The sequence below is a fragment of the Thalassobacter stenotrophicus genome, assembly GCF_001458315.1.
In the GTDB taxonomy this organism is placed as follows: Bacteria; Pseudomonadota; Alphaproteobacteria; order Rhodobacterales; family Rhodobacteraceae; genus Thalassobacter; species Thalassobacter stenotrophicus.
This window is the reverse complement of the sequence record NZ_CYRX01000009.1, coordinates 56,520-113,519: the sequence shown is the minus strand read 5'-3', so window position 1 is coordinate 113,519 and position 57,000 is coordinate 56,520. Positions and strand designations below refer to the sequence as shown.

At 58.9% G+C, this 57,000-nt stretch carries 53 protein-coding genes, 1 tRNA gene and 1 other RNA gene (1 of these 55 cut by a window edge); 27 read left to right on the top strand and 28 right to left on the bottom strand.

Features of this window, described 5'->3' with window-relative positions; translation table 11 throughout:
* Positions 1-144 precede the first annotated feature (144 nt).
* The 11 genes from THS5294_RS02635 to THS5294_RS02585 all read left to right on the top strand — a co-directional run bounded on the left by THS5294_RS02635 (position 145) and on the right by THS5294_RS02585 (position 13,387).
* A complete protein-coding gene (locus THS5294_RS02635; RefSeq protein WP_058122526.1) occupies positions 145-1,584 on the top strand; it encodes a type II and III secretion system protein family protein in 1,440 nt (479 codons plus the stop codon).
* Positions 1,585-1,590: 6 nt separating this feature from the next.
* A complete protein-coding gene (locus tag THS5294_RS02630) occupies positions 1,591-2,250 on the top strand; it encodes an OmpA family protein (RefSeq protein ID WP_082644931.1) in 660 nt (219 codons plus the stop codon).
* Between the two features lie 266 nt (positions 2,251-2,516).
* On the top strand, positions 2,517-3,821 hold the full coding sequence (locus tag THS5294_RS02625; RefSeq protein ID WP_058122525.1) for a CpaE/TadZ family protein: 1,305 nt from the start codon (positions 2,517-2,519) through the stop codon (positions 3,819-3,821).
* A gap of 21 nt (positions 3,822-3,842) precedes the next feature.
* Positions 3,843-5,360, top strand: a complete 1,518-nt coding sequence (locus tag THS5294_RS02620; protein WP_072936701.1) for a TadA family conjugal transfer-associated ATPase — start codon at positions 3,843-3,845, stop codon at positions 5,358-5,360.
* A gap of 12 nt (positions 5,361-5,372) precedes the next feature.
* Positions 5,373-6,341: a type II secretion system F family protein gene (locus THS5294_RS02615; RefSeq protein ID WP_058122524.1), complete on the top strand. Its 969-nt coding sequence runs from the start codon at positions 5,373-5,375 to the stop codon at positions 6,339-6,341.
* A 4-nt stretch (positions 6,342-6,345) separates the two neighbouring features.
* On the top strand, positions 6,346-7,320 hold the full coding sequence (locus THS5294_RS02610) for a type II secretion system F family protein (protein ID WP_038007949.1): 975 nt from the start codon (positions 6,346-6,348) through the stop codon (positions 7,318-7,320).
* Complete coding sequence (locus tag THS5294_RS02605) at positions 7,321-7,881, top strand: tetratricopeptide repeat protein (protein WP_058122523.1); 561 nt, start codon at positions 7,321-7,323, stop codon at positions 7,879-7,881.
* Positions 7,882-7,917: 36 nt separating this feature from the next.
* Positions 7,918-8,769, top strand: a complete 852-nt coding sequence (locus tag THS5294_RS02600; protein ID WP_058122522.1) for a tetratricopeptide repeat protein — start codon at positions 7,918-7,920, stop codon at positions 8,767-8,769.
* Positions 8,770-9,264 carry a prepilin peptidase gene (locus tag THS5294_RS02595; protein ID WP_058122521.1) on the top strand — a complete coding sequence of 165 codons (495 nt, stop codon included), beginning with the start codon at positions 8,770-8,772 and terminating at the stop codon, positions 9,262-9,264.
* 86 nt (positions 9,265-9,350) lie between these two features.
* Positions 9,351-10,664: a DUF8689 domain-containing protein gene (locus THS5294_RS02590; RefSeq protein WP_058122520.1), complete on the top strand. Its 1,314-nt coding sequence runs from the start codon at positions 9,351-9,353 to the stop codon at positions 10,662-10,664.
* Between the two features lie 323 nt (positions 10,665-10,987).
* Positions 10,988-13,387: a ligase-associated DNA damage response DEXH box helicase gene (locus tag THS5294_RS02585; RefSeq protein ID WP_370736563.1), complete on the top strand. Its 2,400-nt coding sequence runs from the start codon at positions 10,988-10,990 to the stop codon at positions 13,385-13,387.
* 39 nt (positions 13,388-13,426) lie between these two features.
* Here the strand turns inward: THS5294_RS02585 and ssrS are convergent.
* Positions 13,427-13,582, bottom strand: a non-coding RNA gene (gene ssrS, locus THS5294_RS18865) — 6S RNA.
* Positions 13,583-13,659: 77 nt separating this feature from the next.
* Here ssrS and THS5294_RS02580 point away from each other — a divergent pair.
* Positions 13,660-14,112, top strand: coding sequence for an MmcB family DNA repair protein (locus THS5294_RS02580; protein ID WP_058122518.1), 453 nt, complete (start codon positions 13,660-13,662; stop codon positions 14,110-14,112).
* On the opposite strand, the gene THS5294_RS02575 is transcribed toward THS5294_RS02580, so the two are convergent.
* Entirely contained in the window at positions 14,099-14,281 is a 183-nt protein-coding gene (locus THS5294_RS02575) for a DUF6324 family protein (RefSeq protein ID WP_038007932.1), read from the bottom strand. The genes THS5294_RS02580 and THS5294_RS02575 overlap by 14 nt on opposite strands.
* A 179-nt stretch (positions 14,282-14,460) precedes the next feature.
* Between THS5294_RS02575 and THS5294_RS02570 the strand changes: the two genes are divergently transcribed.
* A tRNA-His gene (locus THS5294_RS02570) sits at positions 14,461-14,537 on the top strand.
* 64 nt (positions 14,538-14,601) lie between these two features.
* On the opposite strand, the gene THS5294_RS02565 is transcribed toward THS5294_RS02570, so the two are convergent.
* A complete protein-coding gene (locus THS5294_RS02565) occupies positions 14,602-14,898 on the bottom strand; it encodes a DUF6476 family protein (protein ID WP_058122517.1) in 297 nt (98 codons plus the stop codon).
* Here THS5294_RS02565 and THS5294_RS02560 point away from each other — a divergent pair.
* From THS5294_RS02560 to THS5294_RS02550, 3 genes are all read left to right on the top strand, one after another.
* The gene (locus tag THS5294_RS02560; RefSeq protein ID WP_058122516.1) at positions 14,888-15,901 is read left to right on the top strand and encodes an RluA family pseudouridine synthase; all 1,014 of its coding nucleotides are present in this window, start codon (positions 14,888-14,890) and stop codon (positions 15,899-15,901) included. The two genes, THS5294_RS02565 and THS5294_RS02560, sit on opposite strands and share 11 nt — an antisense overlap.
* 196 nt (positions 15,902-16,097) lie before the next feature.
* Positions 16,098-16,991 (top strand): RNA polymerase sigma factor RpoH, encoded by an 894-nt coding sequence (gene rpoH, locus THS5294_RS02555; RefSeq protein WP_058122587.1) that lies wholly within the window; start codon positions 16,098-16,100, stop codon positions 16,989-16,991.
* A 150-nt stretch (positions 16,992-17,141) separates the two neighbouring features.
* A complete protein-coding gene (locus THS5294_RS02550; RefSeq protein ID WP_058122515.1) occupies positions 17,142-18,455 on the top strand; it encodes an isoprenylcysteine carboxylmethyltransferase family protein in 1,314 nt (437 codons plus the stop codon).
* 4 nt (positions 18,456-18,459) lie between these two features.
* Here THS5294_RS02550 and THS5294_RS02545 read toward each other — a convergent pair whose 3' ends face one another.
* On the bottom strand, positions 18,460-20,280 hold the full coding sequence (locus THS5294_RS02545; RefSeq protein WP_058122514.1) for a M3 family oligoendopeptidase: 1,821 nt from the start codon (positions 20,278-20,280) through the stop codon (positions 18,460-18,462).
* A gap of 48 nt (positions 20,281-20,328) precedes the next feature.
* Entirely contained in the window at positions 20,329-21,051 is a 723-nt protein-coding gene (ygfZ, locus tag THS5294_RS02540) for a CAF17-like 4Fe-4S cluster assembly/insertion protein YgfZ (protein ID WP_058122513.1), read from the bottom strand.
* A gap of 74 nt (positions 21,052-21,125) precedes the next feature.
* On the opposite strand from ygfZ, the gene THS5294_RS02535 reads away from it, so the two are divergent.
* Complete coding sequence (locus THS5294_RS02535) at positions 21,126-22,325, top strand: pyridoxal-phosphate-dependent aminotransferase family protein (RefSeq protein WP_058122512.1); 1,200 nt, start codon at positions 21,126-21,128, stop codon at positions 22,323-22,325.
* A 52-nt stretch (positions 22,326-22,377) separates the two neighbouring features.
* On the opposite strand, the gene THS5294_RS02530 is transcribed toward THS5294_RS02535, so the two are convergent.
* The 8 genes from THS5294_RS02530 to THS5294_RS02495 all read right to left on the bottom strand — a co-directional run bounded on the left by THS5294_RS02530 (position 22,378) and on the right by THS5294_RS02495 (position 29,564).
* Complete coding sequence (locus THS5294_RS02530) at positions 22,378-22,578, bottom strand: hypothetical protein (RefSeq protein WP_058122511.1); 201 nt, start codon at positions 22,576-22,578, stop codon at positions 22,378-22,380.
* Between the two features lie 60 nt (positions 22,579-22,638).
* A complete protein-coding gene (locus THS5294_RS02525) occupies positions 22,639-23,760 on the bottom strand; it encodes a pyridoxal phosphate-dependent aminotransferase (protein WP_058122510.1) in 1,122 nt (373 codons plus the stop codon).
* Between the two features lie 8 nt (positions 23,761-23,768).
* Positions 23,769-24,551: a LysM peptidoglycan-binding domain-containing protein gene (locus THS5294_RS02520; RefSeq protein WP_058122509.1), complete on the bottom strand. Its 783-nt coding sequence runs from the start codon at positions 24,549-24,551 to the stop codon at positions 23,769-23,771.
* 246 nt (positions 24,552-24,797) lie between these two features.
* The gene (locus THS5294_RS02515; RefSeq protein ID WP_058122508.1) at positions 24,798-25,556 is read right to left on the bottom strand and encodes a lipase family protein; all 759 of its coding nucleotides are present in this window, start codon (positions 25,554-25,556) and stop codon (positions 24,798-24,800) included.
* Positions 25,557-25,626: 70 nt separating this feature from the next.
* A complete protein-coding gene (locus tag THS5294_RS02510) occupies positions 25,627-26,481 on the bottom strand; it encodes a DMT family transporter (protein WP_072936700.1) in 855 nt (284 codons plus the stop codon).
* A 151-nt stretch (positions 26,482-26,632) separates the two neighbouring features.
* Positions 26,633-28,273, bottom strand: coding sequence for a chaperonin GroEL (gene groL / locus THS5294_RS02505; RefSeq protein ID WP_038007894.1), 1,641 nt, complete (start codon positions 28,271-28,273; stop codon positions 26,633-26,635).
* A 51-nt stretch (positions 28,274-28,324) separates the two neighbouring features.
* Positions 28,325-28,624: a co-chaperone GroES gene (locus tag THS5294_RS02500; RefSeq protein ID WP_038007891.1), complete on the bottom strand. Its 300-nt coding sequence runs from the start codon at positions 28,622-28,624 to the stop codon at positions 28,325-28,327.
* Positions 28,625-28,889: 265 nt separating this feature from the next.
* Positions 28,890-29,564 carry a DUF2161 domain-containing phosphodiesterase gene (locus THS5294_RS02495; RefSeq protein WP_058122586.1) on the bottom strand — a complete coding sequence of 225 codons (675 nt, stop codon included), beginning with the start codon at positions 29,562-29,564 and terminating at the stop codon, positions 28,890-28,892.
* A 128-nt stretch (positions 29,565-29,692) separates the two neighbouring features.
* Here THS5294_RS02495 and THS5294_RS02490 point away from each other — a divergent pair, with 128 nt between their 5' ends.
* A complete protein-coding gene (locus tag THS5294_RS02490) occupies positions 29,693-30,613 on the top strand; it encodes a manganese-dependent inorganic pyrophosphatase (RefSeq protein ID WP_058122506.1) in 921 nt (306 codons plus the stop codon).
* A gap of 64 nt (positions 30,614-30,677) precedes the next feature.
* Here THS5294_RS02490 and THS5294_RS02485 read toward each other — a convergent pair whose 3' ends face one another.
* Positions 30,678-32,297 (bottom strand): PAS domain-containing hybrid sensor histidine kinase/response regulator family protein, encoded by a 1,620-nt coding sequence (locus THS5294_RS02485; protein ID WP_058122505.1) that lies wholly within the window; start codon positions 32,295-32,297, stop codon positions 30,678-30,680.
* 130 nt (positions 32,298-32,427) lie between these two features.
* Here THS5294_RS02485 and THS5294_RS02480 point away from each other — a divergent pair, with 130 nt between their 5' ends.
* The 5 genes from THS5294_RS02480 (at position 32,428) to THS5294_RS02460 (ending at position 36,384) form a co-directional block, all read left to right on the top strand.
* Positions 32,428-33,303 (top strand): TIGR01459 family HAD-type hydrolase, encoded by an 876-nt coding sequence (locus tag THS5294_RS02480; RefSeq protein WP_058122504.1) that lies wholly within the window; start codon positions 32,428-32,430, stop codon positions 33,301-33,303.
* A 124-nt stretch (positions 33,304-33,427) separates the two neighbouring features.
* A complete protein-coding gene (locus tag THS5294_RS02475; protein WP_038007880.1) occupies positions 33,428-33,871 on the top strand; it encodes a MaoC family dehydratase in 444 nt (147 codons plus the stop codon).
* Between the two features lie 46 nt (positions 33,872-33,917).
* A complete protein-coding gene (locus THS5294_RS02470) occupies positions 33,918-34,847 on the top strand; it encodes a bifunctional riboflavin kinase/FAD synthetase (protein ID WP_058122503.1) in 930 nt (309 codons plus the stop codon).
* A complete protein-coding gene (locus THS5294_RS02465) occupies positions 34,844-35,314 on the top strand; it encodes a YcgN family cysteine cluster protein (RefSeq protein WP_139278641.1) in 471 nt (156 codons plus the stop codon). Before THS5294_RS02470 ends, THS5294_RS02465 begins: the two co-directional genes overlap by 4 nt.
* A 5-nt stretch (positions 35,315-35,319) precedes the next feature.
* Entirely contained in the window at positions 35,320-36,384 is a 1,065-nt protein-coding gene (locus THS5294_RS02460) for a threonine aldolase family protein (RefSeq protein ID WP_058122501.1), read from the top strand.
* On the opposite strand, the gene THS5294_RS02455 is transcribed toward THS5294_RS02460, so the two are convergent.
* Positions 36,336-37,082: an alpha/beta fold hydrolase gene (locus THS5294_RS02455; RefSeq protein ID WP_058122500.1), complete on the bottom strand. Its 747-nt coding sequence runs from the start codon at positions 37,080-37,082 to the stop codon at positions 36,336-36,338. The genes THS5294_RS02460 and THS5294_RS02455 overlap by 49 nt on opposite strands.
* Positions 37,083-37,676 (bottom strand): 2-hydroxychromene-2-carboxylate isomerase, encoded by a 594-nt coding sequence (locus THS5294_RS02450; RefSeq protein WP_058122499.1) that lies wholly within the window; start codon positions 37,674-37,676, stop codon positions 37,083-37,085.
* A gap of 109 nt (positions 37,677-37,785) precedes the next feature.
* On the opposite strand from THS5294_RS02450, the gene THS5294_RS02445 reads away from it, so the two are divergent.
* On the top strand, positions 37,786-38,823 hold the full coding sequence (locus THS5294_RS02445) for a ribose-phosphate pyrophosphokinase (RefSeq protein ID WP_038007874.1): 1,038 nt from the start codon (positions 37,786-37,788) through the stop codon (positions 38,821-38,823).
* 141 nt (positions 38,824-38,964) lie between these two features.
* On the opposite strand, the gene THS5294_RS02440 is transcribed toward THS5294_RS02445, so the two are convergent.
* The 6 genes from THS5294_RS02440 to THS5294_RS02415 all read right to left on the bottom strand — a co-directional run bounded on the left by THS5294_RS02440 (position 38,965) and on the right by THS5294_RS02415 (position 44,852).
* Positions 38,965-39,345 carry a F0F1 ATP synthase subunit epsilon gene (locus tag THS5294_RS02440; protein WP_058122498.1) on the bottom strand — a complete coding sequence of 127 codons (381 nt, stop codon included), beginning with the start codon at positions 39,343-39,345 and terminating at the stop codon, positions 38,965-38,967.
* A gap of 2 nt (positions 39,346-39,347) precedes the next feature.
* A complete protein-coding gene (gene atpD, locus THS5294_RS02435) occupies positions 39,348-40,772 on the bottom strand; it encodes a F0F1 ATP synthase subunit beta (RefSeq protein WP_038007869.1) in 1,425 nt (474 codons plus the stop codon).
* Positions 40,773-40,789: 17 nt separating this feature from the next.
* Complete coding sequence (locus tag THS5294_RS02430; RefSeq protein ID WP_038007866.1) at positions 40,790-41,665, bottom strand: F0F1 ATP synthase subunit gamma; 876 nt, start codon at positions 41,663-41,665, stop codon at positions 40,790-40,792.
* Positions 41,666-41,676: 11 nt separating this feature from the next.
* Positions 41,677-43,215, bottom strand: a complete 1,539-nt coding sequence (atpA, locus tag THS5294_RS02425) for a F0F1 ATP synthase subunit alpha (protein WP_038007865.1) — start codon at positions 43,213-43,215, stop codon at positions 41,677-41,679.
* A complete protein-coding gene (locus THS5294_RS02420) occupies positions 43,216-43,776 on the bottom strand; it encodes a F0F1 ATP synthase subunit delta (RefSeq protein WP_058122497.1) in 561 nt (186 codons plus the stop codon).
* Between the two features lie 323 nt (positions 43,777-44,099).
* On the bottom strand, positions 44,100-44,852 hold the full coding sequence (locus tag THS5294_RS02415; protein WP_058122496.1) for a class I SAM-dependent methyltransferase: 753 nt from the start codon (positions 44,850-44,852) through the stop codon (positions 44,100-44,102).
* Positions 44,853-44,922: 70 nt separating this feature from the next.
* On the opposite strand from THS5294_RS02415, the gene gloB reads away from it, so the two are divergent.
* The gene (gloB, locus tag THS5294_RS02410) at positions 44,923-45,681 is read left to right on the top strand and encodes a hydroxyacylglutathione hydrolase (RefSeq protein ID WP_058122495.1); all 759 of its coding nucleotides are present in this window, start codon (positions 44,923-44,925) and stop codon (positions 45,679-45,681) included.
* A gap of 198 nt (positions 45,682-45,879) precedes the next feature.
* Positions 45,880-48,219 carry an ATP-dependent Clp protease ATP-binding subunit ClpA gene (gene clpA, locus THS5294_RS02405; RefSeq protein WP_058122494.1) on the top strand — a complete coding sequence of 780 codons (2,340 nt, stop codon included), beginning with the start codon at positions 45,880-45,882 and terminating at the stop codon, positions 48,217-48,219.
* Positions 48,220-48,314: 95 nt separating this feature from the next.
* On the opposite strand, the gene THS5294_RS02400 is transcribed toward clpA, so the two are convergent.
* The 3 genes from THS5294_RS02400 to THS5294_RS02390 all read right to left on the bottom strand — a co-directional run bounded on the left by THS5294_RS02400 (position 48,315) and on the right by THS5294_RS02390 (position 51,950).
* Positions 48,315-50,138: a peptidoglycan -binding protein gene (locus tag THS5294_RS02400; protein WP_058122493.1), complete on the bottom strand. Its 1,824-nt coding sequence runs from the start codon at positions 50,136-50,138 to the stop codon at positions 48,315-48,317.
* 3 nt (positions 50,139-50,141) lie between these two features.
* Complete coding sequence (locus THS5294_RS02395; protein ID WP_233486388.1) at positions 50,142-51,329, bottom strand: biopolymer transporter ExbB; 1,188 nt, start codon at positions 51,327-51,329, stop codon at positions 50,142-50,144.
* A 93-nt stretch (positions 51,330-51,422) separates the two neighbouring features.
* On the bottom strand, positions 51,423-51,950 hold the full coding sequence (locus THS5294_RS02390) for a gamma-glutamylcyclotransferase (protein ID WP_058122491.1): 528 nt from the start codon (positions 51,948-51,950) through the stop codon (positions 51,423-51,425).
* Positions 51,951-52,015: 65 nt separating this feature from the next.
* Between THS5294_RS02390 and THS5294_RS02385 the strand changes: the two genes are divergently transcribed.
* The gene (locus tag THS5294_RS02385; RefSeq protein ID WP_058122490.1) at positions 52,016-53,014 is read left to right on the top strand and encodes a DUF2125 domain-containing protein; all 999 of its coding nucleotides are present in this window, start codon (positions 52,016-52,018) and stop codon (positions 53,012-53,014) included.
* A gap of 24 nt (positions 53,015-53,038) precedes the next feature.
* Here the strand turns inward: THS5294_RS02385 and THS5294_RS02380 are convergent, their stop codons facing one another.
* The 3 genes from THS5294_RS02380 to THS5294_RS02370 all read right to left on the bottom strand — a co-directional run.
* A complete protein-coding gene (locus tag THS5294_RS02380; protein WP_038007847.1) occupies positions 53,039-53,956 on the bottom strand; it encodes a prephenate/arogenate dehydrogenase family protein in 918 nt (305 codons plus the stop codon).
* Positions 53,953-55,041 carry a histidinol-phosphate transaminase gene (hisC, locus tag THS5294_RS02375; RefSeq protein ID WP_058122489.1) on the bottom strand — a complete coding sequence of 363 codons (1,089 nt, stop codon included), beginning with the start codon at positions 55,039-55,041 and terminating at the stop codon, positions 53,953-53,955. Before hisC ends, THS5294_RS02380 begins: the two co-directional genes overlap by 4 nt.
* Before the next feature lie 72 nt (positions 55,042-55,113).
* Positions 55,114-57,000 carry the 3' portion of a primosomal protein N' gene (locus THS5294_RS02370; RefSeq protein WP_058122488.1) on the bottom strand. Its footprint extends 309 nt past the window's final position, so 1,887 of the gene's 2,196 nt are visible here — the last part of the coding sequence; the start codon falls outside the window, past its right edge — the gene reads right to left on this strand; its stop codon occupies positions 55,114-55,116.

The following is a 57,000-nucleotide window of genomic DNA, read 5'->3' as shown; positions in this document are numbered from 1 at the left end:
TTGACCGGGATTGTTGCCCATTTGCATGAAGTACGGACGTTAACAGCTTGATTCTTGCAATAAACCCCCACTTAGAGCATGGTCGCGGCTAATATGGGCACAGACCCACTTTTCGAGCAGCGGTGATCAGAGAGGCGAGATCACATGAAATTCAGACATGTTTTAACCGCGGGGCTTTTGGGCCTTGCATTCTTAGTCGGTCAGGGCGCGCCAACATCGGCGGAAACCCTCAGCATCATGCGCGGCACCGCACAGGCGCCCCTTAAGGTGCCGTTGAACCGCGCAATCGTTCTGGAAAGCGACACGGTCTTTGCTGAGTTGTCGGTTGCAAACCCCGCAATTGCCGACATCGCGACCCTGTCAGAGCGGACCATTTACGTACTGGGCCGCGCGCCCGGGCGCACGACGCTGACCCTTTTGGGCGCAGACGGCCGTTTGATCAGCAACGTTGAGGTGCAGGTCACCCCTGATGTGGGTGAGCTAAAGGAACGCCTGTCCGAGCTGTTGCCCGGTGAACCGATTTCGGTGCGCACTGCGAATGATGGAATTGTCCTTGCCGGGACGGTGTCCTCTTCGGCGCGCGTTTCTCGTGCCCTTGATATCGCCAACCGCTACGCGCCTGATCGGGTCCTGAACCTGATGGTTGTCGGCGGTACGCAGCAGGTCATGCTCAAGGTCCGCTTTGCCGAAATGCAGCGGTCAGTGTCGAAAAGCCTGTCATCGTCGCTGGGGATCACGTCGATCAACCCCGACATTTCGTCCTCTACGGCCACGGGCACTGCAACGTTGAACTCGGGCACCACGCCGGGCAGTGCTGCTTCCGTCAGCCAAGTGCCGAACAACGAAAATGCAGGCGGTATCGCCGTGGCATTTGGTGCAGGCGCTGTTCAATTCTCGATCCTGCTGGAAGCGCTTGAAGACAAAGGCGTCGTCCGCACATTGGCGGAACCTAACCTCACCGCCCTCAGCGGTCAGGATGCACGGTTCCTTGCGGGCGGTGAAATCCCCCTCCCCGTTGCGAATGAACGCGGTGGTGTGTCGGCCGACTATCGCCCCTTTGGCATCGACATGTCGTTCACACCAACGGTTGTGGATGGCGACATCATCAATCTTGTGTTGAATGCCAGCGTGTCCAGCATCGACAGCGCCAATGGCACAACGATCAACAACGCATTCGTGCCCGCCTTCCGGACCCGCGAAACATCCACCACAGTGGAACTGCGCGACGGTCAAAGCTTTGCGATTGCGGGCCTGTTGGAGGACGATTTCCAAGACAACGCATCGCAGGTGCCGTGGCTTGGTGACATCCCCGTTCTGGGCACCCTGTTCCGTAGCGCCGAATTCCAGCGTTCGCAGTCGGAGTTGGTTGTGATCGTGACGGCCCATCTTGTGACGCCAACAACCGGCGAAGCACTGGCGCTGCCCACGGACCGCATCCGCCCCCCCACCGAGCGTGAGCTGTTCTTGTTCGGCCAAGTGGGCAACACCAGCACATCGTCCAACACACGTGTTTCGACGCAATCTGGCTCTGATGAAGTGGCGAACCAAGACTTCAGCGGATCCTACGGCTACGTATTGGAGTAAGTGATCATGGCAACTTCCAAGCATTACTCACGTCGCGGGTTGATCATGATGGCTGGCACCAGCGGGCTTTTGGCCGCGTGCGGACAGGTTTCATTGGACCAAGTCGCAGGCGCGGACATCGACGAGGGAGCCTTCGGGAACCCGACGTTCAACAACCACCTCGCCCAAACTGGCCGCGTCAACGCACGCATCAGTCTTGCCCGCAAATTCGCGGAATCGGTGCCCACGACTGTTAACTTTGCATTCGACAGCGCCGTTATCGACGCGGAGGCCCAGCAGGCCATTCGCGCGCAGGCTGATTTCATGCGTCAGTTCCCAGAGGTCAAATTCTCGGTCTATGGGCATACGGATGCGGTGGGCGGCGAGGCCTCCAACCTGCGCCTTGGTCGGCGCCGGGCCCGCGCCGTTGTCAGTGCGCTTGGCCAATTCGGCGTCTCGGCGCGCCGGCTGGAGGCGCTTGTCTCCTTTGGTGAGCGTCAATTGCTGGTCCAAACCGATGACCGTGAGCGGGCGAACCGCCGCACCGTGACCGAGGTTTCGGGTTTTGTGGAAAGTGACCCAATGGTGTTGGATGGACGCTATGCGAACTTGATTAACCGCAACTATGCGGCAAGCCTCGTGCCCCGCAACGGCGAGTTGGGCCAAACGGATACCCCGCCACGCTAAGCATTGGTCAATACATTTGGGCATAAATGCCCCATGTCGACCGCGCCCCACAAAGGCGCGGTCGATTGCGTTTTCGGTACAGTAGATTGTGGCGCGGTCGTTGACACGGCGTGAACGATGACCACTCTAATACCACTTAGTTTCAGCTTTTCGGCCAAACTAATGCCCAGATTGCGGGTCAAACCAGTTCATGGGAACAGGTGCGTTTTGCACATGTGTACCCGGGGGACCGTTGGGGTCCCAGGATGTGAACTGGGTAATTTATTATGTCGAGCAACCTTGCCTTAACACCTGAACCAGCCGCGATTGTGGCCTGCACGGTTTCACGGGATGTCCAAGAATTTGACCTGCTGATTGAAGACATGGAAAGCGCGTTGGGCGAAAGTTGGGGTGACCTGACCTTCGAAGAAGCCCATGCCTTTTTGGAGCAGCCCGAAGCGCAGGAAATGGAATTTATCGCGGTGGCTGTTGATGCCGAGGATGAGGGCGACCTTGTCGAAGTTGGCACCATCATTCGCACCGCAAAAGCCGCGGGGATCAGGGTAATCCTGATCGCGGATGGCCTAAGCCCCACACTATTGCATGCGCTTTTACGCGACGGCGCGGACGATTTTGTGCCCTACCCCCTACCCGAGAGCGCCTTGGCAGATGCCATTGCCCGGGTGCGCGCATCAACCGAGGCTGCCATAGCGGCCCCGCCACAGGCAGAGCCGACGGGCAGTGCGCGCACGCAGCGGGGCTCTGGCGGGCGGTCCGGGGCGGAGCCGGTGTTGTTCGCGGTGCACGGCATTGCGGGGGGGTGCGGCTCGACCACATTCGCCACCAACCTTGCGTGGGAATTGGCCAACATCAGCAGTGATCAGCCGCTTGATGTGTGCCTAATTGATCTGGACCTTCAGTTCGGCACGGTCGCCACGTATCTCGATCTGCCACGCCGCGGTTTGATCTATGAAATCCTTGCGGACACGCAATCCATGGATGAGCAGGCCTTTCGCCAATCGCTGCTGCCGTTCAACGAAAAGATGCAGGTGTTCACCGCGCCCACGGACATTCTTCCGCTTGATTTGATCGGACCAGAGGACGTTGAGGCGTTGATCCGCCTCGCGAAGGAATGCTTTGACGTGGTGGTGGTCGATATGCCCAGCACGCTGGTGTCCTGGACCGAAACGGTGCTGCAAGAGTCGGACATCTATTTTGCCAATGTCGAGTTGGAACTGCGCTCTGCGCAGAATGTCCTGCGGATGATCAAGGCGCTCCGCTCGGAGCATTTACCCCTCGAAAAGATCAAATGGGTTCTGAACCGGACGCCCAAGAAAACCGACAGCACGACCAAGGGCCGGATCAAGCGCCTCTCGGAGAGCCTTGGGGTCGAGTTTGGCTACATGATCCCGGATGGCGGGCAGCAGGTGACCGACACCAATGATCACGGTGTCCCCCTGATGGAGGGTGCGCCCAAGAACCCGATGCGTAAGGAAATCCACGCCATGGCCGAGGTGCTGCATGCCGCCGCCATGGGTGATGCCGACAATCAAGCGAAACCCAAGAAGCGCTCCTTCTTCGGCTTCGGCTAACGAACTGTATGAGGTGGGTCGATGTTTTCACGCTATAAGAAACCACAGATGGACAAAGCCAAGCCCGTGGACGGAATGCCCGGCGGGGCACCTGGTGCGGCGCGTGTGGTTGCAAAATCCGAACTGACCGGCACCGCTGCGCCCAAGTCCAAGCCCATTGCGCAAAGCGCGCAAGCAGATCCAGCTGTGGCCGAGGCCAATCCCCCGGTCAAATCGCGGCCCGTCACCAAGACCGTGGCCGAGACACCATCCGACAAAGAACTTAAGCGGCGTCAGCGGCTCGAAGAGCTAAAGACCGAGATGCACCACCGGCTCTTGGACAACCTCAACCTAGCCGCCCTTGAGGGGGCCAATCCCAGTGATCTACGCTCAGAACTGGTCGCGATCTGTTCGGATGAGCTGTCCGAGATGGGCGTTGTTCTGAACACCGAGGATCGTCAGACGCTGCACAAAGAGCTGTTTGACGAAATCACCGGCCTCGGCCCGCTGGAGCCGCTTTTGCGCGATGAAGACGTGAACGATATCCTCGTGAACGGCCCCCACAACATCTACGTGGAACGCGCTGGCAAACTGTCGAAATCCGAAATTCGGTTCAAGGATGAGGCGCATTTGCTGCGTATCATCGACAAGATCGTGTCCGCCGTGGGCCGACGCGTGGACGAATCGAACCCCTACGTTGATGCGCGCCTCAAAGATGGATCGCGTTTCAATGCCATGGTCCCTCCCGTGGCCGTGGATGGCTCGCTCGTCTCCATCCGGAAGTTCAAAAAGGAAAAGCTGGGTGTAGACGAGCTGGTCAACTTTGGAGCCTTCACCGAGGAAATGGCCGCCTACCTACAGGCCGCCGTATCCACGCGGTTGAACGTGATCGTATCGGGCGGGACGGGTTCGGGTAAGACGACGACGCTGAACGCTTTGTCGTCATTTATCGGTCAGGCTGAACGGGTGCTGACGATTGAGGATACGGCCGAATTGCAACTGCAACAGGACCACGTCGGCCGGATGGAAAGCCGCCCCCCCAACGTTGAGGGCAAAGGTGCGGTGACCCAGCGGGACTGTCTACGCAACGCCCTGCGGATGCGGCCCGACCGGATCATCGTGGGTGAGACCCGCGGCGAAGAGGTTATCGATATGTTGCAGGCCATGAACACCGGCCACGACGGGTCCATGACCACGATCCACGCCAACAACGCCCGCGACGCGATTTCGCGGTTGGAAAACATGGTCGCGATGGCCGGGATTGAGATGCCGCTCAAGGCGGTGCGCGCCCAGATTGCCTCGGCTGTGAACCTGATTGTGCAGGCTTCCCGCCTACAGGATGGGTCCCGCCGGATGGTTTCAATCACCGAAGTGACCGGCATGGAGGGAGAGGTCATCACCCTGCAAGAGGTCTTTCGCTACGAGCGTTTAGGCCTAGAGCCGGACGGCACAATTATCGGGCGGTTCACTGCCACAGGCATTCGGTCACACTTTGCCGACCGCTTCCGCCAGTGGGGCTATGACCTGCCCGCATCCATCTATGAACCCGCGATCGACTAAGGGGTATACGCCATGGACATTTCTATTGAGCCACTCATTTACATCGGCATTTTCGTCGGGATCGTCTTCTTGGTTGAGGGCATCTATCTGCTGTTCTTTGGCAAGAGCATCTCTCTTAACGCGCGGGTGAACCGCCGCCTAGAGATGCTGGAAAAGGGATCGACCCGCGAAGAGGTGATGGAGCATCTTCGCAAAGAGCAAGAGCAGCACTCAACCGCGCGCAACATCCCGTTTTATTCGCTCATCGCCGAGAAGGCCCGCAAGGGGAACATCGCCTTTGCGCCCGAGATGTTGATGGCCGTGATGGCCGGGCTGTGCGTCGTCGCTTTCCTCGCGTTGACGCTGTTTACGGGCGCGGGGTTTGCGGTGCGGCTGTTGGTGTCGATCGTCTTTGGCATTGGTGCGGTCTATTTCTGGATCAACAAAAAGGCCAAGCAGCGCCTGTCGATGATGGAAGAGCAATTGCCCGACGCCGTGGACCTGATGGTGCGCAGCTTGCGCGTGGGACACCCGTTAAATTCCGCGATCAACATTGTCTCCAAGGAGGTGCCGGACCCGCTGGGCACCGAGTTCGGTTTTATCTCGGACGAGGCGGCTTATGGGCGCGATGTGTCCGAGGCGCTTCGCGGTCTGGCCGAACGTGCGGGCCTGCAAGACATGCGGTTTTTGGCTGTGGCCGTGGCTATTCAGCAAAAATCGGGTGGTAACCTGGCCGAGATTTTGAACGGTCTGTCGAAAGTGATCCGCGCCCGGTTCAAACTGTTCCGCCGGGTCAAGGCCATCACCGCCGAGGCGCGTTGGTCCGGCGTGTTCCTGTCGATCTTTCCGGTGCTCGCGCTGATCGGGATCAACGTGGCGCAACCGGATTACTACGCCGACGTAAAGGACAGCACGATGTTCATTCCGGCGGCTGTTGTTGTCCTCGTCTTTCTGATCGTCAACGTGTTCTTCATGCGTATGATGGTCAATATTAAGGTTTAAGCTCATGGAAACGTTCAACGAATACATCGCATTTCTTGGCCCCATGGGTGCGCTTTTGTTCGTGGGCTTCATCGGTGTGGTGATGGCCTTGATGGTCCTGCCCCGCCTGTTGCACCGCGAAAAAGACCCATTGGACCGCCTGCGCAAATCCCAAGAGGATCAAGCCAGCGAGACCGATGCAGAGGTGAAACTCAGCCGCCACGGCCAGCGGAACAAAAAGCTGGAGCGGTTTGCCCATCTGCTGGAGCCCCAAGACGCCGAGCAGCTGTCCGAAACCCGCAAAATGCTGATCCGTGCAGGCTACCGTGATCGCGACGCTGTGCGCACGCTTCAAGCCGCGCAGCTTATCTTGGGGATTGGATTGCTGATTGTGGGCGTGTTCTATGTGGTCGTTCTGGGTTCTGAGATGAGCCTGACCAAGGTCATTATGGCCGTTATGATCCCCGGCGGTGTTGGCTATTATGGACCGAAATACTGGGTCCAAAAGCGCGTGGCGGCCCGCCAGGATGCAATTATGTCGGGCTTTCCCGATGCGCTGGACCTGCTGTTGGTCTGTGTTGAGGCCGGCCAATCGCTGGACCAATCGATCATCCGCGTTAGCGAGGAGATCGAGGCGTCTTATCCCGATCTTGCCGAAGAACTATCCATGGTCGCCCATGAAATGAAGGCCGGTAAGGACAAGCCATCTGTCCTTAAAGAGTTCGCGGACCGCTGCGATGTGGCGGATATCTCATCGTTTGTGACGGTATTGATCCAGTCCGCCGCCTTCGGGACATCAATTGCCGAAGCACTAAGGGTGTATGCGGCGGAAATGCGTGATAAACGGGTCATGCGGGCCGAAGAAAAGGCCAACGTTTTGCCAACGAAACTGACCGTGGGAACCATGATGTTTTGTGTGCCACCCTTGCTGATTATTCTGATCGGCCCCTCCCTTTTCGGGATTTCCCAAAGCCTTGGCGGCGGAGGCGGTGGCTTCTAAATGCGCGCACTTTCCATTTCTGCACTTCTGTTGGTCCTCGTCGCCTGTGCGCCGGGGACCTCTGCACGTCTGGAACCCACACCGGGTCTGGCGCCCGGTGCCGCGCCGGGCGCGGAGCCGGTTGTGGACCCGCGTATCGTGGCGGATCGCTTGCTCGCCGCAGGTGAGGCTGAACTGGCACTTGAGACCTACACGCGTGCGGCCGCCCGCGAGGGGCTGAGCCCTGATCTGCTGGTTTCAATGTCGGCCGCTAACGTACGTCTTGGCCGCCTGAACCAAGCCGAACGGATCCTGCGCGATGTTTTGCGCGACACCCCCGAGCATGTTGGTGCGCTCAATAATCTGGGCGTTGTGCTGCTCGAGCAGGGCAATACAGGTGAGGCTCAGCGCACTTTTCGCAAAGCCTTTGCCCTAGACAGTGGCGAAACCCCCGAAATTCGCGAAAATCTGCGCGTAGCACTCGCAAAAATGGAAAATTCGTCGTATAATCCAGAACAATCGGCTTACACGCTGGTCAATCGCGGAGGGGGCGTTGTCTCTCTTGTGCGGACCAAGCCATAAAAATTATTGAGCCACACGAGCAGTAAAGGACGCAAAATGCGCCACGTTGGATTGATCGGCCTCCTGATGGGGGGCACCGTTTTGCTTGCGGGTTGTGAGCAGCCTGACACAGACGTGAGCCGCGCGCTCGATAGTGTAAATGTCATCGATGAGAGCAACCTCAACGACATCATGTTGACGGTCGCGGACCCGAATGAGGCCGTCGATTACTTTCTGCGGACCAGTCGCGAAAACCCGGACCGTATTGATGTGCAACGAGGATTGGCCAAAAGCCTGATCCGCGCCAAGCGCAATGAGGAAGCCGCCCTTGCGTGGGAAAAGGTCGCCGACCACCCTGAGGCCAGCAATGATGACAGGGTCGATTATGCCGACAGCCTGATCCGGACTGGCAAATGGGACAAGGCTGAGGATGTTCTCGACACGATCCCGCCGACCTATGAAACCTATTCCCGCTACCGGCTTGAGGCGATGATCGCCGACAGCAACCAAGAGTGGGAAAAGGCCGACGCCTTTTATGAGATCGCCACAGGCCTGACCACACGCCCAGCGGGTGTTTTGAACAACTGGGGTTTCTCCAAGCTAACCCGTGGTGATTACGGCGACGCGGAGCGGTTGTTCACCGAAGCGATCACCTATGATCGGGAACTGTTCACCGCCAAAAACAATCTCGTGTTGGCCCGCACAGCGCAGGCGAATTACACGATGCCCGTCGTGCCCATGACCAAAACGGAACAAGCCCAGCTGTTGCACACTGCGGCATTGGCTGCGATCAAACAGGGTGAGACCGACATTGGCCGCACCTTGCTTCAGGATGCAATTGATGCCCATCCGCAGCACTTTGCCCCCGCCGTGCGCGCCCTGCGCGCGCTGGACACGGAGCGCACCTAGATGTTGCTGGAGATGACGGCGCAACAGGGGCTTTGGTTCCTGATCCCCGCCCTGCCGATTTGCCTGTGGGTTGCCTATACGGACCTTAGCGCGATGCGCATTCCCAACGTTGCGGTCCTCGCGTTGTTGGCGGTGTTTGTGGTGGTGGGCTTCATGGTTCTACCACTGGACGCGTTCGCGTGGCGGTTTGCGCATCTGGCCGTGGTTTTGGTGATCGGCTTTGTGCTGAGCGCGTTTTTGGGCGTTGGTGCGGGGGATAGTAAATTCGCCGCTGCTATGGCCCCCTTTGTGGCCCTTGGCGACGTGTCCGAAGTGCTCACGATCTTTTGCGTGTTGGTCTTTGTGACCTTTGCGCTGCATCGGGCTGCACGCTCAGTTGCCTTTATTCGCAGCCTCGCGCCCACTTGGGAAAGTTGGACGGCCAAAAAATTCCCCATGGGCATCACACTTACGTCCACACTCGCTGTGTACCTTGGTCTAGCAGCCGCGCAATAATCCGCGCGCCTGCGACCAAAGTAACCAAAACGCAAGGGACCGTGGGCTAACCTGCGACGGATCCCTGTCGCAGGAGTGTGTAGACAATGAACATGATGGTTCCCAATCCGGTGCCCGCACCAGCCCCGCTCAAGACGCTGTCGGACACGGGGCTGAGCATGGTGATGATGCGTGATGTGCTGCTGAAAACCATGTTCCGCAAATCCTGTGAAACCGCGCGCGAAATTGCGGCGGCCGTGTGTATGCCGGTGCCATTGGCGCAGGAATTGGTTGATATCATCCGCAAAGCCGGTCTGGTTGAGGCGACCGGGACGCTGCATGCCGGCAAGGGCGGGGACATGGGGTTCCAACTGACGGAGGCGGGTAAGGCCCGTGCGCTCGATGCCCTATCGCAGTCCGAATACTATGGCGCGATGCCCGTCCCGCTTGAGATTTACAAACAACAAACCCGCAAGCAATCCGTGCGCAATGTCCAGATCACCCGTGATGCGTTGCTGCGGTCTATGGGGCATCTGATCTTACCGCCCAATCTGATTGATCAACTTGGCCCTGCCGTTGGCTCTGGGCGCTCTGTCCTGATGTACGGCCCGCCCGGCAATGGTAAGTCGTCGATTGCCGAAGGTATTCGTGCGGCTCTTGGGGACCACATCTATATCCCGCATGCCCTTGAATATGCCGGACAAGTTATCACCCTGTTCGACCCAATCGTGCACACGCCAGTGCCCGTAAAGCCGGAAGACCCCAATTGCCTGCGCAAGACAGGCCCCCGTTTTGATGAACGGTACATAGTCTGTCAGCGGCCAACGGTCATGACGGGGGGTGAGCTGACGCTCTCGATGCTGGACCTAAATTATAACCCGGTTGCGCGCACCTATCAGGCATCTTTGCAGCTAAAATCATCGGGCGGTGTGTTCATCGTGGATGACCTTGGCCGCCAAGAGGAGCCCCCTCAATCACTGATCAACCGATGGATCGTCCCGATGGAGATGGGCTATGATATCCTCGCCCTGCAATCGGGTGAAAAGTTTGAGGTGCCCTTTGACACGCTGGTGGTGTTTTCCACCAACTTCCACCCCAACAAACTGTTCGATGGCGCGGCCCTGCGGCGGATCTTTTTCAAGGTCTTGATTGATGGTCCGACACAGGAGGACTTCCTGAAGATCTTTGCCATGGTCGCCAAAAAGAAAAAGGTCCCACTGGATGAGGCAGCCTTGGTGCACATGCTCAAACAAAAGTACCCCACGATTGACTATGTCTATGCCAACTTCCACGCGCCGTTCCTGCTCGATCAGATTATCGCCATTTGCGAGTATGAGGGCATCCCCTATCAAATGACCCCGGATCTGATTGATCGCGCGTGGGAGAATCTCTTTGTGTCGGAGGTTGAGTTCTCACACTAACTCAAGTCACAAAGCGGCCACGATTTTGCCTCATTCCTTCGTCATTTGGCGTCGCAAAAGAACACGACTCGCCTTCGGGCGGCAAGGACGACGCAGTGGAACTATCACCCTTCGAAGACGACCCTGATGCACTGAGCCAGCGGCGCACCGTGCGGCTCATTCTATTGGCGGGGTCGGCGGTCCTGTGTTTGGCGCTGGGTATGATTTAGCGGCTCTTGCCCCTATCACGAACGCTGGGCCAGCCTGCTTTCCCATCCGGGTCACAGATCCCTTGATCTAACCTTGCCGCGCCACGCGCGGGGGCTAGGCTGTGGGGTATGGAAATGCCTCCCTCCCTTACCGCTTGGTTCGCCACGCGCGGCTGGTCGCCCCACCCGCACCAGTCTGAAATGTTGGCGCGTGCCGATGAACCCTCACTGCTTTTGATCGCACCTACAGGTGGCGGCAAAACGCTTGCGGGGTTTCTACCGACCCTCGCGGCGCTAGCAGGCGGGTCGCACAAGGGGCTGCATACGCTTTATATTTCGCCCCTCAAGGCACTCGCTGCGGATATAAAACGCAACCTACGCCGCCCGGTCGAGGAAGCGAACCTGCCCATCCGGATTGATGACCGCACGGGTGACACACCGCAGTCGCGGCGCAAAGCGCAGCGCGCTGACCCGCCTCACATACTTCTGACAACACCTGAAAGCCTCGCGCTCTTGCTCAGCTATGAGGACGCGCCAAGGATGTTTGCGGGCCTACAGCGGGTTGTTGTCGATGAAATCCACGCCCTAGCCGAAAGCAAACGTGGCGATCACTTGATACTGTCGCTGTCGCGGCTCCAGTCCTTGGCCCCTGATATGCGGCGCGTGGGGCTGTCGGCGACAGTCGATGACCCGACTGCAATCGCTGGTTTTCTGGCCCGCCACCCTGACCCCTGCCCTATTCTGAATGCCGATCCGGGCCCTGAACCTGACATCTCAATGCTGCAAACAGCGGAGGCACCGCCTTGGGCCGGAGGCGGCGGTCGCTATGCGATCCCTGCGGTGTTGCAGGAGGTCAAACGCCACAAAACCACGCTGATCTTTCACAACACCCGCGCGCAGGCAGAGGTCTTTTTCCACCACCTATGGCTCGCGAATGAAGACGCTCTGCCGATTGGCATTCACCACGGCGCGCTGTCCCGCGAGGCCCGGGAAAAGGTCGAACACGCAATGGTGGACGGCCAATTGCGTGCGATCGTGTGCACGGGCAGCCTTGATCTGGGCATCGACTGGGGCAACGTTGATCTTGTGATCCAAGTGGGCGCACCCAAGAATGTCAAACGTTTGGTTCAGCGGATTGGCCGCGCCAATCACCGCTACAATGCACCATCCAAGGCGCTTTTGGTGCCTGCAAACCGCTTTGAGGTTGTCGAATGTGTCGCCGCGTTAGAGGCCGTGCGCGCCCACGATCTGGATGGTGAACCGCGCGGTCCCGGCCCGCGGGATGTGCTGTGCCAGCATATCCTGAGCACCGCGTGTGCAGGTCCGTTTGACGCCGATGCCCTGTTTGCCGAAATCAAAACCTGCGGTGCATATCAAAGCCTCAGCCGCGCACAGTTTGACGATTGCCTTACGTTTTGCGCGACGGGCGGCTACGCGTTGCGCGCCTATGATCGGTACCAACGATTGATGCAATTGCCGGACGGGCAGTGGCGTTTGCGCGATCCACGCAGCACACGGCAAATTCGCATGAACCTCGGCACGATCCTATCCGCCGAAACCCTCAAAGTGCGGTGGCGCGGACGAGGCGGCGCGCCCTTAGGCGAGGTTGAGGAAGAGTTCGCAGCCACCCTCACCCCCGGCGATACCTTTCTGATGGCAGGCCAGATCGTCCGCTATGAGGGACTGCGCGAGTTGGTCATTGAGGTCACCCGCAGCAAGTCCAAAACCCCAAAAGTCGCCACCTTTTACGGGACCAAATTCGCCACATCGACCCAGCTGTCGGAGCGGATTTTACGCATTTTTCAACAAGGCGATTGGGCAGGCTTGCCTGCACACACAGCCGACTGGCTGGACGTTCAAAAACGGGTATCCAAGCTTCCGCAACCGGGGCGACTTTTGGTCGAAAGTTTTCCGATGGATGGGCGCGCGCACACCGTTGCCTATGGCTTTGCCGGACGTAATGCGCAGCAGACACTGGGGCTTTTGCTGACTCAGCGCATGGAAGCCGCCGGCCTTGGCCCAATGGGATTTGTGGCCACCGATTACGCCACCCTCATTTGGGCGCTCGACCCCGTGCAGGACCCAAGCGCGCTGTTTGATCGCGCGGGATTAAGGGACGCGCTTGAAACATGGTTGGCAGGCAATCAGGTCATGAAACGGACCTTTCGGGGCGCTGCGATTATCTCTGGCCTGATCGACCGAAACATGCCCGGCAAACGGAAATCCGGGCGGCAGGCCACGTTTTCCAGCGACATCCTCTATGACACTCTGCGCAAATATGATCCCGAGCATTTGATGCTGCAAATTACCCGTGAAGAAGCCATGCGCGGCTTGGTCGATTTCGGTCGTGTGGAACACATGCTGGACCGCATCGGGGATCGGATTGATTTGGTTGAACTGGACCGACTTAGCCCGCTCGCCGCCCCCTTGTTCCTAGAGCCCGGGCGCATCCCGGTGAAAGGCCTCGGCGAACAACGCCTACTCACCGAAGAGGCCGCGCGGCTCATGACCGCAGCGGGATTAGAACAGGTGTAGCCGATCAAACGGGCGGATTTTCCGAAGGAAAATAAGGCGGCGGGAACCACATGAACCGTCGAGCGAGGATTCCCGAGGACCTGTATGTACAGGTGGGCGCCAGGTAACACAGCCAGGACCGTGACAGAGCCAGCTCCCTCGGATTTGCTTAAGGCCACCGGAATTTCGCTATGTTGACGTATCCCGCAGAACCCGCCTGCCCCGACACATAGGGCCGCATAGCCCCCCGCACAAGCCTAGACATGTGTTCACGTTACGTTCAAAATGATACGATGATAAGCAGTGATACCACACTCAGCCCCGGCCAATTGCTGGCGCGCGGAACCGCGCGGCACCTTCTGACGTATGATTACAATTGCATCGAGGAATTCACACCAGAACGCGGCTTGCGCGTGGACATCATGGCCTTGGGCCCCAAAGGGCAACTGTGGGTGGTGGAATGCAAATCATCGCGTGCCGATTTTCAGTCTGACCAGAAATGGCAGGGCTATTTACCGTTCTGTGATCGGTTTTTCTGGGCAGTGGACAGTGATTTTCCGACGGAGCTGCTGCCAGACGATACTGGCCTGATCATCGCTGATAGCTATGGGGCTGAGATCATTCGAATGGGGCCCGATACGCCTTTACCAGCCGCGCGGCGCAAAAAACTCTTGCAGAAGTTCGCACGAACCAGTGCACAGCGCCTGCAAGCTCTGCGCGATCCGATGGCGTTTACTCTCCCGTAATCGAAAGAGCCGCTGCCCGAATTTCTTCGGCGATATCCAAAGCTTCTTCCGGTTCGAAATCCATCGGGATTTCCACATCACCAGCCTCGACAAAAATACGGACCATGCCGTCGGTCGTTGGACCGATTTGCAAATTTGCAGTGATGTCGCTTTCGGTATTGATGCCCATGATGGCCTCCTTGTTGCGTTGCACCTACCCAATGGCTCGCGCCCATGCAAGCCTGCGTTCCCCAAGGGCCACGACAGGTCCGCATTCCCATTCGCATAGATTTCATCGCACAAAGGTGGGAAATAGCGCGCCAGTAGCGCTTGCAATCGTCAGCACACCTCGCTAAATCCACCAAGCGTGCCGCCTTAGCTCAGTAGGTTAGAGCGCCTGATTGTGGATCAGGAGGTCCCCCGTTCGAGCCGGGGAGGTGGTACCATCACCCTACAAACCTATCTAATCCGCGCCTTGTCGTTATCCGCACACGATTCGCGGCATCTCAGCTATTGGCTGTCTAACGGAACCTCTTGGCGGAGCGCCCCGTCGCTTCCGAAAAATAACACGCGCGCGTCTTCGGTGACCACAATCCACCAACCGTGCCCTTGTGTCACGGCCTGCGCAACAGTGCCTTCGGGTAGCTGCAATGCTTCGGGCGCGGTCACTGGGGTCGGGAAGCGCGTGACAAGCAGGCCCACCACGATTATCACGCCGAGGATCATCACACCCGTCAACACCGTCACCAGCGTTTTGAGCAGGCGAAGGTGGGGCGGCAATTCGGGGAAATCGTCTTTGGCAGACACACGCGTCACCTTTGTTATCGGGGAAAATCCCCCTGCCCGTCTTGATAAGGCGATCGCGCGCGATGTGCCAGAGCAAGCCCACCTCAGCCGGTCGCGTCTTGCGCGTTTGGTGGCGGACGCAGCCGTACAGGTCAATGGCACGGTCGTGACCGATCCAAGGGCTCGGCTGACTGAGGGCGATGAGATCGCAATCACGGTCGAAATCACCCAAGACCTTGAGACCCGACCCGAGGACATCCCCCTCGATATTCGGCACGAAGATGACGATCTGATTGTAATCCACAAGCCCGTTGGCATGGTCGTCCATCCGGCCCCTGGCTCCCCCGGCGGGACCTTGGTGAACGCGCTTTTGCACCACTTTGATGGGCGTTTATCCGGGGTTGGCGGCGAAAAACGGCCCGGCATCGTGCACCGGATCGATAAGGATACCAGCGGTTTGCTGGTGGTCGCCAAATCGGACGCTGCTCACCACGGGCTTGCCAAGCAGTTCGAGAAACACACCGTGCACCGCCGCTACCTTGCGCTGTGTTATGGGGTGCCCAGCGCCTCTGACCCACGGCTGCGCGGCGTAAAGGGTACCAGCTTTGAGCCCGGCAACATCCTCAAAATTACAACCATGTTGGCCCGTCACAAAACGGATCGGCAACGTCAGGCCGTACTGTTCACAGGCGGGCGCCATGCGGTCACTCGCGTCCGGATTGTCGAGGATTTTGGCGCGGCCGCGCTGGTCGAATGCTGGCTCGAAACCGGGCGCACGCACCAGATCCGCGTGCATATGGCCCATGCGGGGCACGCTCTGATCGGGGATCAAACCTATGGCGGGCGACGCAAGTTGCCCAAAGGCCACCCAGGCTTGGAGGATGTTCTCCGCTTCCCCCGACAAGCGCTCCACGCGGCTGAGTTGGGCTTTGTGCATCCTGTCACGGAAGAAGACATGCGTTTCGCAGCCGATATGCCTGCGGACATGCAGGCGCTGCAGGACGCGTTAACCGGTTCGGCATAATCCGCGGCACCCATGTGCTCACACGCACGTTACTTATGCTTCAGCCCGATTGAAGCGCATTCGCGCAGGCTCTATATTTCTGAACAACGGGGTCGAAATCCTTCGACCCCACTTGAAAACCGTTCAACCGCTGCCCACGTTGAGTGGAAAGTAAAAGAAATTAACATGCCATTCAGGGGGCTTTGCCATGTCCAACATGTCCGCTTATGCCAATCTTCCCGCTCCGTCGCCGGAACAGGGACTGAACCGCTATTTACAAGAAATTCGCAAGTTCCCAATGCTGGAGCCGGAGCAAGAATACATGCTCGCCAAGCGTTGGGTTGAAGAAGAAGACACCGATGCCGCGCACCAAATGATAACGTCACACCTGCGTCTCGCGGCCAAAATCGCGATGGGTTATCGCGGCTACGGACTTCCGCAGGCCGAGGTCATCTCGGAGGCAAACGTGGGCCTGATGCAGGCCGTCAAACGCTTTGACCCGGAAAAGGGGTTTCGCCTCGCGACCTATGCGATGTGGTGGATTCGCGCCTCAATCCAAGAATACATCCTGCGGTCTTGGAGCCTTGTGAAACTCGGCACGACCTCGGCACAAAAGAAACTGTTCTTTAACCTGCGTAAAGCCAAGGCCCGCATCGGCGCGTTGGAAGATGGCGATATGCGCCCCGAAAACGTAAAACGCATTGCCACAGATCTAGGCGTGACAGAGACCGAAGTGATCTCCATGAACCGGCGCATGTCGGGGGGCGATGCTTCGCTCAATGCCATGATTTCGGCCGATGGTGAAGGTGCTACAGAATGGCAGGACTGGCTTGAGGATGACAGCGCGGACACCGCTGGCGACTATGCCGAAAGTGATGAGATGAAGGCGCGCTTGTCGCTCATGGAGGACGCCATGGAAGTCCTGAATGAGCGGGAGCGTGACATCCTTGTGCAACGTCGCCTGTCAGAGGAAACGATCACGCTAGAGGACCTGTCCACGCAGTATAGCGTCAGCCGTGAGCGCATTCGCCAGATTGAAGTGCGCGCGTTCGAAAAGCTGCAATCGCGGATGCGCGAATTGGCCAAGGAAAAGGGCATGTTGCCCGCCTAAGTCCTGAACGATAAACGCCCTGCCCGCACGCGCGGGTGGGGCTTTTTTACGCCTATAGGGCTAGCTTTCTGCCGCGATAGTTTCTGCATTTCGTCCCATTTCCGCCCGCTTGCTGTGATCAACCCGATCTAAGCAAGTAGGGGACACGTCATGGCATCGCCGCCAGCCAAGATACCAACATCCGTCACAACTGGCTGGATCAATTTGGTCAGCCTTGGCTGTGCCACCGCCGCGTTTGTCGCGGTGACACACGCCTCGGCGGTCCCGGTGATCTGGGCGGCCTTTGCGCTGATGTGTGCCTATGCGGTGCCTATTGCGATACTTGAACTGGCCTTCAAGCGGGTCCACCGCAACGCCAGTAGCGGGATCAACCAAAGCCCCCCGCACTATGATATTCTGCGCAGCGCAACGAAGTTCATCGGCCTCATCGCGATGCTTGGCGCCGTTATCGGCTTTCACGCGCTATTCCGAGTGTACCCTGTCCAAGACCTTATCCCCGCAGTCGGGCTATTGACCCGTTTGGCCCCCGTCATATTGGTCATTTCGTTTCTCTATATCCTTTGGGTCGATGCCCGGATGACCCAACCGCGCGACGGATATTGGCAGATCGGCGCATGGCTCACACGTCAATCACACCATGTGGAATACGCAGGGCTACGCCATTTCATGCTTGGATGGGTAATCAAAGGGTTCTTTCTGCCGATCATGTTTAGCTACCTCGTCAACACAATCGCAGGCAGCGCGCCGATCAGTGCTTGGGCGACCCAAGACCTTGTCACCCTCACCCGCCACCTGATGTTGCTCGCACTTTTGCTCGAACTGGTTGTGGTCTGCGTGGGCTATACGCTCACCCTGCGCCTGTTCGACGCCCATATACGCACAACCAACCCTGTGCTTTGGGGCTGGGTCGTCACACTGGTCTGCTACGCGCCCTTCAACGCAGTTATCACAGGCCAAATATTTAGCCGCGACACCGGCGTACCGTGGCATGAAACGATCCAAGACTACCCGCTTTTGGCTGGACCATGGCTGGCGCTACTTTTGCTGAGCTTTGGCGTTTGGGTCTGGGCCACGGCGTCATTCGGATTGCGCTGGTCCAATCTGACCAACCGAGGTGTCGTAACCTGCGGGCCGTACCGCTGGATGAAACACCCCGATTACATGTCCAAGGTGTGCTTCTTCTGGCTGACGTCGGCACCGTTTCTGGCGGACGTCCCGGTCCAGACCCAGATCGCCGCGACAGCGGGGATGATCGTGGTCACGATGATCTATTTTGGCCGCGCCAAGGCAGAGGAACTGCACATGTCCGAAGACCCGGACTACGTGCGCTATGCGACCGCTCTCAACACCCGAGGGCTATGCGCACCGCTTTACCGGATGCTACCGGCTTTGGCCTACAGCGCGCCAGATCACGCGCTGCATGCCGTTTCAAAACCAGACAACTGCCCAGTCGCGGCGGAATAGCGGGCTAGTCTTCCATCGCCTCAAGCTGGTCGATGAAGCCTTCGATCATCGAAAGACCCTTGGACCAGAACGCCGGATCGCTGGCATCCAAACCAAAGGGCGCCAAAAGCGCCTTGTGATGTTTGGATCCACCTGCGCGGAGCATCTCAAAATACTTCTCTTGGAAGTCCGCATCGCCTTCTTCGTAGACCGCATACAACGCGTTCACGAGACCATCGCCAAAGGCGTAAGCATAGACATAAAACGGCGAATGCACGAAGTGCGGGATGTACGCCCAGAAGGTCTCATACCCTTCCATGTAGTCAAAGACGGGGCCCAGGCTTTCGGCCTGAACGGACATCCACAAGGCGTTGATATCATCTGGCGTCAGCTCACCCTCACGGCGGGCGTCGTGCAGTTTGCACTCAAAGTCATAGAAGGCGATCTGGCGGACAACCGTGTTGATCATGTCTTCGACCTTGCCCGCCAGCATGACCTTGCGCGCGGAATCACTGTCGGCGTTTTCCAGCATCTTGCGGAAGGTAAGCATTTCGCCAAACACACTGGCGGTCTCGGCCAGTGTAAGCGGTGTTGAGGACAACAATTCGCCCTGCTCTGCGGCCAAAACCTGATGCACGCCGTGACCCAGTTCATGCGCCAATGTCATCACATCGCGCGGTTTGCCGAGGTAGTTGAGCATCACATAGGGGTGCACGGTCGTCACGGTAGGGTGCGCGAATGCGCCGGGCGCTTTGCCCGGCTTCACGCCCGCGTCGATCCAGCCTTTGTCAAAGAAAGGCTCGGCCAAGGCGCCCATGCGCGGGTCAAAGGCCGAGTACGCGTCCATCACGGTCGCCTTTGCCTCATCCCAACCGACGGTGCGCGTGTCCTCCATCGGCAAGGGCGCGTTGCGGTCCCAAACCTCCAGCGTCTCAAGGCCCATCCATTTGGCCTTTAGCGCATAATACCGATGCGACAGGCGCGGATAAGCCTCAACCACCGCGTTGCGCAGCGCCTCAACCACCTCTGGCTCGACATGGTTGGCGAGATGACGGCCCATCTGCGGGGTTTCTAGCCCGCGCCACCGATCAGAGATCTCTTTTTCTTTGGCCAATGTGTTGTGCACACGCGAAAACGTACGGACATTTGCGCCGAACACGCGCGCCAATTCACGCGCAGCCGCCTCGCGCTTGGAGCGGTCGGGGTCGGACATGAAGTTCAGCGTGCCTTCGATGTTGTATGTCTCACCCTCGACCACGAACTCCAACCCGGCGATCGTTTCGTCGAACAGCTTGTTCCATGCGCTGGAACCCACAACCGATTGATCGTGCAAGAATGTCTCTAGCTCATCCGAAAGCTGATAGGGTTTCATCGCCCGCATCCGGTCCAACACGGGGCGGTAGCGCGCCAAATCCGCGTTGGCACCATACGCAGTCTCTAGGGCGTCATCCTCAAGCGAGTTGAACTCAAGCGAAAAGAACACAAGCGCATTTGTAAACGTGGTGATTTTGTCCTGCATGTCGGACATAAACTTCGCACGGTCCCCATCCGTGGTCTGCTGGTAATAGCGTAGGCCCGCGTAGGACATGATCCGCCCAGCGATAACGTCGATTTCCTCATAGCGCTTGATACATGCGGCCATTCCATCCGCATCCAGCTCGGCCAGTTTGCCCTGATAATCAGCGGCGAACGCGGCGCACTCGGCCTCCAGCCACTCCAGGTCCCGAACCAGTTCTGGCGCGTCATCTGCTGCATACAGGTCCGTCAGATCCCACTCAGGCAGGTTCCCCAATGGCTCCCCTTTGGCATCAGAATGGGCGTCGCGGAGAAGGGGTGTATCAAACATCAAAAAAACCTCTTGGATATCGGGATATATATAGAAAAGTAGGGCAGATTACGCCGCCGCCACCTCTGCGCCTGCGGCCTGCATGGGGCCATTGGCGCGGTCAAACCGCAGATAGGCCAGACCTTTGCCACCGGATTGCGTGAACAAGGTGCCAGCGGGTTTGCCTTCGGACGTGATGGGGGTGCCGATGGGCACATCTTGGCTGACAGTGACCTGCATCAGGCCCTTTTTCAGCTCAGTCTTATGCTTCATCCGGGCCACGATTTCTTGGCCAACAAAGCAGCCTTTGCGGAAATCGACGCCGTGTAGACGCTCAAACCCCATCTCAAGGATATAGCTGTCGCCAACGACCAGCTCGATCCCGCTTTCGGGAACAACATGGGTCACGCGCAGCTGATCCCAATCGGTACCATCGTCGCCGTCCTGCGTGCCATACAGGCGCCAGCCCAGCCCGGGGTCGCGCGGATCGGTCATCGCGCCGTCGGGTGCAGGCCCCGTACCGCGGGACATGCACAGCCCGCTGTCCGTGATAGCCACGTCAGAGCGCAGCTTATACATCGACAGCCGCCGCCCCAAATCAGCCGCAAGCTCCGTCGCGACATCCACAAAAATCGCGTCCGCTTCCTGCCACTGGAAAAAATCCGCAAGATATTTGCCCTGAGGGCTCAGCAGTGCGGCATAGCCCAAACCCTGTTCAGGCACGTCATTCGACACGAGCCCGTGCAAAAACTTGAGCCGGTCTGCACCAGTGATCTTGAAAACTGTGCGCATTGTGGCACCTCCTTGCCATTAGAGATAAGACCTATGGCAACCGCCACAAGCGCAAACAACAGGAACATTCAAAAATGAGTCTCGCTCACGGCCGCCACACACTCGCTATCCCTGGCCCCTCCGTTATGCCCGATCGCGTTTTGCGCGCCATGCACCGCGCCGCGCCAAATATCTACACCGGCGAGTTGATCGAGATGACCCATTCGCTGATCCCCGACCTCAAGGCCGTGGCACGTACCGCGCACAATGTGACGATCTATATCGGCAACGGCCACGCCGCGTGGGAGGCATCGCTGGCCAACACCCATTCCCGAGGCGACCTCGCCTTGGTGCCCGCGACGGGACAATTTGCCCACGGCTGGGCCGCCTCTGCCGAAGGGTTAGGCATCCGCACCGAGGTTATCGACTTTGGCAAACGCACCCCGATGGACGCCGCCCAGATCGAGGCACGGTTGCGTGCCGACACTGACCACGAAATCAAATCGGTGCTGATGGTCCATGTCGACACATCCTCATCGGTTCTGTCGGATGTGGCTGCGATGCGTCGGGCGATTGACGCCGCAGGCCACCCTGCCCTGTTGATGGTCGATTGCATCGCCTCACTGGGCTGCGACCGGTTTGAGATGGATGAATGGGGCGTCGATGTGATGATCACCGGCTGCCAAAAGGGCCTTATGACCCCGCCCGGCATGTCTTTTGTCTATTACAACGACCGAGCCGAAGCCGCCCGCGAAAACGCCAATTGCGTCACTGGCTATTGGGATTGGCGCCCGCGCACAAACCCCGACTACTACTACAAATACTTCAACGGCACCGCCCCAACGCATCACCTTTACGGCCTGCGCGAGGCACTGGACATGATTGTCCACGAAGAGGGCATCACCGCTGTCTGGGCGCGTCACGAAACCCTCGCCCGCGCGCTGTGGGCCGCCTGCGATGCTTGGAGCACCCAAGGCCCGCTCGAGTTGAATGTCGCAGACATCGCACATCGCAGTCGCGCGGTGACATCACTGCGGATCACTCCGCCGCTGGGTACGGCCTTGCGCGATCATTTGACGGATCAGATGGGCGTCACCCTCGGGATTGGGCTGGGCATGGCCCCCCCTGACGCCCCTGAATGGCACGGGTTTTTCCGCGTCGGCCACATGGGCCACGTCAACGCACACATGATGCTGGGCACATTGGGGGCGATTGATACCGGCCTTAAGGCGCTGAATATTGAGCATGGTCAGGGCGCGTTGTCCGCCGCGGCGGAAATATTGGCAGGGCGCTAATCTGCACTGGCGTTTTCTAGGGCCGCACCTGCGGCCCTGGTTTACATGGGCCCTAGTCCCGCACCGTCACGACTTCAGCACGTTTTTGCAACTTATGCGCGAGCCACGCATGGGCAAAGCTGCACATCACGATCGCCATCAAGAACCCCCAAACGGCCCAAATCGCAATCAGAGCAATCATCATCCAGACGAAAGCCATGGCCAGAAAGGCATTGGTATAATCCGGCGCGCAGCCGACGGGATGGTTTTTCATCACGCACCTCGTATCACGAGCAAGTTAACTAAAGTTATACGTGATGCGTATTTTAGAAAGTCAAATTTCTGTGCAGCAGGCCAACGCGCGCGGCAATGCCCGTTCAAACGCCATCATTTCGGCCTTTTGCCCACAAGACACGCGGATACAGCGGTCTTGGGGGGCCTTAAGCGGCATGCGCACAAAGATACCCTCAGCGCTAAGGGCAGCAACCAAGGCGCGGGCAAAATCACCATCCCGTCCACAATCTAGCGTCACAAAATTCGCCGCTGAGGGAAGTGCGCGCAGCCTATGTGCGGCCCCAATGCGCGCGATCTCAGCCCGTGATATCGCAACCTGCGCCCGAACATGCTCCAACCAATCGGGATCGCGTAGCGCGGCCAGCGCCCCCGCCTGAGACACCCGCGACATCCCAAAATGATTGCGCACCTTGTGGAACGCGGTAATCAATGCGCGCGGCCCTATCGCGTAACCCACGCGTGCACCGGCAAGGCCGTACCCCTTGGAAAACGTACGCATCCGGATCACGCCCGGCGTCTCGGGGTCGATTTGAGGGGCCGTCCCATCGGGCGCGAGGTCAATATAGGCCTCATCCAGCACCAAAAGGCTGCCGCAGGGGATTGCGGCCACAACAGCCTCCATCCGGGCCGCGTCGTACCAGCTGCCCATGGGGTTGTCTGGATTAGCTAGGTAAATCAGCTTGGCCCCGACCTCAGCCGCCTTAGCCAAGAGCGCCTCGGGATCTTCGTGATCATCGCGGTAAGGGACGGTGTGCAGCGCGCCACCGAAGCCCGCGACATGATAGTTGAACGTAGGATAGGCACCTGCCGACGTGACCACGGGATCGCCCTGCCCGACAAACAGGCGCACCAAGGTGCCGAGCAAGCCGTCGATCCCTTCGCCCATCATGATCTGATCCGCATCCACGCCCAGATCATCGGCCAAGGCCACGCGCAAATCATAGCTTTCCGGGTCCCCGTACATCCATGCGTCGTGCGCCGCGTCCGCCATTGCCGCGATAGCCTTGGGGGACGGGCCAAAGCCGCTTTCGTTTGCGCCAAGGCGGGCATCAAACTGCGCACCGCGCGCCCGTTCTTGGGTCTCGGGGCCGACGAAGGGCACAGCCGCAGGCAGGGTTTCGGCCAGAGGTGTCAAGCGAAGGGTCGTTTTTGGAGATGTCATTATGTGGCTCAGGGCAAGCGAAGGGTCTGACCCGTCTGGATTGCGTCGATGGAGGGAAGGAGGTCGCGATTGGCGTCGAAAATCTGTTGGTATGCGTCGCTGTTCCCATACAGCGCGCGGGCGATGGACAAAAGGCTATCGCCGGGCTGTACGACGTAGGTGTCGCCGGTGCCGGCCTCTGCCGCGAGGGCCGCTTGCGCGATCAAAGCCTCAATCACTGGATCCAGAGGTAAGCGCGGGGCGGGTTCGGCGACGGGTGCGGGCGTTTGCGCAGGTGCGGGAGGTTTAATCACTGGCGCGGGGGCCGGGCGCACTTCCGCTTGCTCTACCTCTGCTTCTGGGAGGCTGTCCGCTACTGGCGCGGCTGCGGTTTCCATCTGCGACACGGCGGGCACGGACGCGATGACAACGGGTGCCGGAACCTCCTCAACCACGTCGGGCAGGACCTCAACAGTCGGCGTAAATACTTCCTCCGGCTCACTTGGGGCGACGACCACTGGTGGCAGCGGCACTGGGGCTGGTGAGCTACTGACTACGGCAGTTTCAACAGGCTCAGGAGCCTGGCTCTCGATGATTTGCACCTCGGGGGGCGTTACAGCGATCTCTGGCAGGCTCTCCGGCAATTCCACGATAACTGGCGCGGGCGCGCTGGGGGCTACTGCAACAACCTCAGGCAAAATCTCGATGTCTTGGGCCGCTTCGGCCAATGGTTTCTGATCCGACCGCCCGAACCACAGGCCAAGGGCTGCTGCACACAACAGCCCGGTGTAGATCATGAACAAACGGATCATCACAATTTCCCTTAACGGCCGTGTACCAAGCCCGTCCAAAGCCCCCAAGATGAGGCATCAAAACAGGCGCACATCCGATGCTGATACTCTTGCAAGCCCCTTGCCACCCCCCGACTTCAGGGTCGCTGTGATGGCCAAAGGACAGGCTCCTCGAATAGAAAAACGGTGGCGAAAAAGTGGCGAAAAGTCAACCTGTAGCGCATGCCGCATCACGGATCGGCATATATAGGTCGGCCACCCATGGGGTTACTCCACAAGGGCGTCCCACAACACCTCGCCCAGCGTCAGGTCCGGCACGAAAGTCTCGGAGTCCAGAAACGACAAGGTTTGCGCAATTACACGCGGGTTATTCATCATGAACGTATGGGTCACGGGCAAGGTCAGATGCGCCTTCATCCCCGCCACTTTCGTAGATTCCACCGTGACTTTGCCATCGTCTTCACCCGGCAGGATCGAGGAATAGAACGCATTGAGGCTACGGTTGCCCGCGATCACACCCAATGAAAACGGTACCGGGCCGAGTTGTGCGGGAATGTCGTCAGGCCCTGTGCCCAGAGCCGTACCCGCAGGACCGTTAAACCACTCAAACCCCGGCACCTCTTCGAAGGTATCGACCAGTTCGGAGCCGTTATTGGGAGGGGCCAGCATGACCACGCGGCCCCATTCGGCCTCTGGGTGCGCCTTGGCCCAAACGCGTGTCAGGATACCACCCATCGAATGCGTGACCACATTCACATCCGCCTCAGGGGCGGCTGCGGCACACGCCCGTCGTGCGGTTGGAAGGGTATCGGATGCAAGGTCCGACAGTTTACCCGAGCGAGACGGATAGCTGGCTGCAACCACGTGGTAACCCGCCTGTTCCAACGCCTCTTCCATGACCAGCATAGAGGCATCTGTGCGCGCCAACCCGTGAAGCAATATCACGCAACCCCGGGGGGCCGCCTGCACGGATGCGCAGCCCAATAGGGCGAGGCTTGTTATCGCAGTGATAAGTGCGCGTTTCATATCCCAAACATAGGGGGGCAGAGGCGCTGTGACGAGGGGGGCTGCATGTGACGTAACGCGACACGCGAAGTTATTGCGGCGGTGAGCCCGCCTTGCGCGCGGGCGGTACTGTCGCCAACGCGATGCCACCCAAGACAACGGCGCAGGCCAGAATAATCGGCAGCGTCACAGGTTCATCCAGCAGGACCGCTCCGCCAATCACTGCGATCACCGGCACACACAATTGGGCGACGCCGGCCGTCGTCGTGGCCATCTGCGGCAAAACCACGAACCAGAGGGCATAGCCTAACCCAGATGCAATCGCGCCAGAGGCCACGGCGCACACCAATCCCAGCGGCGTAATCACCCCGCCCCACCAAAGCGGCACCGCAAGAAACAGCACACCTGTGCTGAGCAAAAAGTTACCCGCTGAATTGCCCAAAGCCCAATCGGATGACTTGCCCATATAGGTATAAAGCGCCCAACCTGCGCCGCCCAAAATCATCCATGCGACACCTGCCAGATCGACGCCACCGCCCCCACCGGGCAGCAGCAGTAGGGTCAAACCGCTCATCGCGATGCCCATACCGAGCCAGCGGCGCGGGCCGATCACCTCACGAAAGGCGATAGCGGCACCGAACAGGCACAATTGCACGGTGGCAAACAACACGAGCGCGCCCATACCGGCCTCAAGCGTCAAGTAACTGAGAGAAAAGCCCAAGAGATAAACGCTCAGCCCAATGACAGACAAAAGCCGCGTGCGCCCGGTGATCGGCACCTGCCCCCGCTGCCACAGGGCAATGACCCCCAGAAAAACCGCCCCCGCACCGACACGGATCGCGGCAAATGTCAGAGGGTCCATGCCATCCGCCACACCCGCCCGCGTCAGGAGCGAGTTGGAGGCGAAAAAGAGCATCGTGAAAGTCGTGAGCGCAAAGAGTTTCATAGCGCCACTCAGAGGCTGCGCGCGGCAGGATGTCAAACGGTTTGCATCCCTTGGCGGGTGGGCCATCAAACCCCCAGACATGACAAAGGGCCCACAAGGGGCCCTTTGCACTGCCAATCCCGAAGGACCGGCGCATGTGACGCGAAGCGTCTTACATCATGCCGCCCATGCCGCCCATGTCGGGCATTGCTGGTGCGCCGCCGCCGTCCTTGGACGGCTTGTCAGCAACCATGGCTTCGGTGGTGATCAGCAGACCAGCAACCGAGGACGCATCTTGCAGAGCGGTGCGAACCACTTTGGCAGGGTCAATCACACCGAACGAGAACATATCGCCATATTCTTCGGTCTGTGCGTTGAAGCCGAAGGACAGGTCGCTGCTTTCGCGGATTTTGCCGGCAACAACTGCGCCGTCAACACCAGCGTTTTCTGCGATCTGACGCAGAGGCGCTTCGATGGCTTTGCGGATGATCGAGATGCCGACGTTTTGGTCGTTGTTTGCACCTGTCAGGCCATCGAGGGCTTTTGCAGCCTGTACGAGAGCCACACCACCGCCAACAACAACGCCTTCTTGCACAGCTGCGCGTGTCGCGTTGAGAGCATCGTCCACACGGTCTTTGCGCTCTTTGACTTCCACTTCGGTCATGCCGCCGACGCGGATAACAGCAACACCACCAGCCAGTTTGGCTACGCGCTCTTGCAGTTTTTCACGGTCATAGTCGGATGTGGTTTCTTCGATCTGCTGACGGATCTGAGCCACGCGTGCCTCGATTTCAGCCTTCTCACCAGCGCCGTCCACAACAGTGGTTTCGTCTTTGGTGATTGTGACTTTCTTCGCGGTGCCGAGCATGTCCATGGTGACATTCTCAAGCTTCATGCCGAGATCTTCGGAGATCACTTGGCCGCCGGTCAGGATTGCGATGTCTTGCAGCATGGCTTTGCGGCGATCGCCGAAACCAGGTGCTTTGACTGCCGCAATTTTCAGGCCGCCGCGCAGTTTGTTGACCACGAGTGTTGCCAGCGCTTCGCCTTCTACGTCTTCTGCGATGATCAGAAGCGGCTTTTGCGATTGGATCACGGACTCGAGCAGGGGAACCATTGGCTGTAGCGAGGAGAGTTTCTTCTCGTGCAGCAGGATCATGCAGTCTTCGAGGTCTGCGATCATTTTGTCGGGGTTGGTCACGAAGTAGGGCGACAGGTAACCGCGGTCGAACTGCATGCCTTCAACAACATCAGTCTCTGTCTCAAGACCTTTGTTTTCTTCGACGGTGATAACACCTTCGTTGCCGACTTTTTGCATCGCACCGGCGATTTGCTCACCGATTTCACGCTCGCCGTTGGCAGAGATCGTACCGACCTGTGCAACTTCAGCACTGTCGTTGACGGGACGCGAGGCCGCTTTGATAGCTTCAACGACTTTGATCGTTGCCATGTCGATGCCGCGCTTGAGGTCCATTGGGTTCATGCCAGCAGCGACGGACTTCATGCCTTCGCGGACGATGGCTTGGGCCAGAACGGTCGCTGTTGTGGTGCCGTCGCCGGCCTCATCGTTGGTGCGGGAAGCAACTTCCTTCACCATCTGTGCGCCCATGTTCTCGAACTTGTCTTCGAGTTCGATTTCTTTGGCTACGGATACACCGTCTTTGGTGATGCGCGGTGCGCCAAAGGATTTGTCGAGGACAACGTTACGGCCTTTGGGGCCGAGGGTCACTTTAACCGCGTCAGCCAGGATGTTCACACCCTGCAGCATACGGTTGCGGGCGTCGGTGTTGAATTTGACGTCTTTCGCAGACATTTCAATCTCCAGTAAATTTGGACTTATTTAAGATCGGACGATCAGAAGCGCTTAGGCAGCGTCGTCTGTGATGATGCCGAGAATGTCGGATTCTTTCATCATCAGCAGCTCTTCGCCATCAACGGTGACTTCGGTGCCGGACCATTTGCCGAACAGCACTTTGTCGCCAGCCGAAACAGCCATGTCGATCAGCTCGCCGCTGTCCTTGCGGGCGCCTTCGCCGCAGGCCACGATGATGCCTTCTGCGGGCTTCTCTTTGGCAGTCTCGGGGATGATCAGGCCGCCAGCGGTTTTCTCGTCGCTTTCGGTACGACGGACCAGCACGCGGTCATGAAGCGGTTTCAATGCCATTACAGAACACTCCTATGTTCTCAGTTACGAGGTCTTAGCACTCACTCGGTATGAGTGCTAACGGCAGGTAGGTAAGCAGGCTGCGGCAAGCTGTCAACAGTTGGGAGAGAGAGAATTTTCGCCAAAACGGGGCGCAGGCGGGCGTAGATCGCGCTGAAGGTTCTCTGAGCGACGTGTGTAAGGGATTCGCACTCGGCCCGACACCCTGTTTATGCGATAAATAAAGGACACCAAATCGGGAACGGAATCGATTTAAGCCTACGGCCTAACCCAGAACATCACCCCAATCTTTGAGCCCCGCCTGCCCCGCGGCAGACAGGCCATAGACGCCCTTTTCGATCTTATCGAACCAGCCATAGTGGTTGTCGCGCATAATCGTTGTTGCTTGCGCCACGCCAGTGGCCTTGGCGACCAAAGCCCCCTTTTCCGCGCCCGCCTCAGCCAGATAAGCCGCACATTTCAGCGCGTCTGATCGATACCCCGTCACCAAACCATGCCGCGTCGCACCGCCCGTGTTAGGGTCACCTTCTAGACGCGCAAATTCCTTCAGCAGCCGAGCTTGCCGTTTGGCGCTTTTGCGCGGGGCGTAGGGCCCCGGATCGCAATGCACCTGCACCAACCCATCAGATAGCCGAACCGTGACAACCCCCAGCCCCAGCCGTCGTGCCAAGCTGATGTTGGACTTAAGGCTGGTCTGCCACCGCTTACCCTGCCCGCGCGGCACAGCGACATATACGGTATCCGTAATGCCCAACCGCGCGATCCCCTGATGAAACAGCGACAATGAAAACGCGGCCTTCAGCTCAACGACAACAGGCGGCTCTGCGCCGCGCACCGCGACCACATCCGCCGCGCCAACCTCGGCCTTCACGACATAACCCTGCCCTTCCAGAAAGGTTTTGACGGGCGCATAAAGCTCGGTTTCGCGGATTGGTGCCATGGCCAAGTTACCGCGCAGCTTGCTCAAAGTGTCAAGCCGCCCCGTGCCCGCGACGCCTTGGCTTCGTGACAAGTCACCCGCGCCCTGATACCCCCGCGCCAACCTCATTTTTGCAATGGACAGAACCTATGACAACGCTCGTCTTCGGCCACAAAGCACCTGACACCGACTCTACCGGATCGCCCATTATCTGGGCATGGTACCTGAACCAGATCAAAGGCGTAGAAGCCAAGCCCGTCCTGTTGGGCGAGCCGAACACCGAAGCCTTGTTCATGCTCGACCATTGGAAATTGAACAAACCAGAGATCATCGCAGACGTTGCCGACGATCAGCCATGCGTGATCGTGGACACCAACAACCCCGCCGAGCTGCCTGCCAACATCAACGGCGCAGACGTCCGCGCGATCATCGACCACCACAAACTGGTGGGCGGGCTGGAAACCAAAGGCCCGATCGACATCCGGATCGAGCCGCTGGCCTGCACCGCGACCATCATGTGGAAAATGATTGGCGATGATCTGGCACAGGCGCCCAAGGCGATCAAAGGCGCGATGCTGACATGCATCCTGTCCGACACGCTTGAATTCCGCTCACCCACGACAACACAAGAAGACAAAGCCATTGCCTATGCGCTGGCAGAGGATCTGGGCGTAGACATCGCTGAATACGCCGCCGCGATGTTTGCTGCCAAATCCGACGTCTCTGCGTTTTCGGACGCCGAATTGTTGCGCATGGACAGCAAGGAGTACGCAGTCGCGGGCACAAAGTTCCGCGTATCCGTCCTAGAAACGACAGCCCCTGACGTCGTGCTGGACCGCAAAGCCTCCATCATGGAGACGATGACCAGCGTTGCGGCTGAGGACGGTGTCGATCAGGTCCTGCTTTTCGTGGTTGATATCCTGAATGAGCAAGCCACGATGCTGATCCCCAACGACCTGACCAAATCCGTGGCCGAGAAAAGCTTTGGCGCGACGGTTGAGGGTGACGCGGTTGTCTTGCCCGGCATCATGAGCCGCAAAAAGCAGATCATCCCGAACCTCGCTGTTTAAGATCTGATACAGGTTCCATTGCCGGGCACCACGCCCCGGCAATGGATACCCCAAGGTGCCGCGTCTAGGCATAGGCCCCGCGCACCGACCGCACCCAATTGATGCAATCACGCAGCCCATCCAGCGTGACGGGCTTGGGCAGATGTCTGTCAAAACCCGCCTCAACGTATGTTTCGACCTGGTGTTTCAGCACATGCGCGCTGCATGCAATCAGCGGCAAGCGGCCAACCGCATTCTCTTGTTCAAGCGCCCGCCACTCTTGGGCGAATTCAGTGCCGGACATGACAGGCATTCTGATATCGATGAAGCCCGCATCAAAGGTCTGTTTCTGTACCAGATTCAGCCCCTCCAACCCGTTGTTGGCGAAAACCAGCTCTGCGTTCATGTGGCCTAGAAGGGCCTTGAGGACCATCTGGTTCATCTCATTGTCTTCGACGACCAAAATCTGAAGCGGATCCTTGCCCTGCTGAGGCGCATAATGCTGCGGCACCTCTTGGGGCGCTTGGTTTGGGCTCTGTACGACGAATGTCGCATTGAATGTCGCACCGCCGCCCGGGGTATCGGTGAGCGTTAGATCACCGCCATGTAACTGACACAGCTGCCGCGCGATCGGCAGCCCAAGCCCTGGGCCACCCTCGCCCTGCCCAGGCACAACGTCACCCTGCGAGAACCGGTCAAACACCGCGTCTTTTTGCGCATCGGGAATGCCTGGCCCGGTGTCTACGACCGACACTAGCAAAGTATGGGCCCCCGGCGTGGCCCCCTGCCGTAAGTAAGCACGGACCTCTATGGTGCCTTTGCCAGCATATTTAACGGCATTACTGACGAGATTGCCGATGACCTGCCGGATGGTCCGCCCCGACGCCAACACCTGAGGAGGCAGCGTTTGATCACCCAAGGTGACAATATCCAACCCCTTATCCCGCGCCATACATTCAAACAGAATTGCCGCGTCATGCAACAACTCAAAAGGAGCCACCGGCGCCATTTCGATTGCGGTGGTTCCGGCCTCTATCTGCGCCATGTCGAGTAAATCGTTTAGCAACGTCAACAACGCCGTGGCAGAGCGATTGATCACGGCCACTTGGCTTGTTGCTTCAATCGGTAGGTCCTGCATTACCAGTGCCTGAGCCATGCCCAAAATGCCGTTCATCGGGGTCCGAATCTCGTGGCTTATCTGTTCGAGGAACGCGATTTTGGCCTGTACTGCGGCCTCTAGATCGGTGCGGGCATCCATCAATTCCTCAACCGTGCCGCGCAGCATTCCCTCCGCCTCGTGCAATGCGGTCACATCCGAATGCACACCCAACATTCGGACCGGTGTGCCGCTCTCGTCACGCAGCGCAATCGCACGACACCGCACCCATACCCACTTGCCGGTCTCCCCGTGCTTATATCGCACGACTTGCTCATGGGGCTGCACCGGGTCCGTTGCGTGAGCCTGAAAGTCTGTGTTCACTTTTTCCAAATCATCTGGGTGAACAACATCCTGCCAAAACCCCTTGCAGGGCTCAGCATCTGGATCATAGCCGAGGGCCCGCCAAAACCCGCGCGACATCCAGCCCTCATTGGGGCTTTTAACGTCTCGGTACGATATCCCATCCCCCCCGGCCTCCATCAGGAAATCGAGGATATCGCCCCCTGCGCCAAGCCGCTCGTACAGTTCGTGTTGAAGATAGTGCATCGCAATCGTCCCCTAATCCATGGAAACGTCCTCCCCCTGAGCAAGTTACCATTGCGTTAATGCGGGAAATTATCTTTACCCATGTGTAACTCGCGTCATGTGAGGAAATTCCAGCAAACACAGGCTCCCCATGACCCAGATTATCTCAGCACTTTCTGACATTTCGAAACGCTACAAGGCGATGTTTGTGGATCTGTGGGGCTGTGTGCACAACGGTGTCGTCCCCTTCCCCGAGGCAGTCGCCGCATTGCAGGCCTACCGCCGCGCCGGTGGCATCGTGGTTTTGGTTACCAATTCGCCGCGCCCTCGCGCCAGTGTGGCCACTCAGCTGGCGCAGATCGGCGTGCCCGTTGATGCCTATGACACCATCGCCACCTCAGGCGACAGTGCCCGCGCTGCGATGTTCCAAGGGGTCGTGGGTCGCAAGGTTTATCACATTGGCCTGCCCGATGAGGGTGGGTTTTTCGAACCCCTCGCGCTGCTGGATGAGCCGGTTGAGATTGAACGCGTCAGCCTTGATGAGGCAGAGGGAATCGTTTGCACCGGGCCCTTCGATTCGCTGGCGGATCCGGCCGCAAACCGACCCGCGTTTTTGGCCGCAAAAACCAGAGGGCTGAAACTGCTCTGCGCAAACCCTGACATCATCGTCGACCGTGGTGAGGTCCGCGAATGGTGCGCAGGTGCATTGGCGCAATTGTACACGGAAATGGGCGGTGAAAGCCTGTATTTTGGCAAGCCCCACCCCCCAATCTATGATCTGGCGCGGCGGCGGCTGGCACAAATTGATGACGTAGCAGACAGCGAAATCCTCGCCATCGGCGATGGAATCGGCACAGACGTCTCCGGCGCCCTTGGTGAGGACCTAGATGTGTTGTTCATCAGCGGGGGGCTTGCGGCGCGCGAAACTGGCACCGGTATTACCGGCGGCCCAGAAGCATCCAAGCTGGCCGCGTATCTGACGGATCACCAAAGCGAACCACGCTATACAGTCGGAATGCTCCGCTAAGCCAACGCAACACCCTACCCGCAATTAAATTACCGTTAATACGCAAAAATTGTCGCATTATTGCTTTCTGCATTGCAGCATGGCCTGAAATAGTCTAGCACGACTATGAAGAAGGAGAGACCCCATGCTCGACAACATGCCCCGCGGAACGATCTGTATCGAAGATATCGAAATCGGTATGTCACGCTCTTTGCGCAAAGTGATCACCGATCGCGACATTGAGCTGTTTGCCGAGGTCTCGACCGATCACAACCCTGTGCACCTTGATGATGACTATGCACGCGACACGATTTTTGAGGGTCGGATCGCCCACGGCATGCTAACGGCTGGCCTAATCTCGGCCGTTATTGGCGAACAATTGCCCGGCCACGGCACTGTCTATCTGGGTCAAAGCCTCAAGTTCCTTGCCCCAGTGCGTCCCGGCGACATGGTGAACGCGGTTGTAACCGTCACGGACATGGATCTGGGCAAGCGTCGCGTAACGATGGACACTCATTGTGAGATCGACGGCAAGAAGGTCCTCAAGGGTGAGGCAATCGTTCTGGCACCGTCGCGCAAATTCGACTGATCCTACACGGCTTGCATGACCCGGCTCACGCGGCTAGGTCACGCTCATGGATATACTCCGGGAATATCAAAACATAGATGCCAGCCACCGAGGCGCTTCGGTGGCTATTGGCAATTTTGATGGGGTGCACCTCGGCCATCAAAAGGTGCTGGATTTGGCCCGCCAAGGCCCCGGCCCTTTGGGCGTTTTGACGTTCGAACCCCACCCACGTGAAGTTTTTTTCCCCGAGGCCCCGCCCTTTCGGCTAATGTCGGCGACCGCGCGGGCCAATCGGCTTGCGAAGCTGGGTGTTGAGACGCTGTTTGAGCTGAGCTTCAACACCGATCTATCGGGTCTGACCGCGCGTGAATTTGCCCAATCCGTCCTCGCGGATGGTCTTGGCTTATCCCGTGTCGTAGTCGGTGCGGACTTTTGCTTTGGCAAAGGGCGCGCGGGTGATGTGGCAACACTCAAAGACTTCGGCGCTGAGTTCGGCTTTGAGGTCGTCGTGGCCGATATCTTGCAGGGAGATACCGGCGCAGCCGTATCCTCAACCAATATCCGCAAAGCCCTCAGCGACGGTAATCCCCGTGCAGCGGCCGCGATGTTGGGCCACTGGCACCGCGTTGACGGTCCCGTCGTGCACGGCGAAAAGCGCGGGCGTGAGTTGGGTTTCCCCACGGCGAACATGAACCTCGACGGTCTGCATCTGCCGAAATTGGGCACCTATGCTGTCCTGGTCGATGTGCTAGAGGGCCCCCATGCCGGAAGCTACCATGGTGCGGCTTCGCTGGGTGTGCGCCCGATGTTCAACGGCTCGGTCCCTAACCTCGAGACCTTTTTGTTCGACTTCAAAGGCGATCTTTACGGCACACCGCTGTCGGTCGGCTTGGTCGATTTCCTCCGCCCCGAGCAGTCATTCAACGGCATTGATGCCCTGATTTCCCAAATGGATGCCGACTGCCAACAGGCGCGCGCCATCCTGCGGGACCTATAGCCGTGCAGTTCTGGGAACGCCCCCTCAACAAACTCTCGCAAGAAGAATGGGAGTCGCTGTGCGATGGCTGCGGTAAATGCTGCCTCAACAAGCTTGAGGACGAAGACACCGGCGAAGTTGCATTCACCCGTATTGCTTGCCGGCTATTGGATGACGCAACCTGCCAATGCGCCCAGTACCCGATCCGCAAACAATTCGTCCCCGAATGCGTGGTGCTAACGCCGAAAACGCTACCTGATGTTGCCTATTTCATGCCGCAAACCTGCGCCTATCGGCTGCTGCATGAGGGTAAACCTCTGCCCGAATGGCACCCGCTTTTGACAGGTGATCCCGACAGCGTGCACCGCGCAGGCGTATCCGTGCGTGGCTGGACGATCCCGGAATTTGAAGTCGACGAAGAAGATTGGGAAGATCACCTGATCGATGAACCCTTGGGCCACGACGCACCGCCCCAGCAAGACGAGTAGCCGCCATGAACCTCAACTTCGCCTCTGACAACACGGGTCCTGTCGCCCCAAAGATCATGGAAGCGATGCTTGCGGCCAACACCGGCGCCGCCATGCCCTACGGCAACGACCCTTCGATGGACGAAGTCACCCAAGGCATCCGACGCACCTTTGATATGCCCGAGGCGACCACGCTGTTGGTCACCGTGGGCACGGCGGCAAATGCGCTTGCGCTGGCAATACTTGTACAGCCCTATGAAACCGTCTTTTGTCACCGTACCTCTCACATTGAGTTGGACGAATGCGGCGCGCCTGAGTTCTATTCGGGCGGCGCAAAGCTGACCCTCGTCGACGGGCCCGATGGGAAAATCTGCGCAGAAGCCCTGCGTGCCGCGATTGAGCGGGTGGGGACTGACCTGCATTCGGTGCAACTAGGGGCGCTTTCGCTGACGAACCTTACGGAATTGGGCACGATCTACACCTTGGATGAACTGCGCACACTGACCGGCATTGCACGCGAATACGGGCTGTATACGCACCTTGATGGCGCACGTTTTGCCAATGCTTGCGCGGCCCTTGGCTGTTCCGCCGCCGATATGGCGCAAGGGTTCGATATGATCTCGTTTGGGGGCACCAAGAACGGCTGTATGGGCGTTGAGGGCATTGTGATCCGAGACCCCGAAATGGCGCAACAGGCGCAGTTCCGGCGCAAACGTGCGGGGCACCTGTGGTCCAAGAACCGCTTCCTTGCGGCACAGATGCAGGCCTATTTGCACGATGATCTATGGCTTCAGCTGGCGGCACAGGCGAATGTAGCGGGCCAACGACTGGCCAAAGGTCTTCGGGAGGTCGGCGCACGGCTTGAGGCTGAGCCAGCAGGCAACATGATCTTTGCTCGGCTACCGCGACAGGCCCACAACCGCGCGTTTGCGGGTGGAGCGCAATACTCTTTGTCGGATGAAAACGGTGACGGGGTCCTTGCGCGGTTTGTTTGTGATTGGTCCAAAACCGAAGACGAGGTGGATGCCTTACTGGCCCTGCTTCAGGGCAAGTCCGCCCAGAACGCAGCGACCTCCGCCGCCACAGCCTGAGGCGCCGTGACGGGCAGCATATGACGCCCCTCACCCGCGACGGACCGAACTGTGACGTTTGGTAAAAGACTGCGCAAACCATCACAAATAGACGCCATGACGGGCAGTTGTTGATGCGCCTCTTGCTGAAGAACCAGCACAGGCACCGGGCAAGCCCGCAGCTGCGGCAACAGCCCGTGTTTGTCATGTACGACAGCGGGCTCAGTTGCTGGGACCAATGGGATAAGGCGAAGGATGGTCTTGCGCAGGTTGGTAGGCAAATCCTCCCACGCGGCACCAGTGCCCCAATGCGCATGAAACTCGGCCGCGGCCGTACCTTCGCGCCCTGTTTCAAGTGCGTCGCTCACGACCTTCATTGCCATGAGGTAGTCATCTAGCGCTGCACCGCTTGCCGCCGAAAACAAAGCGGGCTCAAATATGGTGAGGCTGCGAACCTGTTCGGGCCGCGCAACGGCAACATGCAGTGCCACGGTTGCGCCAAGGCTGTGCCCAAACAGGTCAATGGGTTCGTCCGGCATGGCCGCCAAGGCGGCATCCACCGCTTGCTCCATGTAGTCACGCCCCTCAACCCACGGAGGGCCCCTCCGGTGACCGGGCAGCCCGGGCGCAATAATTTCGCGCCCGAGAGCCTCAGCCAATGGCGCCATTGCAGCGCCATGCATGAACATCGCATGTAGCGCCAACAGTGGCCGCGTCATTCAGAGCGTTCCGAGATAATGGTCCAGGTCGGAAATCCGATCTTGGCCCCAAAACGGCTCATCCCCGACGATGAAAAACGGCACACCAAACACGTCACGGCGAACGGCTTCTTCGAGGTTGGCGGCATATTCCTCCGCCCCTTCCAAAAGGCCCGCGTTGACCAAGCCACGGTCAAAACCCGCAGCCTCTAGCGCATCTGCCACGACCTCGTCGTCTGCGACGTCCTTTTGATCGGCCCAGACCGAGCGCAAGATACCCTGCACCAATGCGCCCAGATCACCGCCCCCTACTTTCTGCGCGGCAATGATCGCATAGCTTGAGGGCGCAGGGTTCGTGGGCCAATGCGCAGGTTTAAGATTAATTGCCATATCTTGTTGCGCGGCCTGACGGCGCATCTCAACCAAGCGGTAGGCTTGCCGCGCGGGGTGACGATCTTTGGGCGCTTGCCCACCCGTCCGGGTGAAAAGTGTCATGGTATCAAGTGGCTTATAGGTAATCGTGGCACCGCGCTTTGCGGCCACATCCTCTAGGCGCGTGCCTGTCAGATAGGTGTAAGGCGAAAGCGTAGAAAAGAAGTAGTCGATATGGGCCATGCTGGCCTCCCTGCTTTGGTTTGCCCGAACACTAGGCCCGTGCTAGGCGGTGTCAACGTCATCCGGGCGCGAGTCGCTAATAGACCGCGCCTCCTCGAAAGGCCCTGCCATGCCCGCACAAGACCCCAAACTCATCTCTGGAAACGCTAACCCCGAATTGGCCGCATCTATCGCCAAGCGCATGTCGATGCACCGTGGAATGACCGTTGGTCTTGTGGATGCACGGGTTGAGCGGTTCAACGACGGTGAGATTTTCGTCGAGGTTTATGAGAACGTGCGCGGCGAGGATATGTTCATTATCCAGCCCACCTCGAACCCGGCCAACGACAACCTGATGGAGTTGTTGATCATTGCCGACGCGATGAAACGGTCCTCGGCCCGGCGCGCAACGGCAGTCATCCCCTACTTTGGCTACGCCCGTCAGGATCGCCGCACCAAGGCCCGGACACCAATTTCGGCCAAACTTGTATCGAACCTGATCTCCCAATCCGGGATCGAGCGGGTATTGACCATGGACCTGCACGCAGCCCAAATCCAAGGCTTCTTCGATATTCCAGTTGATAACCTCTACGCCTCGCCGATCTTCGCGCTGGATATCATGCATCACTTTGCGGGCAACATGGCAGACGTGATGGTTGTGTCCCCCGATGTAGGCGGCGTGGCCCGTGCGCGTGAATTGGCGACACGGATCAAGGCACCTTTGTCGATCGTCGACAAACGCCGCGAAAAGCCCGGTGAGATTGCTGAGATGACCGTAATCGGCGACGTGCGCGGCAAAAAATGTATCATCGTGGATGACATCTGTGACACGGCGGGCACCCTGTGCAAAGCCGCTGAGGTCCTGATCGAAGCGGGGGCCACCGAGGTACACAGCTACATCACCCACGGTGTCCTGTCCGGCCCTGCGGTTGAGCGGATCACAAACTCGGTGATGAAGTCGCTGGTTATCACAGATTCGATCCAAGCCACTGATGCTGTCAAAGCCTGCCCCAATATCCGCATCGTGCCCACCGCGCCGATGTTCGCCCAAGCGATCCTGAACATTTGGAACGGCACATCGGTATCATCGCTATTTGATACCGCGACGCTAGAACCGATTTATGAGCCGCTTTACCCTCGTGGAATGACTGGCCTCGCGGCGGAATAATCGCCGCTGAGATGCCCCAAGAGTAAGACGCCCCCCCGCATTCCACATGGGATGCGGGGCTTTTTTGTGCCGACATCTGCCCAAAGAAAAACCCCCACTCACAAGAGCGGGGGTTTTTAAATCATAGCTAAGGTACCTTGCTTAGACGTTCAGAGCCGCCCGTACTGCCTGCATGTCCGAGACCACCTTGGCAGCCTCATCCGAAGAACCAGCAGCCTCAGCGTCGGCGATCAGGGTATCCATGATCGCGCCCGTGACTTCGCTCACAGGCATGGCCTGTTCGGCCAGCACAGACGTGGCAGTCGCTGTGATCTCCGCGAAACCACCGGTCACGAGGTACTCATCCGCGCCAGAGGTCGTGATGACCCGCAAGATACCGGGGCGCAGCGTTGTGATCGTGGCAGCATGATCAGCCATAGCCGTCATGTCCCCGTCCGCGCCTGGGATCTGGACCTCGGTCGCCTCGACGGAAGCAAGCTTCCGTTCCGGCGAAACGAGATCAAATTGGAGCGAAGCGGCCATGATCAGGCTGCCTCCGCTGCCAGTTTTTCAGCTTTCGCTTTCACTTCCTCGATCCCGCCGACCATGTAGAAGGCGCTCTCGGGGAGGTGATCGTACTCACCGGCAACAACCGCTTTGAACGATGCAATGGTGTCCTCAAGAGGAACCTGCACACCGTCGGAACCGGTGAAGACCTTCGCAACGTCGAACGGCTGGGACAGGAAGCGTTCCAGTTTACGTGCACGTGCCACGGCCAGTTTGTCCTCTTCGGACAGTTCGTCCATACCGAGAATGGCGATGATGTCTTGCAGCGACTTGTAACGCTGAAGCACCTGCTGGACGTCTGTGGCGACTTTGTAGTGCTCATCACCGATGATCAGCGGATCAAGCAGACGCGATGTGGAACCGAGTGGATCCACAGCCGGGTAGATGCCTTTTTCCGAGATCGAACGATCCAGAACGGTCGTCGCATCAAGGTGCGCAAACGATGTTGCAGGTGCAGGGTCGGTAAGGTCATCCGCAGGCACGTAAACGGCTTGCACGGACGTGATCGAACCGGACTTCGTGGACGCAATACGCTCCTGCATGGCGCCCATGTCGGTTGCCAGTGTCGGCTGGTAGCCCACAGCAGAAGGAATACGACCCAGAAGCGCGGACACCTCAGAACCGGCCTGTGTGAAGCGGAAGATGTTGTCCACGAAGAACAGAACGTCCGAACCGGATTCGTCGCGGAACTGCTCGGCCAGTGTCAGACCGGACAGAGCGATCCGCATACGCGCACCGGGAGGCTCGTTCATCTGGCCGTAGACCAGTGCGATCTTGGATTTTTCCAGATCGTCGGGAACGATAACGCCGGATTCGATCATCTCGTGGTACAGATCGTTCCCTTCACGGGTCCGCTCACCCACACCAGCGAACACGGACAGACCCGAGTGCACTTTTGCGATGTTGTTGATGAGCTCCATGATCAGAACGGTTTTGCCAACGCCGGCACCGCCGAACAGACCAATTTTACCACCTTTGGTGTAGGGGGCCAAAAGGTCGATCACTTTGATGCCTGTTACGAGGATTTCAGTCTCGGTGGACTGCTCGTCAAACTCAGGTGCATCGCCGTGAATGGCGCGTGTTGCAGTTGCGTTCACGGGGCCTTTTTCGTCAACGGGGTCGCCGGTGACGTTCATGATGCGACCCAGTGTTGCGGAACCCACGGGCACAGAAATCTGACCGCCAGTGTTTTCAACAGCTTGGCCACGCACGAGGCCTTCGGTGGCGTCCATAGCAATGGCGCGCACTGTGTTTTCGCCAAGGTGCTGGGCCACTTCGAGAACGAGGTCTTTGCCTTGGTTTTGGGTTTTCAGGGCGTTCAGGATCTCAGGCAGGTCGCCTTCGAACTGAACATCGACGACGGCGCCGATGACCTGGGTGATTTTTCCGGTAGGGTTTGCCATATCGGGTATCTCCAGATTTAGAGCGCTTCAGCGCCCGAGATGATTTCAATAAGCTCGTTGGTGATGACAGCCTGACGCGACCGGTTGTATTGGATGGTCAGTTTGTCGATCATTTCGCCTGCGTTGCGGGTCGCGTTGTCCATTGCGGACATCCGTGCACCCTGCTCGGAGGCGGCGTTTTCCAACAAGGCCGCGAAGATTTGTGTCGCCACGCCACGGGGCAGCAGGTCGGCCAAGATGGCTTCTTCGCTGGGCTCGTAGTCATAAAGCGTGTTGTCTTCGCCCGCACCGGCATCCTCAAACGCGGCAGGGATAATCTGCTGCGCCGTTGGAATTTGGCTGATGACGGACTGGAAACGGGCGTAGAAAATCGTAGCCACGTCGAATTCTTCGTCGTCGAAACGAGAAAGAATGCCGCGTGCGATGTCCTGTGCGTTGCCGTATCCAAGGCGCTTCACTTCCGACAGGTCCACATGGCCAATGTACAGATTGCCAAAGTCGCGCTTGAGGGTCTCACGACCCTTTTTGCCGACTGTGAGAATCTTGACCGTTTTACCAGCAGCCAACAATTCGTTGGCGCGGGCGCGGGCCATTTTGGCGATGTTGCCGTTGAAGCCACCACACAATCCACGCTCTGAGGTCATAACGACCAGCAGTTGCACTTGGTCGGAACCAGTGCCCACCAGAAGTTTGGGACCCGAGTCTGAACCACTCACACCAGCCGCCAGCCCCGCCATTACGGCGTTGAAGCGGTCAGTGTAGGGGCGTGCGGCCTCAGCAGCATCCTGTGCCCGCCGCAATTTTGCGGCGGCCACCATTTGCATGGCTTTCGTGATCTTCCGAGTGCTTTTGACACTCTCGATCCGATTTTTGAGGTCCTTAAGGTTGGGCATGATGCTCTACCTTAAGCGAACGTCGCGGCGAAGGCGTCAAGAACACCCTTCAGGCGGTCGGCTGCATCACCCTTGATTTTGGGATCATCGTTGGTGATCCAATCAAGGACGTCCTGATGCTTGTTGCGCAAGAAGGACAGCATTTCACGCTCAAACCGGCCAACTTCGCTGACGTCGATTTTGTCGAGGTAGCCGTTTGTGCCAGCAAAGATCGAGCAGACGATCTCAGCGTTGGTCAATGGCGCGTACTGAGCCTGCTTCATCAGCTCGGTCAGACGAGCACCACGGGCCAGCAGCTGCTGGGTTGCGGCGTCAAGATCGGAACCAAACTGCGCGAATGCAGCCATCTCACGGTACTGAGCCAGCGACAGTTTCACCGGACCCGCAACCGAGGACATCGCCTTGGTTTGAGCCGACGAGCCCACGCGGGACACCGACAGACCGGTGTTCACAGCAGGACGGATACCTTGGTAGAACAGTTCGGTTTCGAGGAAAATCTGACCGTCGGTGATCGAAATCACGTTGGTTGGAATAAACGCCGAAACGTCGCCGCCCTGAGTTTCGATGACTGGCAGAGCGGTCAGCGAGCCCGAGCCGTAGTCTTCGTTCAGTTTAGCCGAACGTTCCAGAAGCCGGGAGTGAAGGTAGAACACGTCACCAGGGTATGCTTCACGCCCGGGTGGACGACGGAGCAGAAGGGACATCTGACGGTAGGACACAGCTTGCTTCGAGAGATCATCATAGATGATCAGCGCGTGGCGGCCGTTGTCGCGGAAGTATTCCGCCATGGCAGTCGCGGCGTAAGGTGCCAAGAACTGCATCGGCGCTGGGTCGGATGCGGTTGCAGCCACAACGATCGAGTATTCAATCGCGCCGGACTCTTCGAGCTTTTTCACCAGCTGAGCAACCGTGGAGCGCTTTTGGCCCACAGCCACGTAGATGCAGTAGAGTTTCTTGCTCTCGTCATCGCCAGCGGCTTCGTTGTAGGATTTCTGGTTCAGGATCGCGTCCAGTGCCACAGCCGTTTTACCGGTCTGGCGGTCACCAATGATCAGCTCACGCTGGCCACGGCCAACGGGGATCATCGCGTCGATGGCCTTGAGACCAGTCGCCATGGGCTCGTGCACGGATTTACGTGGGATAATGCCGGGCGCTTTCACGTCAGCAACACGACGCTCGGTCGACACGATCGGACCTTTGCCGTCGAGGGGGTTGCCCAGACCATCAACAACGCGACCCAGCAGGCCGTCACCGGCGGGAACGTCCACGATGGAGTTCGTACGCTTAACGGTGTCGCCTTCTTTGATGTCACGGTCGGAGCCGAAGATCACGACACCGACGTTGTCGGTTTCGAGGTTCAGCGCCATCCCACGGATACCACCGGGGAATTCGACCATCTCACCGGCCTGTACGTTATCAAGGCCATGCACACGGGCAATACCGTCACCGACGGAAAGCACGCGGCCCACTTCGGCCACTTCGGCCTCCTGGCCAAAGTTTTTGATCTGGTCCTTGAGGATCGCAGAGATTTCGGCTGCTTGGATACCCATTTATCCGACCTCTTTCATGGTGTTTTGGAGTGCGTTCAGACGCGCTTTGATCGACGTATCAATCATCTGCGAGCCCACTTTAACAACGAGACCGCCGATGAGGCTTTCATCAACGGTCAAGTTCAGGTTCACATCCTTGCCGATGGACGCTTTGAGCGTTTTGGCAAGTTCTGTTTGTTGTGCCTTGGTCAGCGCCTTGGCAGAGGCGACTTCAGCAGTTATCTCGCCTTTGTGCTCGGCGATCATGGCGCGCAGCGCGGCCATGAGTTGCGGCACCACAAAGAGGCGACGCTTGGAAGCCATCAGCGCGAGGCTGTTAGCCATGACCGAGGTCAATCCCATTTTTTGTGCAACGGCCGTGATGGCCGCACCCTGTTCGTCCCGCGTGTACACGGGAGACGAGATCAGGTCGCGCAGATCAGCAGAGTCCGCAAGGGCCCCCGCAAGTGCGCTCACGTCGGATTCGAGTTTTGGCAGGGATTTGCCCTCAATCGCGAGGTCAAAGATAGCCGAGGCATAGCGCTTGGCGATGCCCATGGAGATCGAAGCTGGTTCGGACACGTCCACCCTTTCGATAGCTAGGCCAAACGGAACATCAGCGACCCGCTCGGCACGATCAGAAGCTGCGGTTCAATGCGGCTCCCACTTAAAATCGTGCACGCTCTAGCAAAGCATTTCTGCAACTGCAATGGCGTGCTCTGAGGCGACTTACAGAGGCGTCACCGCGCAGTCAAAGAGGATTCTCAACCAAATGGTAAAGTGCGACCTTTTGCGTTAGCTTTTTTGCGACCAACTGGCACAAAAGCAGGTGGGCTCCGCTACAGGTTGCGTCGACACCCGTTGCGGTACGTTTGGCAGGAATCTGTGCTCAGTAGACTTTCGGGTTAATTCCGGCCGACGGGCTTTACGCCCGGCATCGCGGGCTCCAGCACGCGCAAAGGCCGCCTGACACGCTCCGCCAAGCGGGGCCGTTTAGGGGCGTAGACCTGTTTGGACACTTCCAACATGATGACACCACCGGCGCGCAAATCTGGCATCCGTGCGCCCATACGCTCCACCATGTCGGACGTCCGCATCCAAAACTTCGCCTCACTAGGGGGGGCAAATAACGCGGACACATGACGCTCAGGCACAAAACCCGCCTGTTTGACCTGCATTTCCAACTGGCTCAGCGAATATGGGCGGCCAAACCCAAAAGGCGTCGCATCGCGGCGGGCCCAGAGGCCGGACCGATTGGGCACCACAAAGATCGCCTTGCCACCGGGGCCAAGCACACGGTCACATTCGGCCAGCACGGCGGAGGGATGTTCAGATGTCTCTAGCCCGTGCAACAACACGAGCCGATCAACCGATCCCGTTTCTACCGGCCACAGGGTTTCTTCGCACAGAACGGCCACGTTTTGCATACCCGCGGGCCAAGGCATGACGCCCTGCGGCCCCGGCATCAGGCCAAACACACGCCGCGCATCGGCAAGATAGGGCCGCAAAAGCGGAACCGCGAATCCAAACCCCGCCACAGTTTGTCCCGTCGCACGCGGCCACAGCCCCAGCAGGCGGTCGCGGATCGCCTTTTGCGCCACCCGTCCCAGCCGGGTCCTGTAATAGAAGTGTCGCAGATCGAGCACGTCGAGATGCATTTCGTTTTCCCTTGCAATGCAGCCAAAGCGCTTAAATCATGCGGCAGTTACAACAAAAGTGAGCCAGCACATGCCGCTAAAGGTCATCACCGTCCCTTGTCTGAGCGACAATTACGCATTTCTTATGAAAGATGAAGCCTCGGGGCGCGTCGGCGTGGTGGATGTGCCAGAGGCTGGCCCGATCCAAGCCGCGCTTGCGGATGCTGGTTGGACGCTGACAGATGTGTTTTTCACCCACCACCACCATGACCATATCGGCGGCCTTCCTGCGCTTGGGGCTGAGGGTGTGCGCATTTGGGGCTCGGCCGCGGATCAAGACCGCCTTCCGTCGCTAACCGACCCTGTATCACCCGGCGATACGATTCTCTTTGGTGAGAGTCCCGCGCAAGTTTGGGATGTGTCCGGCCACACGATCAACCACCTCGCGTTTGTCTTTGACGGCTACGCCTTCACGGGTGACAGCCTGATGGCACTGGGCTGCGGGCGCCTGTTTGAAGGCACACCCGCGCAAATGCACGCCAGTCTCAAACAGTTCGACAGCCTCTCTGACGAAACATTGGTATGTTCGGGCCACGAATACACCGCCGCCAATGGCCGCTTTGCCAAAACAATCGAACCGAACAACGTGGCCCTCGCGCAACGGTTGCAATCTGTCGCACAGGCCCGCGCGGCCAATCAGCCCACCGTGCCCTCACGTTTGGGTGAGGAGCGCGCCACCAACCCGTTCCTGCGATGCCACATTGACGCCGTAAAGGCGGGCGTAAACCTGCCCAATAGCACCGATGTGGCGACATTTGCGGCCGTTCGCGCATCAAAAGACGCGTTTTAACGCCTCAAACACGGTTTGCACGTTTTTTTAACTTTCCCGAGGTATTCATCCGCTCACAGGAAATTTCCTACGTTTTATAAATAAATAAGCAGAAAATGCTTGAAGAGAGCGGTCTGACAACCAAAACTTAATACTAAGGGCTCAAAGTCCGGCGAGGGGCGCGCACCGCCCCGCCGACCCATACGAAAGGAGCACTCCGTGCCTTCGTTCTCAAATACGCTCGAGCAAGCCATTCACGCAGCATTGGCCCAAGCCAACGCACGCCGCCATGAACTGGCCACACTAGAACACCTTCTTCTGGCCCTGCTGGAAGAGCCAGACGCGACAAAGGTCATGAAGGCCTGCGGCGTCGATCTGGATGCGCTTCGCGTTACGCTAGAAGAGTTCATCGAAGATGAGCTTTCGACACTCGTGACCGAAGTGGATGGATCAGAGGCTGTGCCCACCGCAGCCTTCCAGCGCGTGATCCAGCGCGCGGCGATCCACGTGCAATCCTCCGGCCGGACAGAAGTCACTGGCGCAAACGTGCTTGTCGCGATCTTCGCGGAGCGCGAGTCCAACGCCGCCTACTTCCTGCAAGAGCAGGACATGACCCGCTACGACGCGGTGAACTTCATTGCACACGGCGTGGCAAAAGACCCCAACTTTGGCGAAGCGCGCCCTGTGCAGGGATCGGACTTCGAAGATGACGCCTCGGTTGAGCCACAAGATAACGGCCCGAACCCCGGCGAAAACAAAGAATCCGCCCTTGCGAAATACTGCGTGGACCTGAACAAGAAGGCTACCAAAGGCGACGTAGACCCGCTGATCGGTCGCGACAGCGAGGTTGAGCGATGTATCCAAGTGCTCTGCCGCCGCCGCAAGAACAACCCCCTTTTGGTCGGCGATCCTGGCGTTGGCAAAACCGCCATTGCCGAGGGTTTGGCCTACAAGATCATCTCGGGGCAGACCCCCGAAGTGCTGTCGGGTGCCACGATCTACTCACTCGATATGGGGGCGCTGCTGGCTGGCACCCGTTACCGCGGCGACTTTGAGGAACGCCTCAAGGCAGTGATGACCGAGATGGAGGACCACCCTGACGCGGTGCTCTTTATCGACGAAATCCACACCGTGATCGGCGCTGGCGCTACCTCTGGCGGTGCCATGGACGCGTCGAACCTGCTGAAGCCCGCCCTTCAGGGTGGCAAACTACGTTGCATGGGCTCAACAACTTACAAAGAATTCCGTCAGCATTTTGAAAAGGACCGCGCACTCAGCCGTCGGTTCCAGAAAATTGACGTGAATGAGCCTTCCGTCGAAGATGCGGTGAAAATCCTCAAAGGTTTGAAGCCGTATTTCGAGGATCACCACGCGATCAAATATACCTCTGAGGCGATCAAGACCGCAGTGGAGCTATCCGCGCGCTACATCAATGACCGTAAGCTGCCCGATAAAGCCATTGATGTGATCGATGAAGCGGGTGCGGCTCAGCATCTTGTAGCGTCAACCAAACGACGCAAGACCATCGGTGCCAAAGAGATCGAGGCTGTTGTCGCTAAAATTGCGCGCATCCCGCCCAAGAACGTCTCCAAAGACGATGCAGAGGTCCTGCGCGACCTTGAGGCATCGCTCAAGCGGGTCGTGTTTGGGCAAGACCCTGCGATTGATGCCCTGTCCTCCGCGATCAAGCTGGCCCGCGCAGGCCTGCGGGAACCAGAAAAGCCCATTGGCAACTATCTCTTCGCGGGTCCAACCGGCGTCGGGAAAACCGAAGTTGCCAAGCAGCTTGCCGATACGCTGGGCGTTGAGATGCTGCGCTTTGACATGTCTGAGTACATGGAAAAGCACGCGGTTTCACGGCTCATCGGCGCGCCTCCCGGCTATGTCGGGTTTGACCAAGGCGGCATGCTGACAGACGGCGTGGACCAGCATCCACATTGTGTTCTCCTGCTCGATGAGATGGAGAAGGCGCACCCTGACGTCTACAACATCCTTTTGCAGGTGATGGACCACGGCAAACTGACGGACCACAACGGGCGCACCGTTGATTTCCGCAACGTGATCTTGATCATGACCTCAAACGCGGGTGCAGCGGAACAAGCCAAGGAGGCCATCGGCTTTGGACGTGATCGCCGCACAGGTGAGGATCAAGCTGCGATTGAGCGGACATTCACGCCTGAGTTCCGCAACCGCCTTGATGCTGTGATTTCGTTCGCGCCGCTCGGCCGCGAAGTGATCCTGCAAGTGGTTGAAAAGTTTGTGCTTCAACTAGAAGCACAACTCATGGACCGTGGCGTCAGCATCGAACTGACACGCGCCGCAGCTGAGTGGATCGCCGAAGAAGGCTATGACGACAAAATGGGTGCGCGTCCACTGGGTCGCGTCATTCAAGAGCACATCAAAAAGCCGCTCGCTGAAGAACTGCTGTTTGGCAAACTCGCGAAGGGCGGCGTTGTGCAAGTGGGCATCAAAGACGGCAAACTGGATTTGCGGACGTTTGAGCCTGGTGCACTGTCCTTGAAGCCGAAGAAAAAGCCACCACTCCTGACGGCAGATTGATAACCGCTCGATGAACTACCAAGATATACCGCCGCGCCATACTAGGTGCGGCGGTTTTCTTTTGCCCAACGCGCCAACGGGCCCGCCGCACGCAGTTATTTCTCAGTAAATTTCAATTCAATTCGACGGTTCTGCGCCCGTGCCAATACGGTATCCGCAGAATTGATGGGCTGGTATTCACCAAATCCGTTGGCTGACAAACGCTCCGGCGGCAGGCCCAGTTGGTTTACCATATACAGCACAACCGACAGAGCGCGCGCTTGGCTCAGCTCCCAGTTATTTGCGAAGGGCGCGCCAGCACTAAGCGGCACGTTGTCGGTGTGACCATCCACCTGCAACACCCAATCGATACCTACGGGAATATCGCCTGCAATCCCTTGCAATAGCTCCGCGACCTTTGCGATCTCATCCCGCCCGGCCAAGGACAACAAATCCGACCCCGGCGCAAAAAGCACCTCAGACGAGAAAACGAACCGGTCACCCACAATCTGAACGCCGTCCTGGCCCTCCAGTAAATCCCGCAATTGCCCAAAAAACTCAGAGCGGAAACGTTCCAAATCCTGCGCTTCCGCCTCGAGCAGCAACCGCTCCGCTTCTTCAAGATCGGCGCGGCGCCGCTGTTCGGCAGCAACCTGTGCCAACGCTGCGTTCAAATCAGACCCGAGGCTTTCTAGCTGAACCTGCGCGGCCTCATCCCGCGCGCGCGCCTCATCCAATATCGACTGAAGGGCGCCGAGCTGGCTTCGCAAAGCACTGACTTGTTGGTTCAAAAGTGCCGCCTCCCGCTGAGCTTCCAACGCCTCTGCCTCTGTTTGAGTCAGCGCGGCATCCCGCTCCAACAAACGACGCTGGGCCTCCGCCAACAACACCGCCTGCGCATCGGCCGCACTCAAAGCCTCGCGGCTCGCTTGCTCCGTCGCCAGCTTTTCTGCTAGGGCCGCAGCCAATTGCGCACGCAGCTCTGCCGCCTGTTGGGCCGCGTCCGCTTGCGATTGCTCAGCATCGGAAAAGCGATCTAATGCCCGCTCCAATTGCGTCCGTAGATCATTTTCTTGATCAACGGCCTCTGCCCGCAGCGCCTCTTGGTCGAGCAATGCAGCTGCCAGTTGCGCCGATAAGTCTTCTTGAGCTCCCTCTGATGCAGCCAGCAAAGTTAGCGTCTCTTCAGCCGCTTGGCGCTGTTCTTCGAGCGCGAGGGTCATAGCGGTTAATTCCGCGTCAGCATCTCGCAGTCGAGCCCGCAATGCCTCGGCGGCAGCCGCTTCCGCCAAGCGTGCGGCTTCCTCATCGCTTAGGGCGTCCTCAATTTCAGCAAGGTTCGCGGCGTTAGTGGTCGCTTCCGCCCGAAGATCGGCCACCAATGCCTCTAATGCTTCACGCCGAGCCGCGTCCAATCGGGCAGCTTCCGCCTGCGCATCCACCTCGGTCCGAACCTGCGCCAACGCCAATTGCAACGCCTCACGCTCATCTATCACGCGCGCCACCTCAGCCTCTGAGGTTTCCAACGCGCCAGACAACTGTTCCCGATCCGCCAAAAGTCCCGCAACCTGAGCCTCAAAACTCGCAATTTGCGTCGACAATTCCTGTGCTTCGCCCTGCAAGACCAAGATTGCCTCGGCCTGCGCCGCCGTCATCGCGTTGGCCGCTGAAAGCGTCACCGCAAGTTCGCTGGCCTGCTCTTCCAACTCAAACGCACGCTGCTGTTCCAACCCCAGCGCCCGCGCGAGCGATGCGACTTGCGTCCCCAGCGCATCCAATTCTGTGTCCTGATCCGCGATGCGTTGCGACAGAATGAACTGCACGATCATAAAGATCGACAAAACAAACATCAGCACCAACAAAAGTGCGGTCATCGCATCCACGAAACCCGGCCACACGTTGGCGGTAAATCGTTGTCCGTTGCGCCGGTGAAACGCCATGCTCTACTCGGGCCGAGTGTCCGGCGCCTGCGCCGACGTTGCGATGCGGTTCAATTGGCGGATCGCACGGGTGAGCGAGCCGATGTCACCGCGCAAATCATCCATAGAAGCTTGTCGCCCTGATGCCATCTCTTCGAAAATCTTCAGCAATTGCACGTCGATCGACCGAATGCGCATGCGACTTTCGGCATCCAAGCCGCCCTCACCACCGCCAGAGCCTTGCAAAACCGCAACGATATTGTCCTGCCCTTCGGCGACCCGTTCCAGCGCACGGGCGTTGGCCCCTCCGCTTTCGACGGCAGATGACATCGTAGAAACCGCCGCCGCTAAGGCCGCGAGGCGATCCTCGGTCGCGGAACGCCCCGCCTCCGCCCGCTGGAACATTTCCTGCAGGCTCTCCATCTGGTAATTCATGTGATCCAGAACCGCCGCGAGCGAATACTGATCAATCGTTTCTTCACCATCTTGGCCGACAAACCCAACGCGCGTGATCGTGCTGAGCCAATCCTCCATTTCGCGGTAAAAACGGTTTTGCCCGTGTCCCGCAAATAGTTCCAACAGGCCCACCACGAGGGACCCCGCCAGCCCCAAAAGCGAGGATGCAAACGCCGTCCCCATACCTGCCAACTGATCCTCAAGCCCGCCAATCAACCGCGTAAAGACCGCCACGCCGCCCTCATCTTCGCTGGGGTTGAGCGATCGAATGGTGTCGACCACAGCGGGAACCGTTGTGGCCAAGCCGTAGAACGTGCCCAAAAGGCCCAAGAAAATCAGCATGTTCACGATGAACCGCGTGATGTCGCGGGCCTCTTCCATGCGTGCGCCAACGGAATCGAGAATGGACCGTGCCGAGCTCGGGGCCATCTGCGTCCGAGCCCCCCGTTCGCGCAACAACCCCGAGAGGGGCAGCAGCAGCGAGGGCGCCTTGGTCAGGTCATGACCCGCCCGCTGAATGGCAAATCCCTCGATCCACGCGACAGATGAAAACAGCTGAAACACTTGGGCAAAACACGCCATCACCCCGATAAAGAACACAAAGATAATTGTGCCATTCAACCACGGGCTGGCGGAAAAAATGGGCGCCATCGCAGGATAGGCCATGTACACGCCTGCCCCGGTAGCCGCCAAAATGACAAGCATTTGGACGATCTGCCGGATCGGTTGAGAGAACTGCGTTCGCGCTTTTTTCATGTCCGGTCTCATCCCGGTATCCCCTTTAGGCCTGTGGTGGGGCGCATCGCGGAAACCCTACCCGCGCAAGCCGAGACTGCCAATGGGGAAAGGTTAACCGCCGGTCAGCGTCTTCACCCGGTCATACAGCCAATCCAGATCGGCATCCGGCAGACCCAAATCGTTAATATGTTTAGCTGTATTGAACAGATATTCCGTGTTCGGACCGCGCCCGCCGACCGCACTCGCAATAACTTGCGCCTGTCGCTCAAGGGTCAGGTCACCACAATACTGAACATGGTCACGGTTAATCACGTAGCATACGGCCGACACGCGGCGGCCGTCACGCAGGGTGATGTCGTGCCATTCCTCTAAGTACGCGGATGAGACCAATTCACGTTCGCGCAAATACTCCAACGCGGCCTCAGGTTCGGCAGCGCGAAAGGCGACGCCATCACAAAACGTCTCGGCGGCGTCTAACGCAAGGACAAGGCCCGGGTCCTCTTGGGTACCGCGGTGGTGGATGGACCACATGCAAAATGAGCGGTGGAACCCTTCTAGCCGCGCGATCTCTTGCTCAGAAACCGCAAACCCCGGGTCCCAAATCAGCGAGCCGTAGCCAAATACCCAAAGTGTGTCCATCGCTCCGGCTCCCTTGCATCTGTCGGCGACATAACGACAGTAGGCTCATAAGAAAAGGGGGCGACATGAAACGCTTAGGATGGTTAGTCTTGGTCTGCGCGGTTGTATGGAGCGGCTGGTGGTATGCGAATGCCGTTGCGATCGACCGAGTGCTGAGCGCGTGGTTAGACGACCGCCGCGCCGAGGGGTGGGCGGCCGACGCTCAAAATCTAGACACCAAAGGCTTTCCAATGGAGCTGGCCACAACACTTGAAGGCCTGCGCCTTGCGGACCCTGCGACGGGCGTCGCGTGGCAGGCTCCGTCTGTCACCCTAACCCGCCCCACCTTTGGCCCCACCGATATCACCGTCAATCTGCCGCCAGAGCACACACTATCAAGTCCCTTCGTTAACCTTACGATCAGCAGCCAAGCCAGCACCGCGCGCCTGTCTGTGGCGCCGACGCCCAACCTAACGGTTTGGGACAGTCAGATTGCGCTTGAGGATTTTGCCATTGCCTCATCCCAAGGCTGGACCAGTCGCATTGACGGTGCAGAAATCTCAACCACCCAAGGTGCAGAGCCCATGTCGCACGTGATCCGCGCCACCCTGACGGAGGTCTCTCCCGGCGGCCCGATCCTGCAGCTGCTTGATCCTGCAAACCTGCTACCGGACAGCATGCAATCCATGCACATCGACGCGACTGCAACTTTTGACAAAGCGTGGGACATCACAGCGCTAGAGGATCGGCGCCCCCAGCCTCGCGCCATCGACCTACAAACCGTTGATATGCAGTGGGGCGAAATCGAGGTGCGGATCGCCGGTACCCTGACCATTGACGCGAATGGCGTGCCCGAGGGCGACATCGCTGTTCAGATCGTCAAGTGGGAGGCGCTTTTGGAACTGCTGCAATCCAATGGCGTCCTGCCCCAGCAGATCAACGCCTTTGCCCTACGCGCAGTGGAAAGCTTGGCGCAAGCCAGCGGTCGCGCGGATACGCTCGATGCGACATTAACGCTGGCGGGCGGCTTTATCCGATTTGGGCTGATCCCCTTGGGTCCAGCGCCACGGCTGGTGATCCGCTAGCCACATGGCCCAAAGATCAACTGCCTAGGACGAAGATTTAGGGCGCCGTCCGAAGTCAGGTGCATCGGTGTCTTGGCCCGCTTCAATAATACCGCGCCTAATCTCTCGCGTGCGGGTGAAAAAGCTATGCAGATGCTCTCCATCACCTGTGCGAATGGCACGTTGCAGGGCAAAAAGCTCTTCGGTGAAACGACCCAAAATTTCGAGCGTCGCGTCCTTGTTGGACAAAAAGACATCGCGCCACATCGTCGGGTCACTCGCCGCAATCCGGGTGAAATCCCGAAAACCAGCGGCAGAATATTTGATAACTTCACTGTCAGTCACGCGGCGTAGATCATCCGCAACCCCAACCATCGTGTACGCGATCAGGTGCGGCGCATGCGACGTCACCGCAAGCACCAGATCGTGGTGATTGGCGTCCATGCTTTCGACAAAGGACCCCATGCCCTCCCACAACGCGCGCAACTTCGCCTCGGCCTCGGGGTCGCCACCTTCGAGCGGGGTCAGCAGCGTCCAACGGGAATCAAACAGCTCAGGGAAGCCCGCGCGCGGGCCGGAATGTTCAGTCCCCGCAATCGGGTGGCCCGGCACAAAATGCACGCCTTCCGGCAGATGCGGGCCGACCGCGTCAATCACCGCTTGCTTAACCGACCCGACGTCCGTGACCGTGGCCCCCGGCGCAAGGTGCGGGCCGATTTCCGCGGCAACCGCTGCCATCGCACCCACGGGCACGCACAAAACCACCAGATCGGCGCCGGCAACAGCCTCGGCAACTGTGTCGACGATACGGTCGCACAGCCCAATTTCGCGCGCGGTGTCTCGCGTCTGCGCAGAGCGCGCGGTGCCGACGGTTTCGCCCGCAAGGCCACCGCGACGGATCGCCAACGACATAGACCCCGCGATCAGGCCCAGCCCGATCAATGCAACGCGTTGATAAATCATGCCTGTGTGTCCCGAAAACTGCGCAACGCGGCAAGCGTGCGGGCCACGCCCGGCTCATCCCCGACGGTGATCCGTAGGGCTGCGGGCAGTCCATAGCTGGACACGCGCCGCACCAAAATGCCCAAGCCGCGCAGGTGCGCATCCGCCGCCGCAGCCTCATCACCATCGGCAAAACGCGCGAGCACGAAGTTCGCCTCTGATCTATCCGAAGGCAGGTTCAATGCATCCAACCCCGCGACCAACTGCGCCCGCAAGCGCGTGTTCTCAGACTTGCACCAATCTTGATACTCAGTGTCCAGAATGGCAGCCTCAGCCGCCGCAAGGCCAACATGGCTCAGGTTGAACGGCCCCCGAATACGGTTGAGCGTGTCGATCACCTCTTGGGCGCCGTAGCCCCATCCCACGCGCAACCCGCCCAGTCCGTGCAGTTTTGAAAACGTCCGGGTCATAAAGACATTCGGCATCTCTGTCGCCAGCGCCGCGCCACCGTCGTAGTCCTCCACGAACTCTGCATAAGCACCGTCAATGACCAACATGCAGCCATCCGGTAGGCCACGCGCAAGGCGACGCAGGTCGTTACCGCCGATCATCGTGCCCGTCGGGTTGTTCGGGTTCGCGATAAACACGAGGCGGGTTTTATCGCTTACGCCCGCAAGGATCGCATCGACATCAGCGGTGCGGTTTGTCTCTTTTACGACGACGGGTGTGGCGCCGGCTGCACGCGCACTGATCGCATACATGGCAAAACCGTGTTCGGTGTGGACTACTTCATCACCCGGACCGGCAAAGGCTTGGCACAAAAACGCGATAATCTCATCACTGCCCGCCCCGCAAATGATGCGCCCGGGGTCAAGATCATAGGTTGCCCCAATCGCCGCGCGCAGGCTGGCGTGGTCCGTGTTGGGATACACGTGCAGTTTGGTTGCAGCCTGCTGCGCGGCCGCCACCGCCTTGGGCGAGGCTCCAAACGGGTTCTCATTCGAGCTGAGCTTGATCACATCCGTGACGCCCTCCACATGGGATGCGCCGCCGACGTAAAGGTCGATGTCCATAATTCCGGGCTGCGGCTGGGGCGCTTGGGGCATTGTCGATATCCCTTGGAGATGAGGTTATTGCGGGTTTAGCGAGCCGCGCGGGCCTTGGAAAGGGCACGCAGCTCAATAGAAGCTTTGCGGGTCGATATCGATCGAAAGACGCAATGAGGGTGGCAATTTCAACGCACCCACCCACTGCGACAGAGCCGACTGAAGCGGCGTGCCCTTGGCGGCCTTTACCAATAGCCGCACCCGGTGCCGTCCCCGGATCCGTGAGATCGGCGCAGGTGCGGGCCCGTAAACCGCAGCACCCAGCGCATGTAGCGGCGCCGCATTGCGCGCCAAAGCGGTGCCGACGTCAAATGCCACCTGCGGATCGGGGTCCGAGATCACGACCCCCGCCATACGACCAAAGGGCGGCATTCCGGCCTCCCGGCGCTCTGCGGCTTCGGCGCCCCAAAACGCCTCTTCGTCGCCAGTCAGGATTGCGCGGATCACCGGATGCTCTGGCTGAAACGTTTGCAACAAGGCAGTGCCGCGCCGCGACGATCGCCCAGCGCGGCCCGCGACCTGCCGCATCAACTGAAACGTCCGCTCCGCCGCGCGCAGGTCTGATCCTTGCAGGCCCAAATCGGCGTCAATCACCCCCACAAGCGTGAGCAAAGGAAAGTTGTGCCCTTTGGCCACCAACTGCGTGCCAATGATCAAATCTGCACCACCGCTTGCGATTTCTTCGATCTGCGCCTTTAGCGCACGGGCAGAACTGAACAAGTCCGAGCTAAGCACCGCGAGACGCGCATCGGGAAACAACTCGGCGGCTTCTTCTGCCATACGCTCAACACCCGGACCAACCGGGGCCAGCCGATCCTCAGCCTCGCACGAGGGGCAAGCTGTGGGGATTGGTGTGCTTTCCCCGCACTGGTGGCACATCAGCCGCTTGAGAAACCGGTGCTCAACCATCCGCGCATCGCACTGAGTGCAGGCCACTTGCTGCCCGCACGCACGGCACAATGTGACCGGTGCGTATCCCCGGCGGTTGAGAAAAATCAGCGCCTGTTCACCCGCATCAAGCCGCGCTTGGATTGCGCTTTGCAGCGTGGGCGACACCCAGCGCCCACCAGGCAAATCCTCACTGCGCATATCAATCGCGCGCATTTCGGGCATGACGGCATCCCCGAACCGGGACGTCAGATCGAGCCGCGTGTATTTGCCAGCCTCCGCGTTCGCCCAGCTTTCGAGCGAGGGTGTGGCCGAGGCCAGAACCACCTGCGCACTGCATAAAGACGCGCGCAGAACCGCCATATCGCGGGCGTTATAAAGGACACCGTCCTCTTGCTTGTAGGAGGTGTCGTGTTCTTCATCGACGACGATCAGCCCCAAATCCCGAAATGGCAGGAACAGCGCGGACCGCGCCCCTACGACAAATTGCGCCCCCCCCTCGCCCACCATCCGCCAACAGCGGCGGCGTTCGGTCATGGTCACGCCTGAGTGCCACTCAGCGGGTTTGGCCCCGAATCGTTCTTCAACCCGCGTTAGGAATTCAGCCGTCAGCGCGATCTCAGGCAGAAGCACCAGCGCCTGTCGCCCTTGAGCAAGGCAGGCGGCGACAGCCTCTAGGTACACTTCGGTTTTACCAGACCCCGTCACCCCCTTTAGCAGGGTCGTGCCATAGGTTCCGGACCGGGCAGCGACGGCCAGCGCCTCTGCGGCTTTGGCCTGATCCGGGGCCAACGCCTTGCTGGGCAAGCTTGGGTCAAGCGGGACATAGGCCGCGTCGCGTGGGGTGTCTTCTTCGCGCACGGCCCCTTGTTTCACGAGGCCTTTGATAACCGAAGACGTGACACCGGCGTGTTCCGCCAATTCGCTCAGCGTGAACGACAGCCCCCCATATTCCTCCAGAACGGCCAAAACCTTTTCACGTGGGGCGGTCATCCGATCCGGCGTGCGGTCACCAAGGCGATAGACCTTTTGCATGGAGACCGGGTTACTGAGGCCCGGCACGCGCGTGGC

What these genes read in the sequence shown, in the direction of transcription:
- THS5294_RS02635 (WP_058122526.1), top strand. Translation starts at nt 145, where the DNA reads ATGAAATTCAGACATGTTTTAACCGCGGGGCTTTTGGGCCTTGCATTC.
- THS5294_RS02630 (WP_082644931.1), top strand. Translation starts at nt 1,591, where the DNA reads ATGGCAACTTCCAAGCATTACTCACGTCGCGGGTTGATCATGATGGCT.
- THS5294_RS02625 (WP_058122525.1), top strand. Translation starts at nt 2,517, where the DNA reads ATGTCGAGCAACCTTGCCTTAACACCTGAACCAGCCGCGATTGTGGCC.
- THS5294_RS02620 (WP_072936701.1), top strand. Translation starts at nt 3,843, where the DNA reads ATGTTTTCACGCTATAAGAAACCACAGATGGACAAAGCCAAGCCCGTG.
- THS5294_RS02615 (WP_058122524.1), top strand. Translation starts at nt 5,373, where the DNA reads ATGGACATTTCTATTGAGCCACTCATTTACATCGGCATTTTCGTCGGG.
- THS5294_RS02610 (WP_038007949.1), top strand. Translation starts at nt 6,346, where the DNA reads ATGGAAACGTTCAACGAATACATCGCATTTCTTGGCCCCATGGGTGCG.
- THS5294_RS02605 (WP_058122523.1), top strand. Translation starts at nt 7,321, where the DNA reads ATGCGCGCACTTTCCATTTCTGCACTTCTGTTGGTCCTCGTCGCCTGT.
- THS5294_RS02600 (WP_058122522.1), top strand. Translation starts at nt 7,918, where the DNA reads ATGCGCCACGTTGGATTGATCGGCCTCCTGATGGGGGGCACCGTTTTG.
- THS5294_RS02595 (WP_058122521.1), top strand. Translation starts at nt 8,770, where the DNA reads ATGTTGCTGGAGATGACGGCGCAACAGGGGCTTTGGTTCCTGATCCCC.
- THS5294_RS02590 (WP_058122520.1), top strand. Translation starts at nt 9,351, where the DNA reads ATGAACATGATGGTTCCCAATCCGGTGCCCGCACCAGCCCCGCTCAAG.
- THS5294_RS02585 (WP_370736563.1), top strand. Translation starts at nt 10,988, where the DNA reads ATGCCTCCCTCCCTTACCGCTTGGTTCGCCACGCGCGGCTGGTCGCCC.
- THS5294_RS02580 (WP_058122518.1), top strand. Translation starts at nt 13,660, where the DNA reads ATGATAAGCAGTGATACCACACTCAGCCCCGGCCAATTGCTGGCGCGC.
- THS5294_RS02575 (WP_038007932.1), bottom strand. Translation starts at nt 14,281, where the DNA reads ATGGGCATCAATACCGAAAGCGACATCACTGCAAATTTGCAAATCGGT.
- rpoH (WP_058122587.1), top strand. Translation starts at nt 16,098, where the DNA reads ATGTCCGCTTATGCCAATCTTCCCGCTCCGTCGCCGGAACAGGGACTG.
- THS5294_RS02550 (WP_058122515.1), top strand. Translation starts at nt 17,142, where the DNA reads ATGGCATCGCCGCCAGCCAAGATACCAACATCCGTCACAACTGGCTGG.
- THS5294_RS02545 (WP_058122514.1), bottom strand. Translation starts at nt 20,280, where the DNA reads ATGTTTGATACACCCCTTCTCCGCGACGCCCATTCTGATGCCAAAGGG.
- ygfZ (WP_058122513.1), bottom strand. Translation starts at nt 21,051, where the DNA reads ATGCGCACAGTTTTCAAGATCACTGGTGCAGACCGGCTCAAGTTTTTG.
- THS5294_RS02535 (WP_058122512.1), top strand. Translation starts at nt 21,126, where the DNA reads ATGAGTCTCGCTCACGGCCGCCACACACTCGCTATCCCTGGCCCCTCC.
- THS5294_RS02530 (WP_058122511.1), bottom strand. Translation starts at nt 22,578, where the DNA reads ATGAAAAACCATCCCGTCGGCTGCGCGCCGGATTATACCAATGCCTTT.
- THS5294_RS02525 (WP_058122510.1), bottom strand. Translation starts at nt 23,760, where the DNA reads ATGACATCTCCAAAAACGACCCTTCGCTTGACACCTCTGGCCGAAACC.
- THS5294_RS02520 (WP_058122509.1), bottom strand. Translation starts at nt 24,551, where the DNA reads ATGATCCGTTTGTTCATGATCTACACCGGGCTGTTGTGTGCAGCAGCC.
- THS5294_RS02515 (WP_058122508.1), bottom strand. Translation starts at nt 25,556, where the DNA reads ATGAAACGCGCACTTATCACTGCGATAACAAGCCTCGCCCTATTGGGC.
- THS5294_RS02510 (WP_072936700.1), bottom strand. Translation starts at nt 26,481, where the DNA reads ATGAAACTCTTTGCGCTCACGACTTTCACGATGCTCTTTTTCGCCTCC.
- groL (WP_038007894.1), bottom strand. Translation starts at nt 28,273, where the DNA reads ATGTCTGCGAAAGACGTCAAATTCAACACCGACGCCCGCAACCGTATG.
- THS5294_RS02500 (WP_038007891.1), bottom strand. Translation starts at nt 28,624, where the DNA reads ATGGCATTGAAACCGCTTCATGACCGCGTGCTGGTCCGTCGTACCGAA.
- THS5294_RS02495 (WP_058122586.1), bottom strand. Translation starts at nt 29,564, where the DNA reads ATGGCACCAATCCGCGAAACCGAGCTTTATGCGCCCGTCAAAACCTTT.
- THS5294_RS02490 (WP_058122506.1), top strand. Translation starts at nt 29,693, where the DNA reads ATGACAACGCTCGTCTTCGGCCACAAAGCACCTGACACCGACTCTACC.
- THS5294_RS02485 (WP_058122505.1), bottom strand. Translation starts at nt 32,297, where the DNA reads ATGCACTATCTTCAACACGAACTGTACGAGCGGCTTGGCGCAGGGGGC.
- THS5294_RS02480 (WP_058122504.1), top strand. Translation starts at nt 32,428, where the DNA reads ATGACCCAGATTATCTCAGCACTTTCTGACATTTCGAAACGCTACAAG.
- THS5294_RS02475 (WP_038007880.1), top strand. Translation starts at nt 33,428, where the DNA reads ATGCTCGACAACATGCCCCGCGGAACGATCTGTATCGAAGATATCGAA.
- THS5294_RS02470 (WP_058122503.1), top strand. Translation starts at nt 33,918, where the DNA reads ATGGATATACTCCGGGAATATCAAAACATAGATGCCAGCCACCGAGGC.
- THS5294_RS02460 (WP_058122501.1), top strand. Translation starts at nt 35,320, where the DNA reads ATGAACCTCAACTTCGCCTCTGACAACACGGGTCCTGTCGCCCCAAAG.
- THS5294_RS02455 (WP_058122500.1), bottom strand. Translation starts at nt 37,082, where the DNA reads ATGACGCGGCCACTGTTGGCGCTACATGCGATGTTCATGCATGGCGCT.
- THS5294_RS02450 (WP_058122499.1), bottom strand. Translation starts at nt 37,676, where the DNA reads ATGGCCCATATCGACTACTTCTTTTCTACGCTTTCGCCTTACACCTAT.
- THS5294_RS02445 (WP_038007874.1), top strand. Translation starts at nt 37,786, where the DNA reads ATGCCCGCACAAGACCCCAAACTCATCTCTGGAAACGCTAACCCCGAA.
- THS5294_RS02440 (WP_058122498.1), bottom strand. Translation starts at nt 39,345, where the DNA reads ATGGCCGCTTCGCTCCAATTTGATCTCGTTTCGCCGGAACGGAAGCTT.
- atpD (WP_038007869.1), bottom strand. Translation starts at nt 40,772, where the DNA reads ATGGCAAACCCTACCGGAAAAATCACCCAGGTCATCGGCGCCGTCGTC.
- THS5294_RS02430 (WP_038007866.1), bottom strand. Translation starts at nt 41,665, where the DNA reads ATGCCCAACCTTAAGGACCTCAAAAATCGGATCGAGAGTGTCAAAAGC.
- atpA (WP_038007865.1), bottom strand. Translation starts at nt 43,215, where the DNA reads ATGGGTATCCAAGCAGCCGAAATCTCTGCGATCCTCAAGGACCAGATC.
- THS5294_RS02415 (WP_058122496.1), bottom strand. Translation starts at nt 44,852, where the DNA reads ATGCATCTCGACGTGCTCGATCTGCGACACTTCTATTACAGGACCCGG.
- gloB (WP_058122495.1), top strand. Translation starts at nt 44,923, where the DNA reads ATGCCGCTAAAGGTCATCACCGTCCCTTGTCTGAGCGACAATTACGCA.
- THS5294_RS02400 (WP_058122493.1), bottom strand. Translation starts at nt 50,138, where the DNA reads ATGGCGTTTCACCGGCGCAACGGACAACGATTTACCGCCAACGTGTGG.
- THS5294_RS02395 (WP_233486388.1), bottom strand. Translation starts at nt 51,329, where the DNA reads ATGAAAAAAGCGCGAACGCAGTTCTCTCAACCGATCCGGCAGATCGTC.
- THS5294_RS02390 (WP_058122491.1), bottom strand. Translation starts at nt 51,950, where the DNA reads ATGGACACACTTTGGGTATTTGGCTACGGCTCGCTGATTTGGGACCCG.
- THS5294_RS02385 (WP_058122490.1), top strand. Translation starts at nt 52,016, where the DNA reads ATGAAACGCTTAGGATGGTTAGTCTTGGTCTGCGCGGTTGTATGGAGC.
- THS5294_RS02380 (WP_038007847.1), bottom strand. Translation starts at nt 53,956, where the DNA reads ATGATTTATCAACGCGTTGCATTGATCGGGCTGGGCCTGATCGCGGGG.
- hisC (WP_058122489.1), bottom strand. Translation starts at nt 55,041, where the DNA reads ATGCCCCAAGCGCCCCAGCCGCAGCCCGGAATTATGGACATCGACCTT.